52 protein-coding genes, 1 other RNA gene and 3 pseudogenes are annotated in these 57,671 nt (G+C 41.6%); 38 read left to right on the forward strand and 18 right to left on the reverse strand.

Going from position 1 to position 57,671, the window contains the following annotated elements; translation table 11 throughout:
• Positions 1–422 precede the first annotated feature (422 nt).
• From ACSLGF_RS09660 to ACSLGF_RS09670, 3 genes are all read right to left on the reverse strand, one after another.
• The gene (locus ACSLGF_RS09660) at positions 423–1,916 is read right to left on the reverse strand and encodes a sodium:solute symporter family protein (protein ID WP_456004774.1); all 1,494 of its coding nucleotides are present in this window, start codon (positions 1,914–1,916) and stop codon (positions 423–425) included.
• Complete coding sequence (locus ACSLGF_RS09665) at positions 1,916–2,119, reverse strand: DUF3311 domain-containing protein (RefSeq protein WP_099727906.1); 204 nt, start codon at positions 2,117–2,119, stop codon at positions 1,916–1,918. Before ACSLGF_RS09665 ends, ACSLGF_RS09660 begins: the two co-directional genes overlap by 1 nt.
• A gap of 228 nt (positions 2,120–2,347) precedes the next feature.
• Complete coding sequence (locus ACSLGF_RS09670) at positions 2,348–2,965, reverse strand: nitroreductase family protein (RefSeq protein ID WP_456004777.1); 618 nt, start codon at positions 2,963–2,965, stop codon at positions 2,348–2,350.
• A 139-nt stretch (positions 2,966–3,104) separates the two neighbouring features.
• On the opposite strand from ACSLGF_RS09670, the gene ACSLGF_RS09675 reads away from it, so the two are divergent.
• Both ACSLGF_RS09675 and ACSLGF_RS09680 read left to right on the forward strand, forming a co-directional pair.
• Positions 3,105–3,437 carry a winged helix-turn-helix transcriptional regulator gene (locus ACSLGF_RS09675; protein WP_456004780.1) on the forward strand — a complete coding sequence of 111 codons (333 nt, stop codon included), beginning with the start codon at positions 3,105–3,107 and terminating at the stop codon, positions 3,435–3,437.
• Between the two features lie 75 nt (positions 3,438–3,512).
• On the forward strand, positions 3,513–3,731 hold the full coding sequence (locus tag ACSLGF_RS09680) for a hypothetical protein (RefSeq protein WP_003215921.1): 219 nt from the start codon (positions 3,513–3,515) through the stop codon (positions 3,729–3,731).
• Positions 3,732–3,771: 40 nt separating this feature from the next.
• On the opposite strand, the gene ACSLGF_RS09685 is transcribed toward ACSLGF_RS09680, so the two are convergent.
• Positions 3,772–4,245 (reverse strand): Hsp20/alpha crystallin family protein, encoded by a 474-nt coding sequence (locus ACSLGF_RS09685; protein ID WP_099727903.1) that lies wholly within the window; start codon positions 4,243–4,245, stop codon positions 3,772–3,774.
• Positions 4,246–4,340: 95 nt separating this feature from the next.
• Between ACSLGF_RS09685 and rarD the strand changes: the two genes are divergently transcribed.
• From rarD to bshB2, 4 genes are all read left to right on the forward strand, one after another.
• Entirely contained in the window at positions 4,341–5,246 is a 906-nt protein-coding gene (gene rarD / locus ACSLGF_RS09690; RefSeq protein ID WP_456005010.1) for an EamA family transporter RarD, read from the forward strand.
• A gap of 78 nt (positions 5,247–5,324) precedes the next feature.
• Positions 5,325–5,606 carry a hypothetical protein gene (locus ACSLGF_RS09695; RefSeq protein WP_456004782.1) on the forward strand — a complete coding sequence of 94 codons (282 nt, stop codon included), beginning with the start codon at positions 5,325–5,327 and terminating at the stop codon, positions 5,604–5,606.
• On the forward strand, positions 5,603–5,953 hold the full coding sequence (locus ACSLGF_RS09700) for a YojF family protein (protein WP_008346474.1): 351 nt from the start codon (positions 5,603–5,605) through the stop codon (positions 5,951–5,953). Before ACSLGF_RS09695 ends, ACSLGF_RS09700 begins: the two co-directional genes overlap by 4 nt.
• 18 nt (positions 5,954–5,971) lie before the next feature.
• Complete coding sequence (gene bshB2 / locus ACSLGF_RS09705; protein WP_456004785.1) at positions 5,972–6,637, forward strand: bacillithiol biosynthesis deacetylase BshB2; 666 nt, start codon at positions 5,972–5,974, stop codon at positions 6,635–6,637.
• A 46-nt stretch (positions 6,638–6,683) separates the two neighbouring features.
• Here the strand turns inward: bshB2 and ACSLGF_RS09710 are convergent, their stop codons facing one another.
• On the reverse strand, positions 6,684–8,051 hold the full coding sequence (locus ACSLGF_RS09710) for an MATE family efflux transporter (RefSeq protein WP_456004787.1): 1,368 nt from the start codon (positions 8,049–8,051) through the stop codon (positions 6,684–6,686).
• A 59-nt stretch (positions 8,052–8,110) separates the two neighbouring features.
• A complete protein-coding gene (locus ACSLGF_RS09715; RefSeq protein WP_003215647.1) occupies positions 8,111–8,236 on the reverse strand; it encodes a hypothetical protein in 126 nt (41 codons plus the stop codon).
• 69 nt (positions 8,237–8,305) lie between these two features.
• On the opposite strand from ACSLGF_RS09715, the gene cdaS reads away from it, so the two are divergent.
• The 7 genes from cdaS (at position 8,306) to odhB (ending at position 18,474) form a co-directional block, all read left to right on the forward strand.
• Positions 8,306–8,905, forward strand: coding sequence for a sporulation-specific diadenylate cyclase CdaS (gene cdaS, locus ACSLGF_RS09720; RefSeq protein WP_456005012.1), 600 nt, complete (start codon positions 8,306–8,308; stop codon positions 8,903–8,905).
• A 402-nt stretch (positions 8,906–9,307) separates the two neighbouring features.
• Complete coding sequence (locus tag ACSLGF_RS09725) at positions 9,308–10,594, forward strand: LysM peptidoglycan-binding domain-containing protein (protein ID WP_456004790.1); 1,287 nt, start codon at positions 9,308–9,310, stop codon at positions 10,592–10,594.
• A gap of 75 nt (positions 10,595–10,669) precedes the next feature.
• A complete protein-coding gene (locus ACSLGF_RS09730; RefSeq protein ID WP_456004793.1) occupies positions 10,670–11,248 on the forward strand; it encodes a superoxide dismutase family protein in 579 nt (192 codons plus the stop codon).
• An 89-nt stretch (positions 11,249–11,337) separates the two neighbouring features.
• The gene (locus tag ACSLGF_RS09735) at positions 11,338–12,216 is read left to right on the forward strand and encodes an AAA family ATPase (RefSeq protein WP_456004796.1); all 879 of its coding nucleotides are present in this window, start codon (positions 11,338–11,340) and stop codon (positions 12,214–12,216) included.
• Positions 12,217–12,227: 11 nt separating this feature from the next.
• Positions 12,228–14,144, forward strand: a complete 1,917-nt coding sequence (locus ACSLGF_RS09740; protein ID WP_456004798.1) for a vWA domain-containing protein — start codon at positions 12,228–12,230, stop codon at positions 14,142–14,144.
• 224 nt (positions 14,145–14,368) lie between these two features.
• Entirely contained in the window at positions 14,369–17,203 is a 2,835-nt protein-coding gene (sucA, locus tag ACSLGF_RS09745; RefSeq protein ID WP_456004801.1) for a 2-oxoglutarate dehydrogenase E1 component, read from the forward strand.
• 14 nt (positions 17,204–17,217) lie between these two features.
• The gene (odhB, locus tag ACSLGF_RS09750) at positions 17,218–18,474 is read left to right on the forward strand and encodes a 2-oxoglutarate dehydrogenase complex dihydrolipoyllysine-residue succinyltransferase (protein ID WP_456004803.1); all 1,257 of its coding nucleotides are present in this window, start codon (positions 17,218–17,220) and stop codon (positions 18,472–18,474) included.
• A gap of 34 nt (positions 18,475–18,508) precedes the next feature.
• Here odhB and ACSLGF_RS09755 read toward each other — a convergent pair whose 3' ends face one another.
• The 4 genes from ACSLGF_RS09755 to ACSLGF_RS09770 all read right to left on the reverse strand — a co-directional run bounded on the left by ACSLGF_RS09755 (position 18,509) and on the right by ACSLGF_RS09770 (position 23,884).
• Positions 18,509–19,459, reverse strand: coding sequence for a bile acid:sodium symporter family protein (locus ACSLGF_RS09755; RefSeq protein ID WP_230030281.1), 951 nt, complete (start codon positions 19,457–19,459; stop codon positions 18,509–18,511).
• Between the two features lie 149 nt (positions 19,460–19,608).
• Positions 19,609–20,430 (reverse strand): superoxide dismutase, encoded by an 822-nt coding sequence (locus ACSLGF_RS09760; protein ID WP_456004806.1) that lies wholly within the window; start codon positions 20,428–20,430, stop codon positions 19,609–19,611.
• Positions 20,423–22,297, reverse strand: a complete 1,875-nt coding sequence (locus ACSLGF_RS09765; RefSeq protein WP_456004808.1) for a terpene cyclase/mutase family protein — start codon at positions 22,295–22,297, stop codon at positions 20,423–20,425. The genes ACSLGF_RS09760 and ACSLGF_RS09765 overlap by 8 nt, the downstream gene beginning before the upstream one ends.
• Positions 22,298–22,399: 102 nt before the next feature.
• Positions 22,400–23,884: an aldehyde dehydrogenase family protein gene (locus ACSLGF_RS09770; protein ID WP_456004811.1), complete on the reverse strand. Its 1,485-nt coding sequence runs from the start codon at positions 23,882–23,884 to the stop codon at positions 22,400–22,402.
• Positions 23,885–24,098: 214 nt separating this feature from the next.
• Here ACSLGF_RS09770 and ACSLGF_RS09775 point away from each other — a divergent pair, with 214 nt between their 5' ends.
• From ACSLGF_RS09775 to ACSLGF_RS09810, 8 genes are all read left to right on the forward strand, one after another.
• Positions 24,099–24,311: a DUF6501 family protein gene (locus ACSLGF_RS09775; protein ID WP_024422683.1), complete on the forward strand. Its 213-nt coding sequence runs from the start codon at positions 24,099–24,101 to the stop codon at positions 24,309–24,311.
• A 49-nt stretch (positions 24,312–24,360) separates the two neighbouring features.
• Positions 24,361–24,498, forward strand: coding sequence for a DUF4025 domain-containing protein (locus tag ACSLGF_RS09780; protein WP_223251603.1), 138 nt, complete (start codon positions 24,361–24,363; stop codon positions 24,496–24,498).
• 470 nt (positions 24,499–24,968) lie between these two features.
• On the forward strand, positions 24,969–25,310 hold the full coding sequence (locus ACSLGF_RS09785; protein WP_008346505.1) for a PH domain-containing protein: 342 nt from the start codon (positions 24,969–24,971) through the stop codon (positions 25,308–25,310).
• Positions 25,311–25,484: 174 nt separating this feature from the next.
• A complete protein-coding gene (locus ACSLGF_RS09790) occupies positions 25,485–26,132 on the forward strand; it encodes an SDR family oxidoreductase (protein ID WP_456004815.1) in 648 nt (215 codons plus the stop codon).
• A 91-nt stretch (positions 26,133–26,223) separates the two neighbouring features.
• The gene (locus ACSLGF_RS09795; protein ID WP_456004817.1) at positions 26,224–26,724 is read left to right on the forward strand and encodes a TraR/DksA family transcriptional regulator; all 501 of its coding nucleotides are present in this window, start codon (positions 26,224–26,226) and stop codon (positions 26,722–26,724) included.
• 132 nt (positions 26,725–26,856) lie between these two features.
• Positions 26,857–27,042, forward strand: a non-coding RNA gene (gene ssrS, locus ACSLGF_RS09800) — 6S RNA.
• A gap of 133 nt (positions 27,043–27,175) precedes the next feature.
• A complete protein-coding gene (gene recQ, locus ACSLGF_RS09805; RefSeq protein ID WP_456004819.1) occupies positions 27,176–28,957 on the forward strand; it encodes a DNA helicase RecQ in 1,782 nt (593 codons plus the stop codon).
• Between the two features lie 256 nt (positions 28,958–29,213).
• Positions 29,214–29,996: a LysM peptidoglycan-binding domain-containing protein gene (locus tag ACSLGF_RS09810; protein WP_456004822.1), complete on the forward strand. Its 783-nt coding sequence runs from the start codon at positions 29,214–29,216 to the stop codon at positions 29,994–29,996.
• 151 nt (positions 29,997–30,147) lie between these two features.
• Here ACSLGF_RS09810 and ACSLGF_RS09815 read toward each other — a convergent pair whose 3' ends face one another.
• The gene (locus tag ACSLGF_RS09815; RefSeq protein WP_456004824.1) at positions 30,148–30,654 is read right to left on the reverse strand and encodes a GNAT family N-acetyltransferase; all 507 of its coding nucleotides are present in this window, start codon (positions 30,652–30,654) and stop codon (positions 30,148–30,150) included.
• A 203-nt stretch (positions 30,655–30,857) separates the two neighbouring features.
• On the opposite strand from ACSLGF_RS09815, the gene ACSLGF_RS09820 reads away from it, so the two are divergent.
• The 4 genes from ACSLGF_RS09820 to prpB all read left to right on the forward strand — a co-directional run bounded on the left by ACSLGF_RS09820 (position 30,858) and on the right by prpB (position 35,281).
• Positions 30,858–31,397: a DUF420 domain-containing protein gene (locus ACSLGF_RS09820; protein WP_456004825.1), complete on the forward strand. Its 540-nt coding sequence runs from the start codon at positions 30,858–30,860 to the stop codon at positions 31,395–31,397.
• Positions 31,398–31,767: 370 nt separating this feature from the next.
• Positions 31,768–32,910 (forward strand): citrate synthase, encoded by a 1,143-nt coding sequence (mmgD, locus tag ACSLGF_RS09825; RefSeq protein ID WP_456004827.1) that lies wholly within the window; start codon positions 31,768–31,770, stop codon positions 32,908–32,910.
• Between the two features lie 2 nt (positions 32,911–32,912).
• A complete protein-coding gene (locus tag ACSLGF_RS09830) occupies positions 32,913–34,349 on the forward strand; it encodes a bifunctional 2-methylcitrate dehydratase/aconitate hydratase (RefSeq protein WP_456004830.1) in 1,437 nt (478 codons plus the stop codon).
• A gap of 14 nt (positions 34,350–34,363) precedes the next feature.
• Positions 34,364–35,281: a methylisocitrate lyase gene (gene prpB / locus ACSLGF_RS09835; RefSeq protein WP_456004832.1), complete on the forward strand. Its 918-nt coding sequence runs from the start codon at positions 34,364–34,366 to the stop codon at positions 35,279–35,281.
• A 34-nt stretch (positions 35,282–35,315) separates the two neighbouring features.
• Here the strand turns inward: prpB and ACSLGF_RS09840 are convergent, their stop codons facing one another.
• Together ACSLGF_RS09840 and ACSLGF_RS09845 are read right to left on the reverse strand one after the other, a co-directional pair.
• Positions 35,316–35,978, reverse strand: coding sequence for a lysozyme family protein (locus ACSLGF_RS09840; protein ID WP_456004834.1), 663 nt, complete (start codon positions 35,976–35,978; stop codon positions 35,316–35,318).
• Between the two features lie 97 nt (positions 35,979–36,075).
• Complete coding sequence (locus ACSLGF_RS09845; protein ID WP_456004837.1) at positions 36,076–37,401, reverse strand: APC family permease; 1,326 nt, start codon at positions 37,399–37,401, stop codon at positions 36,076–36,078.
• 187 nt (positions 37,402–37,588) lie between these two features.
• On the opposite strand from ACSLGF_RS09845, the gene czrA reads away from it, so the two are divergent.
• Positions 37,589–37,918 (forward strand): Zn(II)-responsive metalloregulatory transcriptional repressor CzrA, encoded by a 330-nt coding sequence (gene czrA, locus ACSLGF_RS09850; RefSeq protein ID WP_007500691.1) that lies wholly within the window; start codon positions 37,589–37,591, stop codon positions 37,916–37,918.
• A gap of 213 nt (positions 37,919–38,131) precedes the next feature.
• Here czrA and ACSLGF_RS09855 read toward each other — a convergent pair whose 3' ends face one another.
• On the reverse strand, positions 38,132–38,656 hold the full coding sequence (locus tag ACSLGF_RS09855) for a mother cell-specific membrane sporulation protein (protein ID WP_456004839.1): 525 nt from the start codon (positions 38,654–38,656) through the stop codon (positions 38,132–38,134).
• A gap of 118 nt (positions 38,657–38,774) precedes the next feature.
• Here ACSLGF_RS09855 and ACSLGF_RS09860 point away from each other — a divergent pair, with 118 nt between their 5' ends.
• From ACSLGF_RS09860 to ACSLGF_RS09885, 6 genes and pseudogenes are all read left to right on the forward strand, one after another.
• Positions 38,775–39,707, forward strand: coding sequence for a helix-turn-helix transcriptional regulator (locus ACSLGF_RS09860; RefSeq protein ID WP_456004842.1), 933 nt, complete (start codon positions 38,775–38,777; stop codon positions 39,705–39,707).
• Between the two features lie 54 nt (positions 39,708–39,761).
• Complete coding sequence (locus ACSLGF_RS09865) at positions 39,762–40,292, forward strand: GyrI-like domain-containing protein (protein WP_456004845.1); 531 nt, start codon at positions 39,762–39,764, stop codon at positions 40,290–40,292.
• A pseudogene (locus ACSLGF_RS09870) lies at positions 40,273–40,724 on the forward strand (MBL fold metallo-hydrolase); the annotation flags it as partial. The gene ACSLGF_RS09865 and the pseudogene ACSLGF_RS09870, both read left to right, overlap by 20 nt.
• A 320-nt stretch (positions 40,725–41,044) precedes the next feature.
• Positions 41,045–41,926 carry a hypothetical protein gene (locus ACSLGF_RS09875; protein ID WP_456004848.1) on the forward strand — a complete coding sequence of 294 codons (882 nt, stop codon included), beginning with the start codon at positions 41,045–41,047 and terminating at the stop codon, positions 41,924–41,926.
• Positions 41,889–42,494, forward strand: coding sequence for a DUF4166 domain-containing protein (locus ACSLGF_RS09880; RefSeq protein WP_456004851.1), 606 nt, complete (start codon positions 41,889–41,891; stop codon positions 42,492–42,494). The genes ACSLGF_RS09875 and ACSLGF_RS09880 overlap by 38 nt, the downstream gene beginning before the upstream one ends.
• Positions 42,487–44,096: pseudogene (locus tag ACSLGF_RS09885) on the forward strand (YndJ family protein). Before ACSLGF_RS09880 ends, ACSLGF_RS09885 begins: the two are co-directional and overlap by 8 nt.
• Here ACSLGF_RS09885 and ACSLGF_RS09890 read toward each other — a convergent pair.
• Positions 44,093–44,562, reverse strand: a pseudogene (locus ACSLGF_RS09890) (hypothetical protein). The pseudogenes ACSLGF_RS09885 and ACSLGF_RS09890 sit on opposite strands and share 4 nt — an antisense overlap.
• A 259-nt stretch (positions 44,563–44,821) precedes the next feature.
• Here ACSLGF_RS09890 and csaA point away from each other — a divergent pair.
• The 3 genes from csaA to ACSLGF_RS09905 all read left to right on the forward strand — a co-directional run bounded on the left by csaA (position 44,822) and on the right by ACSLGF_RS09905 (position 48,713).
• Positions 44,822–45,154 (forward strand): chaperone CsaA, encoded by a 333-nt coding sequence (csaA, locus tag ACSLGF_RS09895; protein WP_456004854.1) that lies wholly within the window; start codon positions 44,822–44,824, stop codon positions 45,152–45,154.
• 535 nt (positions 45,155–45,689) lie between these two features.
• Complete coding sequence (locus ACSLGF_RS09900) at positions 45,690–47,081, forward strand: MFS transporter (protein WP_456004856.1); 1,392 nt, start codon at positions 45,690–45,692, stop codon at positions 47,079–47,081.
• 24 nt (positions 47,082–47,105) lie between these two features.
• Positions 47,106–48,713, forward strand: a complete 1,608-nt coding sequence (locus ACSLGF_RS09905) for a glycoside hydrolase family 43 protein (protein ID WP_456004858.1) — start codon at positions 47,106–47,108, stop codon at positions 48,711–48,713.
• A 46-nt stretch (positions 48,714–48,759) separates the two neighbouring features.
• Here the strand turns inward: ACSLGF_RS09905 and xylR are convergent, their stop codons facing one another.
• On the reverse strand, positions 48,760–49,920 hold the full coding sequence (gene xylR / locus ACSLGF_RS09910; RefSeq protein WP_456004861.1) for a transcriptional repressor XylR: 1,161 nt from the start codon (positions 49,918–49,920) through the stop codon (positions 48,760–48,762).
• 212 nt (positions 49,921–50,132) lie between these two features.
• On the opposite strand from xylR, the gene xylA reads away from it, so the two are divergent.
• The 3 genes from xylA (at position 50,133) to ACSLGF_RS09925 (ending at position 53,783) form a co-directional block, all read left to right on the forward strand.
• The gene (xylA, locus tag ACSLGF_RS09915) at positions 50,133–51,470 is read left to right on the forward strand and encodes a xylose isomerase (RefSeq protein ID WP_456004863.1); all 1,338 of its coding nucleotides are present in this window, start codon (positions 50,133–50,135) and stop codon (positions 51,468–51,470) included.
• 37 nt (positions 51,471–51,507) lie between these two features.
• Positions 51,508–53,007 carry a xylulokinase gene (xylB, locus tag ACSLGF_RS09920; RefSeq protein ID WP_456004865.1) on the forward strand — a complete coding sequence of 500 codons (1,500 nt, stop codon included), beginning with the start codon at positions 51,508–51,510 and terminating at the stop codon, positions 53,005–53,007.
• An 89-nt stretch (positions 53,008–53,096) separates the two neighbouring features.
• Positions 53,097–53,783: a glycoside hydrolase family 11 protein gene (locus ACSLGF_RS09925; RefSeq protein ID WP_456004867.1), complete on the forward strand. Its 687-nt coding sequence runs from the start codon at positions 53,097–53,099 to the stop codon at positions 53,781–53,783.
• Between the two features lie 50 nt (positions 53,784–53,833).
• Here the strand turns inward: ACSLGF_RS09925 and ACSLGF_RS09930 are convergent, their stop codons facing one another.
• Positions 53,834–55,876, reverse strand: coding sequence for a molybdopterin oxidoreductase family protein (locus tag ACSLGF_RS09930; protein WP_456004869.1), 2,043 nt, complete (start codon positions 55,874–55,876; stop codon positions 53,834–53,836).
• 128 nt (positions 55,877–56,004) lie between these two features.
• Entirely contained in the window at positions 56,005–57,201 is a 1,197-nt protein-coding gene (locus ACSLGF_RS09935) for a cytochrome P450 (protein WP_456004871.1), read from the reverse strand.
• Between the last annotated feature and the right edge of the window lie 470 nt (positions 57,202–57,671).

Consider the following 57,671-nt stretch of genomic DNA (forward strand, 5'->3'; position numbering starts at 1 on the left):
AATTCCCGCATGATCTCTTTCATAGGTACGCCTGCCAATCTCATTTCTACAGCCTTCCGTTTGACTTCAACCGGATAACTCACTCTTGTCCCCATAGAAAAAACACCTCCACGTCTTATTTCGGATAACAACGATCCGTTTTCAAACTTGAAGGTGTTTTTTATTTGTCTCATCTTATGGGGTCAGTCCCTCAGGGGACTGCTTTTAGATTGTTGACAAAGGGCTAAAATGATGTTTATTTTAGCCCTTTGTCTTCTTTTCAGCTCAGCGTGATAGAAAACCTTTGAAGTCTAGGAAGGACGAGCACTGGAGCGGAGCGAATTTGACATTCGTGAGCACCGGAGCGCAGACCTGACAAAGAATGCGAGGGTTTGTCTACACGCTGAAAGCAGTCCTCATTAGGGCACTGCTTTTTCTTATGCTTACGCTTCATTTGCCATCGTTGCTGCTTTTTCGTTGTCCTTTTCAAACAGATCATTTGTAACTGAATTGGATGTGACATTCTTTTGGAAGAATGGATTCAATATCAAGATGACCACAACGTTTGCTAGTAAACCGAGAAAGCCCTCATAAAGGCCGAACGTTACTTGTGTAATATTGGCTGTAAAGGTGACGATAATCCCTACGACCAGCCCTGCAATGGTTGCTTCTCTAGACTGTTTTTTCCAGAACAAGCTGATCGCAATCGCTGGGAAAATTTGAACCATTCCTGAAACACCGATCAGCTGGAGCGTGACGAGTGCAGTTGGGAAGAGCATCCCGAATAAAAGGGCCAGCCCGATGACAATAAACACCATCGAACGTGTAATGATGGTTAATCTTTTCGGTGTCACATTTGGATGGATTAAGTCACGGTATAAATTATTCGCAAATAAATTCGACGCGCCAATGGCCATGATGGAACATGGAATGAGAGAAGCCAGCGCAATCGTTGAATAAGCCAGCCCCTGCATCACGCCGCCATATGACGTTTGAATTAAATGAAGAAGAGCAAATCTTGGATTAGTATCTTCTGGTAAGACTAAAAATGCAATAAACCCAAGGAAGATGACCAAAATCAACACAATGTTATAAAGAGGCAAAAATATGCTGTTTTTACGGATGGCATCTGCGCTTTTGGCTGTAAAAACACCAGTTGCCGCGTGTGCCCACATAAAAAGAGCAAGGGCAGAAACGCCTGAAGCAGTAATGAACCACAAAATGCCTTTAGGACCGCCTTCAGGTATCGTCAGAAGCTGTGGTGCTTCCTTGACTAACGTATTCATCATAGGTGTCCATCCGTTAAAATGAATGATTGGCAGAGAAACCACCATAAAGAGCATGATCACCCAAACAAGAATATCCTTAATAATGGCTGTATATGTAGGTCCTTTAATACCGCTGAAAAATGTATAAAGTGCAACTAAAATAAATGAAATAATAACAACTGCATTCACATTAATATAACTAGTTCCAGCGACAGTTAACGTATCTTGAATCCCGCTCAGCTGAAGACAAATATAAGGAATAAGCATAAGTACACCAATAATGGCAATCAAACTAGATAACAGCTTGCTGTCAAACCGCTCACGTGCATAATCAGCAAGGGTTGTAAGCTTGTGATTTTTCGCAACTGTCCAAAGTTTCGGTAAGAAAAAATAAGCAATAAAATAAGCAAGAACCGAATAAGGGATAGCGAAAAAAGCGACACTTCCAGCTGTATAAGCTGTACTTGTGAGCCCTAAAAAGGTATAAGCTGTATATAAGTCTGCGCCAACGAGGAACCAGACGAGTAGCCCGCCGAATTTTCTCCCGCCGACAGACCATTCTTCTACCGACTGTCTTGACGATTTGTCACGACCAGCGGCAAATCCGATGACCACGACGATGAAAATAATACTTGCAGTAATCAATAAAGCTGTTAAATTTCCTTGCATTAGTCAGTTCCTCCATTTGAATGTTGCATCCGGTAAATGATAAATGTACAAACTGGTGTGAGAACAATCCATAGTAAGAGCCAGAAGTGGAAAAAGGGCAGCCCAATCACAAATGGATGAATACGATTCACAAAGGGAAGCAGTGCGAGCTGTCCGATGAAAGGAATCGATATAAGTAGTGCCAGCATCAATTTTTTATTCATGTTTTCCTCCTGAATATTTTGTAATTTCATAATAATAGCAGTTGTCAGATTAGATCACAAGACCATTTTCAGAAAAAACAATCATTTTTGATGATACCATACTAATATAACGCTTTCATTCGCAAAAAGACAGAAGAGTGAAGAGGGGGATTTGAAAAAAAGTATGGAGGAATAATATTTAAAACAAATAAAAAAGCCCCAGCATGAAAGCTGAGGCTCTGCCATTTTTTATAGGAAATCAGATACTTCTTCGATGTCAAAACGATTGCTTTTATGAGCTTCTTTTGCTGCTTTACCAACTGAGATCAGCATGACTGGTTCGTAGCGGCCGCTCACATTGAATTCTTTGATGTACGCTTCTTTACTAAAACCACCCATTGCGCATGTATCATATCCCATTGCTTTAGCAGCAATCATTAATTGCATAGCAGCTAATGATGCATTTGAATACGCTGCTTCACGTGCATACTGCTCACTTTGGTAAGCGCCATTAATTTGAGTCATGAGTGTTTCTTTAATATCTTCTGTAATGAAGCCTTGTTCTGCTAGCTCACTGTAGATTTGTTCGCCATTTTTATTGGCTTCAAGGTCACCTAACACTGCAATAACAGCTGATGCTTGTGAGACTTGCTTTTGGTTGTAAGCGATTGGAAGTAACTTTGCTTTTGATTCAGCACTATGGAATACAGTGAAATGCCAATGCTGAAGGTTCCACGCAGATGGTGCTTTTGTTGTAACATTAAGAAGTTCTGTTAGCTCTTCTTTTGTCATTTCATGAGTTGTATCATACTCTTTTACTGAAGCTCTTTCTTTTAAAATTTCAATCGTTTTTTGATCGCTCGCCATATGGATATTTCCTCCCGTTTTTGCAAATAGTATGGTACAATAAATAAAAAAGTGAGAAACTTACTTATTGTAACTAAAGATATTTTAAATTGTATACCGTTAGTTTGTCAAACAATCAGGAAAAGAAAGGCTGAAATATATGGAATTCCAATTATGTCCACACATTCAGCAAGCTTTTTTACTTCTTGGCAAAAGGTGGAATGGTCTCATTATTCATGTATTGCTTGATGGTCCAAAGCGGTTTAAAGACCTGACGGACATTATTCCATCCATCAGTCAAAAAATGCTCGCAGAACGCTTAAAAGAGCTTGAGAAAGAAGGAATTATAGAGCGAATTGTACTGCCTGAAACGCCTGTCAAAGTCATCTATTGTCTAACCGAAAAGGGGAATGCATTAAACGGTGTGTTTGGAGAAGTATCGCGCTGGGCAGGGGAATATGCTGGATCTCATGAAAAAAAGGAGCAAGCCTAGTTTCAGGTTTGCCCAAACGTTTTGACTCCTGATGAATATGCTGATGTTAGGCACATGACAAAGGAGGAGAAATGCATGTACCCTCATACTCCGTATTTTCGAGGCGGCGCCCCTGGCATTCCGCCATATGAATCCAGAGTCCCTTTGTTTTTTGGTTTTGGCGCTCCTTTAGTCGGCGGACTGCTTGGCGGATTTCTAGGAAGTGCGATTTTTAATTATCCTCGTCCATATTACCCGCCACCACCACCGCCTGTTCCACCACCTTATGGCGGCGGATATCCACCATATTATTAAGAAAATAGAGTAAGCCTGCTTCCATATCAAAGCAGGCTTTTTATAATGGAATATCAATTTCAGAAATTCCCGGATCATCATGCTTTAAGAACATAATTTCCAAAATACCCTCTTGATACGAAGCCTTCGTTCCTTTTCTTTTCACAGCAGCAGGCAGGACGATCTTCTTTTGTTCATTCTCTTCAGGAAAATGATCAATAAACAGCAGATTGGCTGTATGTTTGATTTTCACTTTTTCTGTGTTCGGACGAGCAAGCTCTATTTTGACAAACACGTGATCAGTTGTTTCAAACACTTCAACATTCGGCTCTTTCTCTTTTTTGACGTCTGGCTCTCTTGTTTTTTGATGCTGAGACAGCGGATCCTGGAAGGGAAACTGAGCAGAATAATTGGAGCCGAATACACTTTCCATCACTTGATTGACATATTGCTCAACGTCTTTAGGATCTGAATTTTTTAAGGCTTCTTTTGAAAATTGCTTTTGAAAAGGAAATAATCGGTTCCAGTCAAACATGCAAATCATCCTTTCTAAATGCCCTGAATTAGTATATGCCCATTCACCTGAGTGCGTGCTATAATATACGATAGGTTTAGAAAGGAATGGTTAGATTGAACGAACAGCAGCAATCAAAAGGTGTCCTGTATACTGCAGCATCTTTTACATTATGGGGGCTATTCCCATTATATTGGAAACTGATGGAGCATATTTCGTCAGGCGAAATTTTAGCGCACAGAATAGTATGGTCATTTGTTTTTATGTGCGGTATTCTCCTTTATTTAAAGCAAGTCCGCCCAGCAATGCAGACTGTGAAGGGGCTGATGATGGATGGAAAAGCACTTTTCTCATTACTTTTATCTGCTATTTTAATTTCGGTCAACTGGTATGTGTACATTTGGGCAGTCAACCATCATCTCATGCTAGAAGCAAGTTTAGGGTACTATATTAATCCGCTTGTATCTGTTTTATTAGGCATCCTTTTCTTGAAAGAACGACTTAATAAAATGCAAACGATCGCGATTCTCATTGCCGCCGCTGGCGTGATCATTTCAACGGTTCAGTACGGTTCATTTCCTGTCGTTGCTTTCTTATTAGCCTTTAGCTTTGGTTTCTATGGACTGATTAAAAAAAGGATGAGGTTTACAAGCGCGATTGGGTTAACGATTGAAACGCTGCTTCTCGCACCGGCTGCACTTGTTTATTTATTATTCTTCTTAAAAGAACCTGTGGTGACCATGAATCCAAACAGTTTCGGATCGCTGGGCCTCTTATTTTTTGCAGGGGTCTTTACAGCTGTGCCGCTACTTTTATTTTCTGAAGGCGCAAAAAGAATTCCTCTTTATCAAGTCGGCATTTTGCAATACATTGCACCGACGATTACGCTGTTTTTAGGGCTATTTGTGTATCACGAACACTTATCTGCAGCAAAAATCGTGACGTTTCTCTGTATTTGGGTGGCCATTTTACTGTTTACCACTTCACAATTACGCATGAAAAAAACAGCGAATTCTCATTAAAGAGAACAAGCAGTTTGCTTTTTTTTAAAGGCGGATCATGTCATAATAAGTTGTTACCAAAACTGTAGAGGTGATCACATGTCATCAGCCAATGAGCTTGCAACCGCTTATCGATCTTTATGGAAAAATCGTCAGCTTGATGCTGGTGATATGTCTTCTTTACACGAGGCCATACGTGATGATTTACTGGATGCTCGCACCCATCCGCGGGCGAGAAAATCGTTACATCAAAAGTATGTGCTCGCTGTGGAGAGAATATTAGAAAGTGAGCTTGAGCATGATCATCAATTGCAGCTGATCAGCTTACATACGAAAAAGCTGCGAGAATTAATTCAAAATGAAGGAAGGAACCACTCATGAAACCAATTCAAACGGAAGATGTCACTGCACATCTTGAATCGTTTTTAAATCGTCCAGTCTTCGTTCATCTTGAAACGACAACTGGTTCTTATTCAGCTCATGTAAATGAACAAAATATGACGGTCGTGGCGTATATCCGCAATGCGAAAGTTGTCTATTCACAGGCGAAAATAAAAGGACAAGGTCCGTACCGTGTTGGAATGAAAACAGAAGATGGCTGGATTTACGCAGAAGGCTTGACCGACTATGTGTTTGATGAACAAGGCCGCCTGCTATTAGCAGGGCACTTGCCAGACGGGAAACTAGCGATCTCATTACAAATTAGTGAAACACCATTTCAGGTGTAGGAGAAAGGGTGACGAGTGATGAACGAACATGTATTAGTGATGCTGCCTCACCCCGATGATGAATCCTATGGGGTCGCAGGTCTCATCGCACAAAGCAGAAAACGCGGAATTCCAGTCACGTATGCATGCGGGACACTTGGGGAAATGGGCAGAATTATGGGCAGCCCACCATATGCCAACCGTGAGACACTTCCTGAATTAAGAAAACAGGAATTAATCAATGCATGCAAAGAAATGGATATCACGGATTTACGTATGCTTGGACTACGTGATAAGACGCTCGAATTTGAAGATGATGAGTATTTGGCGGATGTGATGGAAAACATCATCGATGAAGTCAAACCAACACTCATTGTCACGTTTTATCCAGGACACGGTGTACACCCTGATCATGATGCGACAGGGGAAGCCGTCATCCGTGCTCTTTACCGCAAGAAAAAAGAAGACCGTCCTGTCACATACTGCATGGCCATTACGAGAAATAGAGAAGAAGTGCTAGGAAATGCAGATATTGCGATCGATATTACAGATGTAGCAGATATCAAATTAAATGCACTGAGAGCGCACAGAACGCAAACAGAAGGCATACTGAGAGAAATTGAGCAGAAACTGAAAAACAAAGAACCAGTCGTCCAAAAATGGTTGGATGAAGAAATTTTCTGGACGTACCAATGGAATGACTAATGAAAAAGGCAGCTGACATAGATCAGCTGCTTTTTTGTGTCGTATATTAATGATTGGATATATGTTTAAGTTGAGTCAGACGTTTTTCAATCAACCTGAGACGGATAAAGAGGACGATTGCACCAGCAGCAAGTCCGGCAATGAGACCGATCCAATAGCCGAACGCCCCAAATGAGGTATATGTGCCAATCAGGTAGCCGGCAGGAAGACCAATGACCCAGTAAGAGAAAAAAGCTGCAATGAGTGTATAGTTCACATCTTTATAGCCGCGAAGAGCCCCTTGAATCGGTGCAGCGATCGCATCTGACAACTGGAAAAAGATTGCGTAAATCAAAAAGTGCTGTGTCAGCTGTAAAACAGCCGAGTCAGTTGTATATAAACCTGCGATCTCTGGTCTAAATAACAAAATGAGTGTTGCCGTACATAATGAGAATAAAACAGCAGTTCCAATTCCAATATAGCTGTAGCTTTGCGCGTCTTTATACCGTATGGCACCGGCTTCAAAGCCAACGACGATCGTTAAAGCCATTGAGATACTGAGCGGTAAAATATATAAAATAGAAGCAAAGTTCATTGCTGCTTGGTGACTGGCGATCGTCACGGTATCAAAGTGACCCATTAAAAGCGTGACAGCTGCGAAAATGCTCGTTTCAAAAAAGATCGCAAACCCAATAGGGATACCGATTTTCAGTATTTGCCCCATACGGGAGATGTTGAACCGAGGCAGTTTTTGAAACAAACGAAATGAGGCAAATGGTTCTGCCTTGATGACAATACAAATGCTCATGATGAAAATGGCCCAATACGTCATCGCAGATGCAAGGCCAGCCCCTGCACCGCCTAGCTTTGGCAAGCCAAAATTCCCAAATATCAATAAATAATTTAAAACAAAGTTAATAGGAAGTGCTGTTAACGTAATAAACATCGTCACACGTGTTTTCCCTAATGCATCAATAAATGACCTCAACACTGAATAACCAAACAGCGGGATGATCCCAAAAGCAAGAAAGCTGAGAAAATGCCGGGCAATATCCTCTACGGATGGGGCAAGACCAAGTCCTCCTAATATGAAAGGGACGCTAATCGTTCCCATTACGATCACAACGACACTTAAAAGAAAGGATAAATAGATGGCCTGAAAGACAGCCTGAGGAACGTCTTGTTTTTGGCCTGCACCCATCAGCTGAGACACAATCGGAGTAACGGCCATTAATATACCGGCAAGCCCTGTATAAACAGGTGTCCAAATGCTAGAACCGATCGCGACACCCGCAAGGTCTTCTGCGCTCACCTTTCCAGACATCACCGTGTCTAAAAACGTAATAAGCGAAAGACCCGTTTGGGTGATTAAAATCGGGATCAAAATGGTTAGAAATTGTGCCAACTTTGTTCGAATGCTATTCGTTTCTCTCATCATAAGTTCCTCTCTGAACAGAAATAACGAGAGGAATTATATCATGCTATGTAAAAAAATCAATTCTCCGTCGGATTATTTTTCTTTGATGGCTTCGTTTTTTTAAACATTTGGGCATAAATAAAAGAAAGACTGACAACACCTAAAATGCTGCAAGCATATTGAATGACTTTCTGAATGGTCATATTGAGTTCACCTCCATACAAATAGAATGTGCACAATTTGTTATTTTATGACACAAGCAAGGAGGGACGATATTTAAATTAGAGATGAAATCACATTTGATGCAAATCATGATGGATGCAAGGAAAATCGCCGATTCTCTTGATGAGACGGAACAATGTCTTCTTTGTGACCTCGAATCATTGCATGATCAGTTTAATGAAATGCATGCAGGGGCTTCCTCGTTTTATTTGCAATTGTATATGGAGGAATTCACGCCTGGATTTGCTCAATTTTCGTTAGCGATTGAGCATTTATCTAAACAAAAGCACGGGGCGCTTATTGTGATTCAAAGGAGGGATGAAGTCGAGGATTTTATCCAAAAATGGACAAACCTTCATGCGAAAATTAGTGTATCATTAATAGAAAGCATTTTCTATCCTGGAAATCCACTTCATGATGGTGCTCTTTTAGTGAAAGAAAATATGCTCGTTTCCGCTGCAAATATGCTGCCGCTCACCTCAAAAAAAGTCAGTCCTTCTTTTGGCACAAGGCACAGGGCAGCCATCGGTCTTTCCGGGATGACCGACGCACTGGTTCTCGTTGTATCAGAAGAAACGGGAAAGATGTCGTTTGCTAAAGAAGGAGTGCTTTATCCGCTCACCGTGAAAGATCCGGAAATAAGAAAATAAAAACGAATCGCTTCATTCTTCATTGGGAAGGATGCTTTTTTCATTTGAGGAGAAAAAACAGCCAATTAAGTAAAAAGTCATTTGATACAGAAAAATTTGTCATGTAGAATAGAACTATGAAACTAGCAAAGTGCTTGTTTTGACAAATTTCTAAACGTCAACTTAAAATTCCTTAAAAAATGTTTATAAATACAGCAAACAGCCGATAGAAACGATATGGCGTTGTTTCAGCATTTTGAGTTTGCTGCTCTAACCTATTTGTTATTGCCCAACGTCTTCATGTCGAGTAATATAATAGAAATAAAGATAAATAGTGCAAGAGAAGCAGAACCGTTAAATGCTAAACTCAAAACTAGTACAAAAGTTTTGTTGAACGAAATCATGAAAGGCGGAGATTCATCTATGAAGAAAAAAGTAGTAACCGGCCTCACTGTTTCAGCGATCGCAGGCTCAGCTGTTATTGCTGCACCGGCAGAAGCACAGACGATCAAGGTGAAAAGCGGTGACTCACTTTGGAAGATTGCCGAACAGTACAATACAAGTATTTCGGAGCTTCAATCTCTTAATCAATTAAAAACGACGATGATTTTTGCAGGACAAAGCTTAAAAATTCCTGGCGCAAAAAGTAAAAAATCCAGCTCATCAACAGGCTCAAAAGCGACGAAATCAGGTGCTTCAACGACATCTAGCTATACTGTGAAGCTTGGAGATTCACTATGGCTGATTGCGAAAAATCATAAAATGTCAGTCGCAAGCTTGAAAAGCCTAAACAGCTTAAACAGTGACCTGATTCGACCTGGTCAAAAGCTGAAAGTCTCTGGGAGCACGAAGACGAGCGGCAGTCAGTCATCAAATTCAAACTCAAGCAATAAGACGACGAACTCAAATAGTTCATCGTCATCTAGTACATACAATGTCAAATTAGGCGATTCTCTTTGGAAAATTGCGAATTCGTTAAATATGTCGATTGGTGAAATCAAAACATTAAACGGGTTAAAATCTGATATGATTTATCCGAATCAAGTATTGAAAGTAAAAGGGACGGCTGCATCAAAACCAAGTCAGCCGAAAGCCCCTGCTAAGCCTAGCAACCCGCCTTCAAGCGGGAAAACAACATCTTATACCGTAAAATCAGGTGATTCATTATGGAAAATTGCGAATCAGTTTAAAGTGCAGGTTCAATCCATTCGCACGGCAAACAGCCTGAAAAGTGATGTGCTTAGAATTGGACAAGTGTTAAAAATTAATGGGACGGCTTCCGGCTCTAATGGTTCTACGTCTAACGGTTCAACAACTCCAGTCAACAATAACAAAACCGATGTTCCAATGAATGCAAAAATCACGACGATGATCCAAGAAGGTAAAAAGCTGACAGGAATTCCTTACAGATGGGGCGGTAATACACCAGCTGGGTTTGATTGCAGCGGCTTTATATACTATCTCATTAACAAGGTTTCATCTGTATCTAGATTAAGCACAGCGGGCTACTGGAATATGATGACGCCTGTCAGCACACCGCAAGTTGGAGATTTTGTTTATTTTACAACATACAAAGCAGGTCCTTCTCACATGGGACTATACCTGGGTGGAGGAGATTTCCTTCATGCAAGTGACAGCGGAGTAGGTATTTCGAACTTAAGTAACTCATATTGGAAAAAAGCCTATTTAGGTGCAAAACGTTTCTTCTAAAAAAGCCGGTTTTCGGCTTTTTTTGTTTGCCCTCTCATGAGATTGTCCATACTGATAACAAAAGGGGGCAGTCATATGAAAAAGTCAGTGTGGACGATCATGATGTGTTTGGTCTTTCTCGTATCAGCATGTCATGCACCGCCGAAAAAAGAAATGGCAGAAGAAAGTCATGAAGTTGCAGCACCTAAACAAGCGCCGGTGACCACTTCATTGATCAATGAAAATGGGCAGAAAATAGGAAGCATCGAAGTGAGAGAATCTTCAGCAAATGGTCTGGATCTACACGTGAAAGCAAAAGGGTTACCACCAGGTCCTCATGGCTTCCATATTCACGAGACAGGTGTATGTGAAGCGCCAGATTTTGAAACGGCAGGTCCTCATTTTAATCCAACGCATAGGGAGCATGGCTTTGACAACCCAAAGGGGCATCATGCTGGAGATATGCCTAATTTAGAGGTAGGAGCAGATGGCCAAATTGATGTCGTCGTCAATGTACCAGATGTGACGTTAAAGGGAGGTCCGAATCAATTAATTGGTCAAAATGGGCGAAGCTTTATCATTCATGCAGAAGCAGATGATTATTTAAGCAACCCTTCTGGAAACTCTGGAAAGCGAATTGCTTGCGGAGCGATCACAAAAGAAATGGTAAAATAACAGAAGACGAACCTTTATGTATTGAGTGCATAAAGGTTTTTTTAGTATACTTGGTGAGGAAAATGATCGAAGAGAGGAATTAATCATATATGTTCAACCAACAATCACTCCCAGAAGAAATTCAAGCAATGATCAAAGCGAAAGCAAAAGTGCTAGAAGAAGAATTCCGTCCGCTCATTGGAACAGGCGGCTATGAATCACAGGATACTTCTATCATTCAAGATGCCATGATTGCACTAGCACTAGGAAAAAACGTTCTATTAAAAGGGCCAACTGGCTCAGGTAAAACAAAACTAGCAGAAACTTTATCCGCTTTCTTTCAGCAGCCGATGCACAGTGTGAACTGCTCGGTTGATCTAGATGCAGAAAGCTTAATTGGCTATAAAACCATCCACAATGATGGTCAGATCGCTTCTATTGAATTCATTGAAGGACCCGTTACAAAAGCAATGAAAAAAGGCCACCTTTTATATATTGATGAAATCAACATGGCGAAACCGGAAACACTGCCTATTTTAAACGGTGTACTCGACTACCGAAAAATGATGACAAACCCATTTACAGGTGAGGTTGTCAGAGCTGAAGAGGGCTTTGGCGTCATTGCGGCAATCAACGAAGGGTATGTTGGCACAGTGCCTCTAAATGAAGCGATGAAAAACCGTTTTGTTGTCATTGATGTTCCTTACATCGGCGGCGGCATCCTGAAAGATGTCCTGCAATCTCAATCTGTTTTAAAGGATGAGCGGTTAATCGACCAATTCGTTCAGCTCTCATCAGACTTGATTACACAAGCGCACAATGGACAGGTCAGTGAAGAAGCAGCATCCATTCGTGCCCTCTTAGATACATGTGATCTTGCACAATATATCCCGCCGCTTCGTGCAGTGGAACGAGGGATTGTTGAAAAGCTAGAAGATGACCGGGAAAAAGCAGCGGTAAGAAATATCGCCCAAACATTATTCGAGTGAGGTTCTGACTTTTGAAATTCATCAAATTTAATGACAGCAGAATCGATTCATTTCTATTTATGGAATTAACAGATTTAGCCAAAACGTTAGCGAAAAGTGATGATGTCGAGCTTGAATACGGCGTGCAGTCCTACTATGAACCTTTTGAAAAGAAAATTTTCATCAGCCATTTTTGGGATGATCGTAAACAAGCAGACATGACAGCAGGGCTAAAAAGTGATGTTTTCCTGCGTGCAGTAGGGACAGTCTATAGTGATCTCACTGTATTTGAGGACATGATCCGCTACGCCCACACTTTATCCATTCCTGATGTATGTAAACAATTGTTTATGCTGTTTGAAGATATCCGCATTGAAGAGCAAATTAAACGCGACCGCCCAGGAACAAAAAAGGTGTTTAAACGGAGAAGAGAGCTTTACAGGCGCCACTTTAAGACGCAATTAACGATTAACCAAGAACGAACCATTTTAACGGATGCACTCTTCTGCGCGATTTATGTGAAGCTGACAGCTGATTCACCGCTGGAAGAGATTCCGCCCCTTCACGAGCAGATTCATCCAATGATTCCGTTTATTGAGTCAAGTCTTGAACGTGTATATGAAGCAGGTTCAACATCTGACATCGCAGCCATTGTAAAAGAATTGACAGAAGGCTTTGATGAGCTTCTTGAAAAAGATATGCTGAATACGTACTTTTTCTTTCCAGAATTGGACTATGAAAAAGCGGCAAAAGAACCGCTGTTCCATGACTTAAAAAGAAAACCTAAATTAAGTGAGGACATCAAAGTCGACCGGGAAAAAGAGGGGGATGAAGACATCCACCAAGAATATATGGAAGTATGGCATAGGGAAACTGAAGCGCCATCAAAAAGCTTCCTTCAATTTGATTTAGAACACGGCGGTAAGAGTGATCTCGGCAGGGATGCAGCAAGAGAAGGTGACGATGGAGACCAGGCGCTTGGAACTGTTCAAGGCTCTGCAAAACAAACACATCGAAAAGATTATTCAAAGCTCGAAGCATTAGAAGAGGCTGAAGGCGAAGAAAGCGGAGCAGATGCTCATGAGAATGGAAAAGAGAACAAATATGCGTTTCCAATCATGATATCGCCTGAGCCGCCTGAGCCAGAGCAAATAGATGTGTACAAGCAGCATGCAAAGGCGATCGAGCCTTACCAGAAACGCTTAAAGCAGATGATTCAAAAAACACTTGAACATAAAAAATCATGGCCAAAAACTGATCTTCATGCAGGTCGTCTGAGTAAAAAGCTCATTCGCTATTTTACAGAGTCTAACCCGCGTCTTTTCTATAAAAAGCAGGCACCGTCTTCTCAAATTGATGCTGTTTTCACCTTATTAGTTGACTGTTCTGCGAGCATGTTTGACAAGATGGATGAGACGAAAAAGGGGATTGTGCTATTTCATGAAGCATTAAAATCCGTTCAAGTACCACATCAAATTGTTGGGTTTTGGGAAGATACAAACGATGCAACAGAAACAAGTCAGCCGAACTATTTCAACACAGTCGTGTCGTTCAAAGATTCTTTATTTGATGCAGGACCTTCCATTATGTCACTTGAGCCAGAAGAGGATAACCGGGACGGCTATGCGATTCGTCAAATGACGAAAATGATTTTAAAACGAAGAGAAGAGCAAAAGTTTCTCATTGTATTCTCAGACGGAGAGCCAGCTGCGTTCAGCTACGAACAAAATGGGATCGTGGATACACATGAAGCAGTTCTTGAAGCGAGGAAAAAGGGAATTGAAGTGATCAACGTGTTTTTATCCAATTCGCCGATTGAAGAAGCACAGATGAAAACCATCCAAGATATGTATGGCAAGTTCAGCATTTTTGTACCAGATGTCGATACATTGCCAGATGTCTTATATCCATTATTGAAGAAACTGCTGCATAAAAGCATTGGGGCATAAGGTTTTGCCCCTTTCTTCAAAATATTTTTCGGAATGATTTAAATTTTTTGTTTTTCTGTGAATTTTTTATCTTTAATTGAACAAAGAATGTAGAAAGTAATCCGAAACAGTGGTAGAATATTATTGGAAGCGTTTTATTACATAAATTTGGTCATTGTGTTCTGGAAGTTATATCGAGATAGTGTTCAATCACTTGATGATCAAAGTTGGGGGTAGTGTTCAAAATGTTTCAAAATGATGTGAAACAACCGTTGAGTTGGGAAGAATTTCATGGTCCGAACCTCGGCTATGTGCTCGAGCTCTACGATCAGTATGTCCAAGATCCTAATAGTGTTGACGAAGATCTAAGAGGCATATTTGATGAACTTGGTGCACCACCGAGTGAAATGAAGGAGGAAATTGGGAAAAAAGAAAATAATGTAGTTACTTCTGAACAAATCCAAAAGATAGCATCAGTCGTTAAACTGGCAGAAGACATCAGAACGTATGGCCATTTAAATGCTTCCGTCAATCCTCTTCGCAAAGAAAAGGAATTACAAGAGCTGTTTCCTTTAAAGGAGTACGGTTTAACAGAAGAAGATGTTAAGAATATTCCGATATCGATTATTTGTGCAAACGCACCAAAACACATTTCAAACGGCATAGAAGCCATTAACCATTTGAGAAATACGTATAAGCGCACCATTTCATTTGAGTTTGATCACGTGCATGACTTCGAAGAACGAAACTGGCTCTCAAGCTCTATCGAGTCTGGTGAACTATTTAAGAAAAAACCAGCGGATAAACTAGTTTCTGTATTCAAAAGATTAACAGAAGTCGAGTACTTTGAGCAGTTCCTGCATAAAACATTTGTTGGGCAAAAGCGCTTTTCTATCGAAGGATTAGATGCACTTGTCCCAGTACTTGATGAAATTATATCAGAGTCTGTTACAGAAGGGACTTCAAATATTAACATTGGAATGGCACACAGAGGCCGTTTAAATGTATTAGCACATGTTTTAGGAAAACCATATGAGATCATTTTCTCAGAATTCCAGCATGCGCCAAATAAAGAGCTTGTTCCATCAGAAGGCTCTATTGGCATTAGCTACGGATGGACAGGGGATGTCAAGTACCATCTTGGAGCTGACCGTCAAATTAAAGAAGAAGATACAAAGAGTGCGAGAGTCACGCTTGCTAATAACCCAAGTCACTTGGAGTTTATTGACCCAATTATTGAAGGAAGCACACGTGCCGCTCAGGAATTACGTACTCAAAAAGGCTATCCAGTACAAGACGTTGAAAAAGCGTTAGCCATCTTAATTCATGGTGATGCGGCATTTCCTGGAGAAGGAATTGTGGCAGAAACATTAAATTTAAGTCAACTTGTAGGCTATCAAGTTGGTGGAACAATCCATATTATTGCAAACAACATGATCGGGTTCACAACGGAAAGCAATGAATCTCGTTCGACGAAATATGCAAGTGACCTTGCAAAAGGTTTTGAGATTCCAATTGTTCACGTCAATGCAGATGATCCGGAAGCATGTTTAGCGGCTGTTCAGCTAGCTGTAGAATACCGCAAACGCTTCAAGAAGGATTTCTTAATTGACTTGATCGGTTACCGCAGATATGGTCATAACGAAATGGATGAGCCTTCTACAACTCAGCCAATGCTATATGATGCAGTCAGAAAGCATAAAACGGTCAAGAATATCTTTGCAGATAAACTTGTCACAGAAGGTCTTCTGACAAAAGAACAACGAGAAGAAATTGAGCAGGCTGTGACGACGAAGATAGAAGAAGCCTATAAAAAAGTGCCTTCAAAGAAAGAACATACGATTCAAGAAATCGAACTGCCAGAGCCTGTATCAAATGGCTTCCCAGCGGTGGATACATCAGTAGAATTTGATATATTAAGAAAGCTGAATGAAGAATTAATTAGCTGGCCGAAAGATTTCCAAGTATTCGGTAAGCTAAAACGGATCCTTGAAAAACGTGCAAAGGTGTTTACAGATGACCGTAAAGTGGAATGGTCACTTGGTGAAGCACTGGCATTTGCATCTATATTAAAAGACGGTACGCCAATTCGAATGACCGGACAGGATTCAGAGCGAGGCACATTTGCTCAAAGAAACCTTGTTCTTCACGACAGTCAAACGGGAGATGAATTTATTGCTCTTCATGAACTGAGTGATGCGAATGCATCATTTACAGTCCATAACAGTCCACTGTCGGAAGGCTCTGTCATTGGATTTGAATATGGTTATAATGTCTATTCTCCTGAAACATTAGTGATTTGGGAAGCTCAATTTGGAGACTTCGCAAATGCGGCTCAAGTGTATTTCGATCAATTTATTTCAGCAGGCCGCGCAAAATGGGGACAAAAATCAGGTTTAGTCATGCTCTTGCCGCACGGATATGAAGGACAAGGTCCTGAACATTCAAGTGGAAGAACAGAGCGCTTCCTGCAATCAGCTGCTGAGAATAACTGGACAGTTGCGAACCTGACAAGTGCAGCGCAATACTTCCACATTCTTAGAAGACAGGCAAAAATGCTGCTTCGTGAAGAGATTCGTCCGCTTGTCATCATGACACCGAAGAGTCTGCTTCGTAACCCGAACACATTGTCTGAAGTCCAAGAATTAACGGATGGACAGTTCCGTCCAGTTCTTGAACAGCCAGGTCTTGTGCATGATCATGAAAAAGTTTCACGACTCGTTCTATCTAGCGGGAAGGTATCGATCGATATTAGTGATCGTTTTACTCAAATGGAAGAGCCAAAAGATTGGCTTCATATTGCAAGAGTGGAACAACTATATCCATTCCCAGCCAAGGATATTAAAGCAATTTTAACGAAACTGACAAACTTAGAAGAAATCGTATGGGTGCAAGAAGAACCACAAAATATGGGGGCTTGGGGATACATTGAGCCATATTTACGTGAAATTGCGTCTGGAAAAGTAAAAGTACGTTACATCGGCCGAAGAAGACGTTCAAGTACGGCTGAGGGTGATCCAACTGTGCATAAAAAAGAACAAGAACGAATTGTATCTGATAGCTTGACTCGCAAAAACTAAGGGGGAAATGAAAAATGGCGGAAATTAAAGTACCTGAATTAGCGGAATCGATCTCGGAAGGAACGATTGCTCAATGGCTAAAGCAGCCGGGCGACTATGTTGAGCAGGGAGAATACCTGTTAGAACTTGAAACAGATAAAGTCAATGTCGAACTGACAGCCGAAGAATCTGGCGTACTCAAAGAAGTACTGAAAGATTCTGGTGACACTGTACAAGTTGGAGAAGTCATCGGAACCATTGCAGCAGGTGAAGCTGGCGGAAGCGAGTCCGCAGCTCCAGCACCTGAGCAAGATTCTGCACCAGCTTCGAAAGAAGAACCGGCAGCTGAACAAAAAGAAGCAGCAGCAAAAGAAGAGCCGAAATCTGGTAATGGCAGAACCATCGCTTCTCCTGCAGCTAGAAAATTAGCAAGAGAGAAGGGGCTAGACTTATCTGAGATTCCAACCGTAGATCCGCTGGGCAGGGTACGAAAGCAGGATGTAGCTTCTTATCAAAAGAATGAAGCACCTGCAAGTGCACCAAAAGCCGCGCCACAAGCAAATGCTGCGGTGCAAAATGATCAAGCAGGAAAACCAGTTGAGCGTGAAAGAATGTCACGCCGCAGACAAACGATTGCAAAACGCTTAGTTGAAGTTCAACAAACGGCTGCAATGCTGACAACATTTAATGAAGTTGATATGACAGCTGTGATGGATTTAAGAAAGCGTCGTAAAGATGCCTTCCTCGAACAAAATGATGTGAAACTTGGCTTCATGTCCTTCTTCACAAAAGCAGTTGTAGCAGCACTGAAGAAATATCCGCTTCTTAATGCAGAAATTCAAGGTGATGAACTTGTCTTGAAGAAATTCTACGACATCGGCATCGCTGTCGCTGCAAATGAAGGACTTGTCGTACCGGTTGTCCGTGATGCAGACAGATTGTCATTTGCCGGGATTGAAAAAGAAATTGGTCATCTTGCGAAAAAAGCAAGAGACAACAAATTGTCTCTTAGTGAGTTACAAGGTGGATCATTCACGATCACAAACGGCGGAACATTTGGTTCTCTGCTTTCGACACCAATTTTAAACAGCCCTCAAGTTGGGATTTTAGGAATGCACAAAATTCAGCTTCGTCCTGTTGCGATTGATGAAGAACGTTTTGAAAACCGTCCAATGATGTATTTAGCTCTTTCTTACGATCACCGTATTGTCGATGGAAAAGAAGCAGTTGGATTCCTCGTCACGATTAAAAACTTGCTTGAAGATCCTGAGCAGCTATTGCTTGAAGGATAATGATCGACATGAAAAGCTGGCACCCGTTAAGGTGCTAGCTTTTTTTCTTTTCGATTTCCTGATTTCCTCGTTTTGACCAATATGTCGCAAGCCAGGATCCAGCTAAATTATGCCACACACTAAAAATCGCACTTGGTACGGCTGCGAGTGGCGAGAAGTGTGCTGTTGCAAGAGCTGCGCCCAGGCCAGAGTTTTGCATGCCTACTTCTATCGAGATGGCTCTTCGAGAAGGAATATCCATTTTGCACCATCTTGCAATGAGGTAACCAAATAAAAGACCGAGACCATTGTGTAAAACGACAACTGCAAAAATAAGCAAGCCAGATTGAAGAATCTGCTCTTTATTTGCACTGACAACCGCTGCAATGATCACCACAATTCCGGCAACAGATACAAGCGGGAGTGCTTGAACGGCATATGTCACTTGTTTTTTAAAAAACAACTGAACGATGACGCCCAAAATAATTGGAATCAGCACAACTTGTACAATCGACAAAAATAGAGCCCCCGGCGATACTGGTAACCAAGATCTTGCAAAGATTAAAATAAAGACAGGGGTCAAAAAGGGGGCAAGGAGCGTCGATATGGTTGTGACGGCTACAGATAATGCCGTATTTCCTTTCGCCAAAAAGGTCATGACATTGGATGCTGTACCACCTGGGCAGCAGCCTACGAGAATAACGCCTACAGCGATTTCAGAAGGCAGCCGTAATCCATAAGCTAACAGAAAGGCAATAAGCGGCATAAGTGTGTACTGCGTCAGAACCCCGATCAGCACATAGAGAGGTTTTCGAAACAGCTCTTTAAAATCTTCAGCAGACAGGGTAAGCCCCATCCCAAACATAATGATACCGAGTAAAAAAGGAATATAAGGTCCAATCTTAGAAAATTCGGCAGGAAAGGCAAACCCAAGACACGCAAATACAATGACCCAAATCGCAAAGGTTCTTCCTGCAAAGTGACTAATGGTTAATAAAATCTTCATTCATTGCGTCAGCTCTCTTTCCTCACATATCTTTCTTATTTTAAATGAATTTTCTGAAAAAACAACCCATTCTTTAGATGAGTTTCAATCATAAAATTATGTAAACTGAAAATACTCCACATAGGCATGTGCCTACATGGAGTAAAGTCTCAAAAAGGTGTCCATTTGACTTGTTGCGCTTGTTTAAATCTTGCTTCTGGCTCACGCCAGTCAACTACATTCCACCACCTATCTACGTATTGCGCCTTTTCATTCCGATATTGAAGGTAGTAGGCATGCTCCCATACATCAAGGGCCAGAAGAGGGATGACATCCCATTGTGATAAAAGCTGATGACGTTCTGCCTGTAAAATCTCTAAACGCTGTGATCGGGGCACCCATACGAGAATAGCCCAGCCAACACCTTCTACTTGTTTGGCAGCTGCTGAAAATTGGGATTTGAATGCGTCATAGCTGTCAAACGAATGCTCAATGAGGCGGAGCATTTGACCAGTGGGCTTTCTTTTTCCTGAAGGACTCATGGAAAACCAAAAGATACAATGTAAATAATGTCCCGCTCCATGAAAGGCAAGCTCACGTTCCCAGTGCTTGATCATCGTAAAATCATTTGTTCTTCTCGCTTTTTTTAACGCAAGCTCAGCTTTGTTCAGACCATCGACATATGATTGATGATGCTTCTGGTGGTGCAAATACATAATCTCTTTTGAAATATAGGGTTCTAGTGCTTCATACCGATAAGGGAGAGGTGGTAATTGGTGACCTCCAGCTGCTACATCTCGCAGTGCTTCAGGCTGGTTCATGTCAACTGCAATACTTTCAGCAAGTTCATACCACTCTTGTTCACTTGAGCGCTCATCATTCATTTTTAACAATAAAATTTCTGCTTTCTGACGGATTTTTTCATCTTGAACCACGTTTTGAAAAGAGCTAAGCCACTCTTTGAGCTGCATTCGATATTCTTCCTTATTCATTGATATGCCCCATTTCTTTTAAAAATGTGGAACAAGCCATCATTGGAAATACAAATGGATAGCTATGATAGGTGATATAAAACTGCTTTGGAAGGCCAATGCCCACTGGATAGTACAAGGCTTCATTCGAATGCTGATGATTCACCAAAAATGAAATGGCTTTTAAAATCGATTTGTCATCTGGCTTCTCATATTGCAAAAGAGCCTCTGCGACCCAAGCAGTTTGAACCACTGTGCCAAATGGGAGCGGGACAAACGTTTTTACCTCTGCACTTTTGCACGATTCTCCGAAGCTGCCATCTTCTAGTTGAATCTGTTTTAAGAAACGGCACGCTTTTTGAACGGCAGGGTGTGAGTAGGGGATGCCCGCAGCTTTAAGTCCTGTTAACGCTGCCCAGGTTCCATAAATATAGCAAACGCCCCATCTGCCAAACCATGATCCGTTTTTCTCTTGATGATCAAAGAGCCATTTTACACATTGATCTTTCTGCCTGAGAATTGATGGAGAAATGTTTTTCTCCTCGAGACCAATAAGATGAAGCACGCGGCCTGTAATATCGGGAGTAGATGGATCAATGGCCGCATCCTCCGCAGATTCGAGCGGGAGATGACGAAGCAAGAAGTGATCTTGATTTTTTTCGAAAGCAGAAAAGCCGCCATCACGGTTTTGCATGGAAAGGAGCCAATCAAAACCTCGTCTCCATTGAACAGGTGCGCATGCTTTAGGAATGGCTTTTAACACAATTTGGGTGTCATCACAATCAGGGTTATTCGTATTGATATCTGAGAAACCAAAGCCCCCCGGAGCGGCATGGCGGTTATGAAACGCCCAATCTGCTTTCTTCATTTGCTGCCGATTTAGCAAGTATGTAAAAGACTTTGTGATAAGGGGCTCTTCTCGTTTTCTGCCTGCTTTTTGAGAAGCATAACTGACAAGCGCAGTATCCCAAACTGTGGATGTAGAATTCTCAGCATACAGCTCGCCTTGACAGGAGCTGACAAGCTTTTTCATGCCTTTCACCGCTTTTTGGATAAGATGATATCCCGGAGAGTACCCAAGGCTCATGAGCGCATAGACCATAAAGATGGTCGCACTTAAGTAGCTGTACAGCGTGCCATCCTTTTCAAGACGGTCAAACATATATCGTTTAGCCGCTTCATACCCGAAAAAGTCCAGCCGGCTGTCTAAGGCTACATATGATCGCATATACGTCAAAAAGTGGTGAGTTGAACGTTCTTCTCTTGCCATGAACCAGTCAAATGGATTTTTAGACATGCTCTCATCAAGGTGTGCTAAGGATGGAAACTTTGCATGAGAGGTATACCGTTTATTCAGTGCAATCATCATCGGCACAAAATGAATTCTTGCATATGCACTAAGATGGTAGAAGTGCAGCGGAAAGTATGTAGGGATGAGTAAAAAAGAAAGTGGTGCATAGAAGTAGGGCCAAGGGTGCATGCCGTTTACGGCGAGCATCCACTTTGTCATAAAATGAACGTTCTTTAAACCACCTTTTGATCGAATATATTGTGCGGCTTTTTCCATATGAGGCTCATCTTGTTGAAACCTGCCTGAAACGAGCATTCCGCAATAACCTTGCACTGTGGCTGTTAAATGCCCCGTTTGATCATGATACAAAGAAAAGGAACCATCCTCATTTTGCTTCGTGCGTATCGCTTCTGCCAATTGACGGATCAATACCTGATCAGGATCGCCGACAGCCTTTAACAGCATAATCAAAAAAGCATTTGTCATCATGGGGCCTTCAAAGCAGAAAACAAAAGCGCCATCTTCTCGTTGTCTGCGTTCTACTTGTTTGTGCAGTTCTTCAATATACTCGTTTACTCTCGTTTTGAAACCTTGCATTTTCGGCCATGCTCCTTTCCTTTACTACTATATTCAGGAGCCTGCTTGTCACATGCAATCACAAAAAAGCCGATGACATGGTCACCGACTTTTTTTACGTCATTAGTCTTGGAGATTAATCCACACACTTTTGACTTCTGTATAGTTGTTAAGGGCGTATGATCCCATTTCTCTACCAAGGCCTGACTGCTTATATCCTCCAAACGGGGAGGCGGCATCAAAGACATTATAGCAGTTGACCCAAATCGTTCCTGCTTCAAGACGTGCAGCAATATCATGGGCATGCTTTAAGTTTTCTGTCCAAAGTCCTGCGGCTAATCCATAGTCAGATTGATTGGCCCGTTCGACCACTTCATCAATGGAATCATAAGGAATTGCGGATAAGACAGGTCCGAAAATTTCTTCCTTAGCGATGGTCATGTCATCTTCTACATCCTTAAAAACAGTAGGAGAGACGAAGTAGCCTGCTTCATAAGGGCAATCACCACCGACAACGGCTGTTGCACCTTCTGATTTCCCTTTTTCGATATAGCCTAATACGCGTTCGTGCTGCTCTTTACTCACAAGAGGTCCGATTTGCGTATCTTGATGGAGACCGGCGCCTTGCTTAAGTGATGTCGCATATTTGGCCATTTGATCGACCACTTCATCGTATTGGCTCCGGTGAACAAAGACCCGTGAACCTGCACAGCATACCTGGCCTTGGTTAAACATGACGCCGTTTAAAGCACCTGGAATGGCTTTCTTTAAATCTGCATCTGGTAAAATAATGTTTGGTGATTTTCCGCCAAGTTCTAATGTGACGCGTTTAATGGATTTAGCGGCTTTCTCCATGATTAATTTCCCAACACTTGTTGATCCTGTGAAGGCTAGCTTGTTGACATCAGGGTGATCGGTAAGTGCATTCCCGGCTGTTTCACCGAATCCAGGAACGATGTTAATCACGCCTTCTGGGAAGCCGGCTTTATCCACTAATTCAGCTAAATAAAGAGCAGAGAGTGGTGTTTGTTCTGCTGGTTTTAAAACGATAGTGCAGCCTGTTGCGAGGGCAGCACCCATTTTCCACATGGCCATCAGCAGCGGGAAGTTCCAAGGAATGATTTGTCCCACAACGCCAACAGGCTCATGGCGGGTATAATTAAAATATCCCTGACTGACAGGAATGGTTTGTCCAGTCATTTTTGTGGTCCAGCCTGCGTAATAGCGCATGTGCTCAATGGCGAGAGGGACATCCGCATTTGTTGTTTCATTAATTGGTTTTCCGTTATCAAGTGTTTCAAGCTGAGCAAGTTCTTCTTGGTTTTCTTCCATTAAATCTGCAAGCTTAAACATAAGCCGAGCGCGTTCAGCGGCAGACATTGAGCGCCAAGGACCATGAAAGGCTTTTTTAGCAGCTTTCACTGCCTCATCAATATCTTTCGCACCTGCTTCATATACATCAATAAGGGTTTCGCCTGTGGCTGGGTTAGGGGTAGAAAAGGTTTTATTATCGTGACTTGTGACAAACTGGCCGTTGATGTAGAGTTTTTTTGTCCCTTGGAGAAAAGATTCGAGTTTTGAACTAATTTGAAGTGTTGTAGAGCTCATAAATAAACAAACCTCCTTAAAGATATGGGTTGTTCTGCGAGTTCTAGGTGAAAAAAGTGGACATGAAGCAATTAAATCTTTATACGCACACGTATGTAAACGTATACACTCATCATATTACACGACATGTTTGAAAGCAATCTATAACACTCATTGCATTTCATGAAAAATTGGCTACAATAAATGTATAGATGAAAAAAGGAGTTTTTATATCATGATCCATCAAAACTGGCAAACGGCTCAAACGTTAAAACAAGTAAAATGTGTACATACGAATGCGAAAAAATATATGGTCGACCGGGCATTAACGGTTGGAAGCACATATGAAGTGAAAAATGAAACAGAAGAATTTCTCTTCGTTGTTGATAATACGGGTAAAGTAGGCGGGTATTACAAGGAGTATTTCGAAGATATTTCTGCTGAATGATTTTGAGAATCATCGCTCATACTAAGAAAAATAGTAAAGGGTGATGATGATGAAAAAGCAGCAAACAGACGAGCAGAAAAACCAACATGCTTGGCACGATAACGAGGATGCTGATATGGCGATTACGCTTGAACAGATTTCTGATGTGTATGCCGAGGGAACCATTGATACACCAAAAGATGAATAGCCATCTAAAACAGTGATTTTAGACAATCACTGTCAGGCTGTCGAGAAAATCTCGACAGTTTTTTTGAAGGTCTAGATACACCGTATATTGAATGTAACGAAAGCAAAAAACACCATATATCGTTTCGTGAACAGTTGAAAAGACAAAAATGAGGGCTTTGTTGACACCTTGTCTTGAAAACCCCCACTTTCTCTTTAATCTGGCAGTGATTTTAGACAATCACTGTTTTTTTATGGCATGATTAAGCATTTTTTCTAGCAAAAACCTGAAACTTTTTTCCTGCTTTAACAGTCTAAATAAGTAGAGGAAAGAGTATCGGATCAAAAAGAAAAAGTTAAATGAAATTTAATCTATTCGTAATGGAATAACAACCATTTATAGCGTATTCTATAAGTGAGAATAAAACGTACCCACAGAGCCGTGTGGCCGTTTTGTCATAAAGGAATTTGATGCAGGAAGAGGGGGTTTACGTGGGTATTTTTTCTGTCAGTAAACAAAATGATCATAAAAAATTCGAATCCTTATTGATTGAAGGGGAAAGAATTGAGGCTGTTTACAGACTGCGTCACGACCAAATTTGTTTCACCAATAAACGACTGATCTTTGGCGATAACCGCGTATTTTCTAAGAAGAAAGTCAGGGTCTCCTTGCCGTATCGATCAATTGAAAGTTTTGCCATTCAAGAAGCTGGCGTGTTTGATCAGGACACAGGTATGCTGCTCGTCACAAGCTCAAAAGTATTTGAACTCGATTTTTCTAAAGATACAGATTTGAGTGATGTGCAAGCCATTTTAACAAAACATCTTTGCTGATCAACGTTGCGATTACATAGATCACATGCACTTTTCTCATTCTACTTATTTTAATAGATCGTACATTGCCTGAGCCCTTTCCGATATTTGATGGGAAGGGCTTTTTTTGTTTAGGTGTTTGAATGATAGCAAAAAAGGATAAAGATGAAACAGACACAGAAAGGAGAATGAACAATGAAAGTATTAGTTGCTGGAGCAAATGGACATACAGGCAGGCTCGTCATTCGTTATTTAAAAGAAAAAGGACATGAGCCGCTTGCTCTCATTCGAGATGAAAAACAAGCGGATGCGCTAAAAGAACTTGGTGCAACGCCTGTCATCGGTGATCTTGAAAAGGATGTGACATCTGCTGTGAAACAAGCGGAAGCTGTCATCTTTGCAGCAGGTTCAGGCTCAAAAACAGGTGCAGATAAGACCATTGCGGTGGATCAAGAAGGTGCCAAACGCCTCGTTGATACAGCCAAAAAAGAAAACATTCAGCATTTTGTTATGCTGAGTTCCTATAATGCTGATGACCCTAACCAAGGAAAAGGGCAAGGAAGTATGGAAATTTATTATGAAGCGAAAAGAAAAGCAGATGAACATTTAAAACAGTCTGGCCTTTCCTATACCATTGTCCGTCCAGGTGCCTTGCTGCATGAGGAAAAGACAGGAAAAATCGAAGCTGCCGCGCATATCCCAGATGATCAAAACATTGAGATCTCAAGAGAAGATGTAGCCATTGTTCTTGTGGAAAGCTTAACAGAATCCAATGTGAAAAATAAGTCCTTTGACTTAATTAAAGGGGACAAACCAGTAGAAGAAGCACTTCGCACGCTTTAAAAGGAAAAAGCTGCTGCCAAAGAGGCGGTAGCTTTTTTGATGTTTTTATTTACCTTGCAGCGGGAAGGTAATGAGAAAGGAGTGATTGACCGTGGGCTTAACGAAAGAACAAAAAGCTGATTTATACGGAAGACTGATTCAATTAAAAGAGGATGTGAAAGGATCAAAAAAGAAAGAAGAATCCCTGCTGGTGGAATCAAATGAGATTTCAAATGGTGTTGGGAATCACATCGCTGATCATGGGAGCATCTATTTAGACCGCATGACAGAACAAACGCTGGATCAAGTCGATGGTCAGCTTGAAGGTGAAATTGATGCAGCACTGAAACGAATGGAAGACGGGACATATGGTATATGTGAGAAAACAGGAAAAGACATTCTATACGAACGGTTAAAAGCAGTCCCATATACACGTTATTCAATCGATGCAAAGAAGAACGAAGAACCCAATCAAGATCCGAATGAGTTTGATCGGTCGTTTTCCGATCAAATGCGTGATTTAACAAATAGAGAAACAATGGATCAGATGCATTCAGAAACGTATGAAAGATTAGAGGAAGGACAAGATGTTGATTTAGATGAGGAAAAATAGGAAGATAAGAAGAAGTTAAATTTTTTCAGAATAATTTTTTCTTGTATACGCAAGCACAAATGTCTTGTATACATGAGTATTTAATAGAAAAAAGATCTCTTGAAATTTAATAAACTTTCGTGTAGTATAGTTTAAAGGCTGCGATGTGCGTAATGTTAATTAAGTTTTAACCTTTAAGCTGTAATAGGGAGTTTTATATTGAAGCCGGAATGTCATGCCTCCTTAGAGAGGAAGACAGGAACGTTTCTGCAAACACCCACTTTGAGGAGTGGTGGTTTAAAACTTTCTTACTTAGATTACGGCATCCGCAGCTTTTCCTAGGATGATTCAAGCCATTTTCCATTTTGGAAAATGGCTTTTTATTTTGTGAAAAGACGAAATTCAACAGACGGCATGTAGATGCATGAATGTATGTTAAAATAGACAAAACAAATGACGGAGAGGGAATTGGATGTTAGAACAAGCAGAAGCACTTCTTAAACAATACTATGGCTTCGACGCCTTTAGGCAGGGACAGAAACAGGCCATTGAATCGATTGTGAACAAACAGAAGGATACCGTCTGCATCATGCCGACAGGCGGGGGGAAATCGGTTTGCTACCAGATTCCTGCCCTTATGATGGAAGGAACGACGATCGTTGTTTCTCCGCTCATTTCTTTAATGAAAGATCAGGTCGATGCGTTAAACGAGATGGGGATACGATCGTCCTTTTTAAACAGCACACTGTCAGCAGGCGAAATGAATGAAAGGCTGAAAAAATGCGAAAATGGGGAATATGAGCTGCTTTATATCACGCCTGAACGCTTACAAAATGAGCGCTTCTTTCAGCTGCTTAATCGGTTGACGATCCCCTTCATCGCTATTGATGAAGCGCACTGTATATCTGAGTGGGGACATGACTTTAGGCCAAGCTATCGCTATATTCAAGAATGCTTAAACAAACTGTCAAAAAGGCCAGTGATTATCGCATTAACAGCTACGGCCACGAAGAAGGTCCACCAAGATATATGTGAACAGCTTGGCATGAACGAGCAAGAAACCATCTTTACTGGGTTTGCTAGAGAAAATTTGTCTTTTCAAGTGATCAAAGGAGAAAATAGTGACCGTTTTATCACACAATATATGAAGAAAAACAGCCGTGAGTCTGGCATTATTTATACAGCTACAAGAAAAGAAGCAGATAACATTTACAATCGCCTAAAAAAACAAAAGATCAAAGCTGGTGTTTATCACGGTGGATTAGATGACGATGTGAGGGAAGAGCAGCAAAACCTTTTTTTAAATGATCACATCCAGGTGATGGTCGCCACGTCTGCATTTGGCATGGGGATCAATAAGTCGAATGTACGTTTTGTGATTCATCATCAAATTCCAAGAGATATTGAAAGTTATTATCAAGAAGCTGGGCGCGCCGGCAGAGATGGTCTTGAAAGTGAATGTATTTTACTGTTTTCACCCCAAGGCGTACGAGTGCAGCGTTTTCTCATTGAACAGTCGACAGAAGATGAAGTGCGCTATCAGCATGAACTGCTTAAACTAAGACAAATGGTGGATTACTGTCATACCGAGCAGTGTCTACAGCAATTTGTCATGGACTACTTTGATCAATCAACAAGCGCCCCTTGCCAAAAATGCGGCAATTGCCTAGACGAGAGAGAGCGTGAAGAGGTTACAAGAGAAGCGCAAATGGTTTTATCGTGTACGGTTAGAATGAACGAACGATTCGGAAAAATGATGATTGCCCAAGTACTAGCGGGCTCTAAAAACAAAAAAGTACTTGACCTTGGTTTCGACCGGCTTCCTACATATGCTTTAATGAAACAACATTCAGCCCAGCAAATCAGTGACTTCATCGAATTTTTAATTACAGAAGAGTATTTGCACATGTCTGAAGGGGCTTATCCAACGCTAAAGGTGACACATAAAGGAAAGAAAGTGTTAGTAGGACAAGAAGCTGTATATAAAAAGCAGGCGATCAAAGCAGAGGCCATTCAAGAAAACGACGCATTATTTGAGCAATTGAGAGCGGTGAGAATGAAGTTAGCGAGAGAGCAGGGCGTTCCGCCATTTGTTGTATTTTCTGATCAAACTTTGAAGGAAATGTCAGCAGTGGAGCCTAAAACGGAAGAAGAACTTCTCAATATTAAGGGTATCGGAGCTCAAAAAAGAGAGAAATACGGGGATGTTTTTTTAGAAGAAATTCGTTTATTTATCGAAAAAGAGAAAAAATAAAGAGTTTGAAGAAGAAAAATAAATTTTTTTCGCTGCGATTGGACACGTTTTCATCAGAGCGTTTTCTATCCTTTCAAAACCTTGATATGGTGCGGAATCGAGCCATTTTGTGGTCTGATTTACCAATGGAGAGAGATGTTTCATGTAAAGGAACTGTAATCTAAAACATATCGTTTTGTTATTGAAATGACATTTACATATGTTACGATAGCACTCGTTAGCCGCCATAAAAAGCTAACAAGGGAGGATTTACTTTATGAAGAAGACTATTATGTCCTTGGTTGCTGTTGCAGCAATCTCAACAACAGCATTTGGAGCGCAGCAAGCTTCTGCAAAGGAAATCACTGTACAGAAAGGTGATACACTTTGGGGAATCTCTCAAAAAAATGATGTGTCTCTAAAGGATCTAAAGGGTTGGAACAATTTATCCACAGACATGATCTATGTAGGTGATAAATTGACAATCTCTTCAAAAGAGAAAACTCAGGAGCAGTACAAAGTCCAGAAGGGGGACAGCCTCTGGAAAATCGCTCGAAAATTCAATGTGTCAATTAGCGATCTTAAGTCTTTGAATAACTTAAACTCAGATATAATTATGATTGGTTCAACACTAAGTGTTGCTGGTCAAAGCTCAGCTCAGGTAAGCTCAGAGCCTGTTCGAAAACAGGCACCTGTCCAAAAAGAGCAAACAACGAAAAAAGCTGCTCCTAAAAAGGAAACAGCTAAAGCAGCATCATCTTCTGCTAGTCAAAAAGAAATGACTGTAACAGCTACGGCTTATACAGCAAATGATGGTGGCATCTCAGGTATCACTGCAACAGGGGTAAACTTAAACAAAAACCCGAATGCAAAAGTCATTGCAGTAGACCCTAATGTCATTCCATTAGGAAGTAAGGTTTATGTTGAAGGCTACGGTGAAGCCATCGCAGCAGATACTGGCGGCGCAATTAAAGGTAACAAAATCGATGTACATGTACCAAGCAAATCCCAAGCAAAAAATTGGGGCGTAAAATCAGTCAAAGTGAAAGTACTTAACTAGTAGTCTATTGTTTTTTGGAAGAAAGCATCAGGTGGCGGCCTGATGCTTTTATTATACCCTTTTTTTGGTCAAAATACACATATTTTTCTGAAAAATTTGCATTTTCGACAAAAACCAGCGTTTATGATGAGAGATACGCTGGTTTTTGTCGTTAGCTGTCCACCCAATAAATTCCTCCGCTTTGTTCTTTCCAATTGATTTGGACTTCAAAATGGTGTTTTTCATAAAAATGAATCAAGCGGTCCACATGATTCCAGTCTCTTTTAACGAGATCACCAGTAATCACTGGAATGTTCTGTTCTCTTGCGATTTCTTTTAAATGCTTCATACATATTGAGCCGTAACCATTGTCTGGCGGGCCTTTAATATCGGCAATATGAATCTTTCCTTCTTCAGGATATTCCGCAATTAAGGAAAAATCAGATTGTCCGCGAAAAGCTTTTTCACAATCGCTTAACATGATTTTACAAGTATCAGCACTTTCAATGGCAGAGACGATCATCCACTCATCTTCTTTGGCTTGATCAATTCCAATGATCTTTGCTTTTTTCGAAATATCTTTCATATTTTCTTGCATTCGATACATTTGGAACTGCAATTGCTGTAATTCTTTCTCTAACGTCTTCACATTTTTGGTTGTTTCCTGTAAGATTGACAAGTCCATTGCTCCTTTCCTATAAGAGATCATAAAAACCACACAAATTCCCATTCTAAAGGAATTGGATGGATCTTTCAAGCTGCTAGAATGCGGGCAATCGGCAAGTTTGTCTAAAATTCGACGAAGATAGCGAATTCATTGACTTTATAGAGAAAGTTAAATAACATACTCTTAGTCGGAACTAAAAAGAGAGGTTTTCAAACATGAAAGAACAGAATCAAAAACCGAAAAATTTTACCGGCATTGTTATTTTCTTAACAATTGCCATAAACGGATTAATTGCTTTATTATTTTTCATGCCAAAAACAGATAAATTTAGTCATCTGGATATTACATTTCTGCCGCTACTCAATGCCGTGATGAATAGCTTTACGTTTATCTTTTTACTTTCAGCGCTCATCATGATTAAACAAAAGAACATTAAAGCGCATAGACGATTTATCTTTGCCGCTTTTTCAACAACACTTGTCTTCTTAATTTCGTATGTGACGTATCATTCAATGACAGCTGATACACACTTTGGGGGAGAAGGGATTATTCGCCCGATCTACTTCTTTATTTTAATCACACATATCGTGTTATCTGCCGTCATTGTACCGCTTGCACTGATTACACTATTTAGAGGCGCACAGATGCAAGTCGAGCGTCACCGTAAAATTGCCCGATGGACAATGCCGCTTTGGCTCTATGTCAGTCTAACTGGCGTCATTGTGTATATCATGATTTCACCTTACTACAGCTAACGTATGTCCAACTGGACATACGTTAGACTGTTGACAAAGGGCTAAAATGATCTTTATTTTAGCCCTTTGTCTTCTTTTTTTCAGCGTGATAGAAAACCTTTGAAGTCTAGGAAGGACGAGTACCGGAGCGGAGCGAATGTGACATTCGTGAGCACCGGCACGCAGGACTGACACAGAATGCGAGGGTTTGTCTACACGCTGACGTATGTCCAACTGGACATACGTTCTTTTATTTACAAGATGAAGCGCTTTGGATAAAATGGGAATTGGGTATCCGGCTTGCACGGTATCTTCCCATCGATAGAATCACATCATTTCTGGCCGTTTGCTCGTTTGGAGAACAACAATTGAACGAAACGGGGGTTATATGATGACTGAACAATTGCAGTATAAACCGGGGCTTGAAGACATTGTGGCAAGCGAAACGTCCATTTCATACTTAGATGTGAAGCAAGAAGAAATTGTCATTCGCGGTTATGACCTCATCGAGTTGGCACAAAACAAGACATACTTAGAAACAGCCTATCTGCTCATTTATGGAAGATTACCAGATGCTATGGAACATCACCAATTTCAGCAACACATTTCCTCACAAACAAACTTACATCCAACCATTCAAACCATTTTGACAAAGCTGCCAAAAACCACTCACCCCATGGATGCCATGAGAACTTGCTTATCTGCTCTTGCAGGGTACGATGAAGCATTACATGATCGATCAGAAGCGTGCCAACAAGCGCGTGCAGTTCGATTACTAGGCCAGCTGCCAGCCATTGTTGCTGGAAGCTATCACATTCTCGCAAAAGATGCCACTATTTCTCCAGATCAGACCAAATCCTATACTGAAACCTTTTTAGCCATGTTAACTGGCCGGACTCCAACAGAAGACGAAATTACCGCTTTTGACCAAACGCTCACGCTTTATAGCGAACATGAGCTGCCAAATTCAACATTTGCTGCCAGAGTCATTGCATCTACTCATTCTGACATGTATGGCGCTTTTACTGGAGCGATCTCCTCATTAAAAGGTGACCTACACGGAGGAGCGAATGAAGCAGTCATGCACATGTTACTCGAAGGGAAAACAACAGAAGGTTTCCTTGCGCTCATTGAACGAAAATTAGCCGCAAAAGAAAAAATGATGGGCTTTGGCCACAGGGTATACATGAGAAAAATGGACCCGAGAGCCGCTCTTTTAAAACGATCGTTGAAAACGCTTACGGAGTCAAAGGGAGATACGACGCTGTATGACATGTGTGTAGCAGGTGAGGCATACATGAAAGAGAAGAAAAACCTCTATCCGAACCTTGATTATTACGCAGCGCCTATTTATTACGTGCTTGGGATTCCTATCTCCCTTTACACACCGATTTTCTTTGCGGCAAGAGCAAGCGGATTAGCTGCCCATGTCATTGAACAGCATTTGCATAATCGTATTTTTAGACCGAGAGTCCGATATTTAGGGCCAAGAGGATTAAAAGTCTCAAATGATGATGGAAAAACGGAGGAATGAACATGAATAAAACAGCAGTAGCCAATCAAACAGATCAGCTATTAGAAGAAATCGCAGCCTATGCAGTGGACGGAGAAATTACGAGCAAAGAGGCAATTGAAACAGCACGGTATGTGCTCATGGACACTCTCGGCTGCGGAATGCTGGCGCTCCATTTTCCGGAATGCACGAAGCACCTCGGGCCGATTGTACCTGGAACAGTTGTGCCTAACGGAGCAAGGGTGCCTGGCACTTCGTTTGTGTTAGATCCAGTCCAAGCGGCTTTTGATATAGGATGTATGATTCGCTGGTTAGATTATAATGACACGTGGCTTGCACAGGAGTGGGGCCATCCGTCTGATAACCTAGGCGGGATATTAGCTGTAAGTGATTATATCAGCAGAACGCGGCTTGCAAACGGAGAAGAACCGCTCACGATGAATGACGTACTGCATGCGATTGTAAAGGCACATGAAATACAAGGTGTGCTTGCTTTAGAAAATTGTCTGAATCGAAATGGCTTGGATCATGTTTTATTTGTCAAGGTGGCAACAAGTGCCGTCGTTTGTGCGATGCTTGGCGGAACGAAGGAGGAAGTGCAGCATGTTTTATCGCAAGCCTTTGTTGACAACTCTCCGCTTAGAACGTACCGCCACGCCCCGAACACAGGATCAAGGAAATCGTGGGCAGCAGGAGATGCAACAAGCCGCGGGGTGAGACTGGCGATGATGACGCTGAAAGGGGAAATGGGCTATCAAACGCCGCTCAGTGCAGAGAAGTGGGGATTTGAAGATGTTCTCATGAAAGGAAAACCACTCACACTCGCTCAGCCGCTTGGATCATACGTCATAGAAAATGTGCTTTTCAAAATTGCTTATCCTGCTGAATTTCATGCGCAGACTGCTGCAGAGGCTGCTGTGATGCTGCACGACGCTGTGAAAGATCGATTAGATGAGATTGACCGGGTGGAAATTATGACACATGAGTCAGCGATTCGAATTATTGACAAGAAAGGGCCGCTATACAATCCAGCAGACCGCGATCACTGCTTGCAATATATTACCGCCATTGGGCTGATCTATGGTGAGCTGACAGCTGATCATTATGAAGAAGAAACTGCGCAAAATCCGGTCATTGATCGTTTACGGGATCAAATGGTTGTGAAGGAAGATAAACGTTATACAGCTGACTATTTAGATCCGAAAAAGAGATCGATTGCAAACTGTGTTCAAATTTTCTTTAAAGACGGAACGATGACAGACCGAATCGAAATTGAATATCCGCTAGGTCATCGCAGAAGAAGACAGGAAGGCATTCCGCTGCTTGAAAAGAAATGGGTCTATCATTTGAAGACAAGATTTCCACAAAAACAAGTCGATCAAATTGTGTCACTTTGTCAAAATCCAAATCAATTAAAAACAACGACAGTACCAGCATTTATGGACCTATTCGTCATATAAAAGGGGGAACTAGCGTGTGGATCGTGAATGATGAAACGAGTCAAGCTGATTTAGCCGCAGCCTTTAAAGAGAAAATGAACAAATCAGCTTTATTTCAAATCCCAGGCGTTCACGATGGAATGTCTGCGCTCTATGCGAAAAAAACGGGCTTTCAAGGGCTCTATTTATCAGGTGCAGCTTTTTGCGCGAGCAAAGGACTGCCTGACCTCGGCATGATCCATTCAACAGAAATGGCGGAAAAAGCGAAGGAAATCATTCGAGCTTCTCAATTGCCTCTTTTGGTGGATATGGACACAGGCTATGGCGGTGTATTAAATGCAGCAAGGGCAGCAAAAGAAATGGTTGAGAGCAAGGTGGCGGCTGTTCAAATCGAAGATCAGCAAATGCCGAAAAAATGCGGGCATTTAAACGGGAAGTCACTTGTTCCAGTAGAAGAGATGATCGCAAAAATCAAAGCCATCAAACAAGCGGCACCATCGCTTTTGGTCATTGCTAGAACCGATGCAAAGTCCGTTAACGGGATGGAGGATGTCATCCGCCGGGCCAATCTCTATGTAGAAGCAGGAGCTGATGCCATTTTTCCTGAGGCGCTCATCACTGCAGAAGACTTCACGCATGCTTCAAACCATATCAAAGGACCGCTCCTTGCAAACATGACGGAGTTTGGCCAGACGCCTTATTATCATGCAGACGAATTTTCCATGTTTGGCTTTCAAATGGTCATTTATCCTGTGTCATCACTCAGAGTCGCTGCAAAGGCGTATGAGCGCTTATTTACAGAGATCATGGAAAAGGGAACGCAGCAAGGAATACTGAAGGACATGCAAACGAGAAAAGAGCTGTATGAAACAATTCATTATGATGAATATGAGGAAATGGATCAGCATTTAGCGAAAACGATTCTGCCGGAAATCGGAAAAGAACATCAATAAATTGAAAAGCACTTCCTACACGGAAGTGCTTTTTTTACGATGATGGTGTGGATGATGAAGCCAATTTCATCTTTTCTTCAACTGTTTTCGTTTTTTCTTTTACTTTTTCAGCATAAGTGAAATCACCATAGCAATAAGGATAGCGGAAGTTATCTTTGTTGCTCCCGCACGTATAAACTTCGGGGTTTCGTTTCACTTGCTTTTTGGAGTATTGCTTTGCCAATTTCTCGGAATGTTTTCCCCCGTTTTTTGCAACAAAATCAATATAGCCGATTCCCATGTTATAGCTTTGAATAATGGTTTCCAAATCAACGCCTTTTTTCTTCCCATGCTTGTACATGGTCGAAAAATGATGGACTCCTTGTCTAATGCTTTTCTGAGGGTCATTGATTTCATTTCGTTTCAAACCAAGAGATTCAGAGGATTGCATTGGATCTCCGCCTCTGCCTTTTGATTCTTGATACATCATACCGAGGATTAACGCGGTATATTGATCTAAATCTTGATCTCTTAACTCTGTTTCTACAAGCGGTTTGTAATCATCCAATCTCGACAAAACAATTGATTCCGTATCAATCGGCAGCTTTTTTAACTCCTTTTGATTAAAGGAAATGACAATGGCTGCTAATACGAAAACAAACAGAAAAATCGTGAAACAGCCTGAAATGGCAAAACATCCTGTTTTTTTCTTTTTCAAGGCCAGTTCACCCCTGTTTTGCCCCGCTTTTAAAAGGGAAGTACAGCCTTTTTATTATGCCACATCCTGCACCAGATACCAAGTGAAAACCTTATGATCAATCATACCCAAACGTAAATTCAGGTCTTGTTTTCAGCCTGTAGCAGAAATAAAGGAAACCGATAATGAGCCAGGCCATTCCAATGATTAATGCATTTGTACTGATGCTTGTTAACAGCCAAATACAAAAGGCCGTTCCGCAAAGAGGGATCATTGCATATCTCAATGTGTTCAGTACACCTCTTTGTTTATGTCTGACGAAATAGTACGCAAACACAGACAAGTTCACAAAAGTGAAGCCAATCAATGCGCCGAAGCTGATAAATGAATAAATGACTTCAAGCTCGCCAATAACTGCGGTTAAAGAGAAAACACCGATTAATAAAATATTAAAAACAGGGGTTTTCAATGTTGGATGAATATAACCGAAGAAACGCTTCGGTAACGATTGATCTCTTCCCATTGCATATAACAGCCTTGCTGCACTCGCGTGTGACGATAATGAGGAAGAGATGACAGCGACCATCGTGCCAGCTAAAAAGAACGAGTGGAGAAATGCGCCACCCACAAATTCCGCAATTTCAAGTGAGGCCGCATCTGGATGCTTGAACTGCTGGAAATTTGGAAACACCTGCTGCAAAAAATATGAGGTAAGGGTAAACAGCACGCCTCCAATGGCGACCGTTAAGAAAATCGCAAGAGGAATCGTCTTTTTTGGCTTAATGGTTTCCTCAGACATGGTCGAAATCGCATCAAATCCTAGAAAAGAAAAACATAAAATGGTCGCCCCTGAAAAAATAAGAGCCGGGTCTAAGCTAGCTGAATAAAAAGGCCGGGCTGACAATAATTCCCCACTGCCTGCGTTTTGCGTGAGTCCATAAATAATAAACCCAACAAAGGTGACGGCGACAATGACCTGAAAGGTAACAAATAGCGCCGTAATGTTGGCTGTAAGCCGAATACCGATTACATTGACAGTCGTTATGGCGATAGCAAGTATGATGATCCAAATGTAATGAGGTACATCGGGAAAGGCTGCGGTTAAATAAGCACTTCCGATAGCGAAATTCACCATAGGCAAAAATAAATAATCAAGCAAAAGCGTCCAGCCTACAAGGAAGCCGACGTGAGGATGAATACTTTTTTGCGCATATGTATATGCAGATCCTGCTTTTGGAAAAGCTTTCACCATATTCCCATAGCTAAGCGCTGTCAATAGTAATGCTAGTAAAGTAAATATATAAGCTGCAGCTACGTGTCCTTTCGTCAGCTGAGCAACAATGCCGTATGAATCAAATACGACAAGTGGATCCATATAAGCAAGCCCGATCACAACAAGTGGAAAGACAGTCAGGCTGCGTTTTAGTCTTGGCTCTTCAATCAATTTGCCTATCAGCTCCTCTAAAAAAATGAATAAATAATGCTCATTTTAAAAAGAATGCTACCAAGTGTCAATGCTATTTGAATAAATCTTTTTTCTAAAGGTGTGTAAGCTTTGCACGCCGCACGTTTTGGTATATGATAATACATAGAATAAGTCGTGATTTGACTGACAAGAAAGGTGAAGCGAAATGAAGGAAGAACTGAATACAAATCAAGAGCAGGAGCGGATGGAGCTGGACGAAGAAAGTCTATTTCTTGTCTCACAAACATTTAAAGCCTTATCTGATCCGACACGTATTCGTATCCTGCACCTGCTGTCTCAAGGTGAACACTCGGTAAATGATATAGCGGAAACACTGAATCTTATGCAATCAACCGTTTCTCATCAGCTGCGCTTTTTAAAAAACCTTCGTCTTGTGAAATCTAGACGAGCAGGGACCTCGATTTTCTACAGTCCTGAAGATCAGCATGTGATGGAAGTGCTTGAACAAATGATTCACCATGCACAGCATGATTGATAAAAAACCCAGATTATTGACAAAGGGCTAAAATGAACTTTATTTTAGCCCTTTGTCTTCTTTTCAGCGTGATAGAAAACCTTTGCAGTCTAGGAAGGACGAGTACTGGAGCGGAGCGAATTTGACATTCGTGAGCACCGGCACGCAGGACTGACACCGAATGCGAGGGTTTGTCTACACGCTGAACCTTCCTACTTTCTTATAGGAAGGTTTTTATGCATGATGCACATGACTCGATCTTTTATTTGCTTTCATCATGTGATAAGAAAAAACAATATAGTAAGCAGCTAGTAGAAAAAAGCTGAGCATGGTCAGGGCATCATCGCTTACAATATGCTGATACAATTCAATGACATCAATCTTCGTCATTGAATGTTTTGTCAGATCGACTAATTTCAAGGCAAATCTCGATAAAAACAAGCATAAAATGAAGCTTTCAATCCATTTACTTGTTTTGACATAAAGCCTGCCATTTTCTTCTTTCATGCGAATCGTCTGATAGGCGTGAACGGCCAGACTGCTACCGAAGATCATGCCAATGGCGGCATAGATGAAGATACTGTGATTTTGCCATCCTTCTGTCATAAGAATAAGGGCAGTGAAACCAAATACATACATTCTTATCAAAAGACTTACCGGGCGTACGAGCTGATAGCGTCTTATTCGATTCATTCGAATGATCATGCAGATCAATATGACGACCCCGACAATGAACAACTGCCACACGTTATGTGTCATGATGCAACCTCCTCCTGCACATGCAGGGATGTAAACGAATGCTGGCTGTTACTTATCTTTACCATTCTTTCTTTTTTTATCAAATCAAAACCTACATTTATGAAAAAGAGGAAAAGTCATGAAAATTGATCGCATTTTGTCTATTGTGATGCTGCTCATTAGCAAAAAGCAAGTACAAGCGAAAGAGCTCGCTGAACTTCATGAAGTGAGCGTGAGGACCATTTATCGTGATATTGATACTATCAATCAAGCCGGGATTCCTGTTGTGACAACGCAAGGAGCAGGCGGAGGCATTTCACTTGTTGACGACTATCGTTTAGAGAAAAAATTATTCACCGATGATGACATCGAGCTCATTTTAACAGCCCTTGAAAGCATGACGAGTGCATACACCTTTAAAAAAAGTGAGCATGTACTGAAAAAAATCAAATCCCTGATTCCGTCTCAAACAGATGAAAGCGAAAAACAGCACCATATCTTCATTGATTTAAGCTCCTGGGGAAAAGACAGCCACTTAGAGAAGAAGCTCCAGCTCATTCATACAGCTGCCTCAGAGCACCAATATATTCAGTTCACCTATCGCAATGCGAAAGGAGAAACACTTCCTCGGAAAGTGGAGCCTTACACGCTCGTCTTAAAAGGAAGGCATTGGTATTTGTATGCGTTTTGTTGTGTGAAAAAAGCCTTTCGTCTGTTCAAGCTCACAAGAATGACAGACCTCATCACGATTTCAGGGTTTTTCCAACCGAAAAGGATCAAAAACGAAGAGAAGCCTTGGAATGACTCTTGGCACGAAGCACATTCAGTAAGCACACTTATGCTAAGAGTAACAGAAGCATCAGTTGGCAGAGTGAAGGAGTGGGTGGATGAGAACGAATTAATCGTATGTTCAGACGGAACCTATCTTGCAGCAATCAGCCTGCCTCAAGATGATTGGTTATATAGCTTCCTATTCCATTTAGGACCAGATGTCGACATTATCTCACCGCAGCATGTCCAGGAAGCATTTGATCTCCAGTTGAAACAATTTCTTTTACCTAAAGGAACTTGACACAGTGTTGTCAGGTTTCTTTTTATAAGATGGTAAAAAAGGAGATGAGAATGTATGTACGATATCGTGACATTAGAGAAATATTTGATCAAAGGGTTGTCTATTCGAACAACGAATGAAATGGAACGGACGGAAGAACGGAAAATTGTACCTCTTTGGCAGCAATTTTTCGCGCAGCAGCTTCATGGCGGGAAAGCGCCTGTCATCGGGCTATATTCAGATTATGAAACAGATGAAAATGGCTCATATTTATTTACAGCGGGACAATTTGTGGATCATCATGTGGAACATGCAAAAGAGATTCCCGCGTCCACCTATGCAAGATTTCAAACGAGAAAGGGACCGATTGAAGAGGTTGTGCTTGAAACATGGCAGCAGATTTGGAATTGGGATCAGCGTTATTTTCGCACATATACAGGCGATTTTGAATGGTATGACGAAAGATCAATTGATCCAAAAGAAGCGCAAATTGATATTTATATTGCGGTTGATGGAAAAATAGTTGCTGAAACTAATGATATTAGTTCATATAAAACGAACGACATTAGTTTTAGGGGGACACATGATAAGAGTGACAACTTTTGACCGCCTGCACCAGCTCACATTGATGCCGCGTCTATTTCCGGTAAATTGTTATGTATTTGAGGAAGAGAATGGACTGATATTAATTGATGCTGCTTTAAAAATGGCAGCAAGCTCGATCATTGAATTTGCGCACAAAAAAGACAAACCGATATTCTTACCCATAGTCATATGGATGATATCGGCGCACTAGATGAAGTGAAAAAGGCTTTTCCAGAGGCAATCGTTTATTTATCGAAACGAGATGCCCGCCTTTTTGCTGGTGACTTTTCCCTCCTTCCCGGTGAACCTCAGCAAAAAATCAAAGGTAGTTTTTCGAAAGACATTCACACAAAACCCGATGTGCTTGTCGAAGAAGGGGACGAGATTGGGTCACTTAAAGTCATCGCAACACCAGGACATACATCTGGGAGCATTTCTTTATACGATGAGAGGAAATGACGCATGTAGTAAGAGGACTCAGAAGCTTACTGCATGGCTTTGGAGATATTTCAAATAAAAAGGGACTTCAATGAAAAGAACAGCTTGAAGATAGTGTGAGTTATGCGGTCCGGCTTTATATCGCAGGCATGCAGCAGCAAGACGATCTGTCTCATTGGCAGGTCTTTTTTATGTATCGAACCGATATCATGAAAAGGGATATAGTGCTTCGTGAATATAAATTTTTTTGACAGAAAACCAATAAAGATTTGACAGTTTTATGAAACATGGTATGCTTATTATGTGAAATAATTCACATAGAGGAGTAGAGGCAGATGAAAAGAAAGCCTGTTTATGTGGAAACAACCATTCATGCACCTATAGAGGAAGTATGGGAATATACGCAAAATCCAAAGCTTCATGAACAGTGGGATTTGCGATTTTCAACCATTTCTTTAAATGGACCTAGAGATGAACAGCCTCAATCCTTCTTGTATGAAAAACATCTTGGATTCGGTATAAGCGTGACAGGGACAGGAGCGTATCGAACAAGAATGATGGATGAGCGCAATGAAAGAGCGTCCTCGCTCAAATTCAAATCGTCACATCCTTTATCTTTCATTAAAGAAGGTGGCGGCTATTGGAAGTACAGGAAAACGAACGATCACATTGTGTTTCAAACTCAATTTGATTATGAAACGAAAGAAGGAAAAGGGTGGAAATGGGCAGACCGATTCTTTTTTCGGCCGATGATGGGCTTTATGACCGCCTTTAGTTTTGGCGCATTAAAGACGTGGCTTGAAAAGGGAACACATCCCCGTTTGCTGTTAGAGAGAACACTTGCCCATTACGGGATTTGTTTGCTATTTGCCATCGTCTGGCTATGCCAAGCGATCATTCCTTTTTCACATTCTGCTTTTGATCATAGCACCGGGTTTCGATTGTTTTATGGTCTTTTAGGCGTTTCATGGCTGGTTCCTAAGCTATCAAAGAAATATGTCTTCATTCTACAAAGCATTTTTCTGCTTATGATGCTTTGTATAGGAATCCTATCCCCTGAAACGACCCTTCATGAGCCGCTTGTGGTGAGTGCATTTTTCATCTTGTCGATTGCCGGAATGATTAATTTAAAAGATTGTGTAGATGTGTTTTCGATCAAACGAAAAAGGGGAGGTAGACATGGTCGTTCATCATCACCAAGTAAAGGATTACGATAAGCTGCATCCGAAATTAAAAGAGCGGTACAACCGCGCGTTTACTGCCGAAGGGATCATGGAGGAAATAGGCGGCGGGACGAGGCTCATCCGATTTTTCTTCAGAATAGGTCCATTGTTTCGCTGTTTTTTCCCTGAGAGAGGGAAAAACATTCCCTTTCGAATTGTGAACGAACCCTTTATGACAAACAAGGGAGAGGAAGGAATGCACTGGTTTCGTACGTTCTATTTCCCTGAGAGGGAAAGACATTTTGATGCAGATATGATCATTGATCAGGAGAGTCATAAAGTACTAGACTACTTTGGAAAACCTAGACTTCTTATGTCAGAGCTTCATTTTACAGTAACGGAAAATGGGTGCCTGCACATTCAATCCGGTAAGCAAAAATGTCTGATGTTAGGGCGGGAATTGCCGCTGCCTTCATGGCTATATGGTGTGTCAGATGTCATGGAAGGCTACGACGAGCATGCAGGTAAGTATACAATTGATGTGCATGTGAAGAATCGCCTTTTTGGAACTCTTTTTACCTATAAAGGCCGGTTTACTGAAAGGGTGCCTCATGATGAATAAATGGCATTTGACCTTTAGCATTATCTTCATGTCTTGTTTTCTCGCTACCCGTTTGTTGACAGGCCCGATAGCAGAATTCTTTGTCCTTCTTGCGATTTTGTTTTTTCTTCCCGCTGTATTACACTTTTTCGATCAGGAAGGGAAAAAGCGGCAGAAGGGGTTGCTTATCGGCATTTTAATGAAAGCCTTTCCATTTTCTGCTCTCTGTGCAACTGGTGCATTTATCTATCATTCTGCTTGGTTTGCATCGGGATGGCTTGTCTATACAGTGGTTCTAGCTTTATTTGGTTTAACTCGTTTGCTGAAAAGAGGAACCTTTCCACTGCATGAGCTCATGATAGATGGTGCGTTTATGTATATCGCTTTAGGTGGGCTTTGGTTTTGGCTGTACACGGCAGATATACAAGTGATGACATTTTCGCCGCTTATTGTTCTTTTGACTGCTATTCATTTTCATTACTCCGCTTTTTTTATCCCGCTTTTTTATGGGTTATTAGGGAGGCAGCGGATAACAGAGACGCTTTTATACAAAGCAAGTGGCTGGGTCATTTTGCTGGCACCCGTGATGATTGCTGTTGGGATTAGCTTCTCCCGTCTATTTGATACGTTCAGCGTCATTCTTTATGTGATCGCACTCTACGTGTATGGAATCCTTTGTATGAAAACAGGGTTTCGTTCAACTGCGGCAAAAGGGCTGGTTGTGTTTTCTAGCTGTATGTTAATGGGGACCATTGTTTTATCTCTTCTTTATTCTGCTGGCATGCTCATGCGCGTGACCTACATAAGCATTGATCAAATGATTTGGTTCCATGGCAGTATCAACGCATGTTTTGTTATTTTACCAGGTCTGATTGGATGGCTGATCGATTGAACAAGAAGGATTTTCCGATTTCGAGGGTTCACGGTCGTTTTCAGTTGATGTCTTTTCAAAATGAAAGCATGCATGATAGCGAGAAGATGGGTTTAGTAGATTCGCTTGAAGAATTAAATGGAAAGACGTTTTCAGCTGAAAGGGTGTCACCTGTTATTCGCAGGTTTTATGAGGACCCCATGCAATTTACGTTAAAAGCAGCAGTCAATTTTCATTGGTGGGTGAGGCCTTTTGTCTTTTTACTTCAACCAGCTTTTAAAAAAATAGGTCAGCTATATTTGGGGTCGTCTCGTATTCCGTATGAAATGCCGGGAAGTCTTTGCAGATTTCAACACCCTAAGGAAGAAAGAGAGAATGTGCGTGCGTGGATTCGTCACAACGAGAAAGGTGAGCAAGTCTTTTTTGCGCTTTATGCTCATCATCACAATGCAGATGCGGGTTATATGAATATTGCTCTGCCGCTTCCGTATTCACAGCTTACCGCCATTTTAAAACCTTTTAATGAGCAGGAAGACTTTCTATTAAAAAGCAAATGTCGAAAAGGCAGTACTGGTGACGAAGGATTGTATTTGCATACGCCTTTTATCACCATGAAACTGCCTATGGAAGAGAGCTTTCATATGAAACCGGAGACAGAAGAAAGTCTCACAGCGGTTCATCAAATGAAGCTGTTCGGTATTCCTTTTTTAACGATTCAGTATCATATTGACAGCGAAAGTCATCTATTTTAGTCAATGATGTCACATGGTTCACCGTGCCGAATGATGTTCACAATCGCTTGCCCGTCACTCGGATGATGATCTGCATACTGTACTGGCAGCAGCGCAAAAAATACATAGTAAACTGAGAAGTAAGCAAATTGATAGAAAAATTGATGTTCTGGCAGGAAATCATTGGCGATCATTGTATTCAATATGAGAACACTGAGCAGGTTGCATAATGATCCGCCTAAGTAGACAAGAATGTGCGACAAATGGGGTTATTTTTCCTCAATTCTTCATAATGGCAAAATGCAGCTAGAAAATAGATTCGTCTAATTTCAACTACACCTATTTTCAGCCCTTTTTTGCCTCTGCCAAGCGCAAAAGAAACCTTTGCCCCAAACATCCATGCGACCACAATATGGCCTAGCTGATGCAGGATGGCACCGATAGGAAGAATGACGAAAAACGACCACATATCTGATAAGGTAAACAAGTGTTAACCCTCCCTGAAATATTCGAGAGGAAGCAGTAGGATTATTTGCCATTTCACAGAATTCATTTTCAAGATTTTAATAGACTGCAATAAATTCATTATGTAAACTAGTGAGTGATGTTGGCGCTGAATCGGCTTTTTGAACCCGTTTTTTAAAAAATTGGGTGTGCTACAATGAAGACATCAACGAGAGACTAGCGGTCATCTAGCAGATGAGGAATTGAGTGCTTATACCTTTAAAGGAAGAGGAGAGATTCATATGGCAGATATTGAACAGTTTTTGGCCTTAGATATGCGTGTTGGGACAATAATAGAAGCAGAATTTTTTGCAGAAGCCAGAGTACCTGCACTGAAACTAAAGATTGATTTTGGTGACGAAATTGGTCTAAAGCAATCTAGTGCACAGCTGACAAAACGTTATACCGCTGAGAATCTGATCGGCAAACAAATCGTGGCAGTCGTCAATTTCCCGCCAAGAAGAATTGCAGGATTCAAATCAGAAGTGCTTGTCTTAGGAGGCATGCCGTCAAAAGAAGACGTTGTTTTGCTTGCCACAGATGAGCCGGTTGAAAATGGGACGAAAATAGGATAAGAAAAAAGACATCTTCAACAGAAGATGTCTTTTGCGTATTGAGGCGGAATAACCACACGCCACATTCGTGTGTGTCTCAAAGAGACATGTTACCCGACTTACACAATTCAGCTCATCGCTTGATTAATATAGCATGGGATGAGCTTGAATGCAACCATTAAATGATTTCTCTCTTCATTTGTCGTCATTTTAGAGGATATTGAACCTCATATGAAAGAAAAAATGACAAGATATCAATTATTTGGATTATTTTTTCAAAAAAGATTGAAAAGTCAGATCAGATTTTATAAAATGAATTCATCTTAGTTTGTTTAGTCAATAAACTAAGATGAGGATCACCAGTTTATCCGTTCACTATAGGGGATGATTCCATCATTCAAATGATTGACTGCGTATGTGGGCTAAGCTGAATGGTTGAGAGATTCAGCTTCATTTTTGCAACGAATTGAAAGCGCTTTATATTTTATGTATTGATTGCTGCTGCCCTGCACCATCTGTTCGTTAGAAGAGGCTAAGTAAAGAAGGGAGAAAGTTCATGGTTAGTGAGAATTTAAAGAAGATTCGTATGTCTGAAAAAGTGGGATATGCTTCAGGAGATTTCGCATGTAATTTAATTTATGCAACTGTCTCTACGTATCTATTATTTTTTTATACAGATGTATATGGTTTATCAGCGGCAGCAGCAGGGACGATGTTTTTGGTTGTTCGCGCCATCGATGCGCTTGCAGATCCTTTTATTGGGGCAATGGTTGATCGAACGAACAGCCGTTTTGGCCGCTTCAGACCTTACTTGTTATTCGGTGCGTTTCCCTTTGTGGTACTCGCAATCCTTTGCTTTACGACACCTGACTTTTCCGCTATGGGCAAACTTATTTATGCCTACATCACGTATGTCGGTTTATCGCTTACATACACGTTCATCAACGTTCCTTATGGGGCTTTAACATCCGCAATGACAAGAAATAACCAAGAGGTTGTCAGCATTACGTCTGTTCGTATGGTTTTTGCAAATCTCGGCGGTTTGGTTGTTGCTTTTTTTGTTCCTTTTCTTGCGACTTTATTAGGCGATACAACAGGAAATACAGCACTTGGCTGGCAGATGACGATGGCATTTCTCGGCGTTCTTGGCGGCGCATTACTTATTTTCTGTTTTAAAAGCACGAATGAACGCGTCATGCTTCAAAAGCCTGAGGAAAAGATTAAATTCAGCGATATCTTTGTCCAGTTACGAGTGAATCGTCCGCTTGTTGTGTTAAGTATTTTCTTTATCATTATTTTTGGCGTGAACTCGATCAGCAACTCAGTAGGAATTTATTATGTGACATATAACCTTGGCAGAGAAGATTTAGTGAAGTGGTACGGACTCATTGGCAGCCTGCCAGCTTTAATGGTGCTGCCGTTTATTCCGCGGCTACACAAGCTGTTAGGAAAGAAAAAACTGCTGAATTATTCATTATTGCTGAATATCGTAGGTCTTCTTGCTCTACTTGTGATACCGCCGAGTCAAATTGTTCTGATTCTTCTTTTCAGACTCGTCGCTGCTGCTGGGAGTATTACAGCAGGTGCTTACATGTGGGCGCTCATTCCTGAAACTGTTGAATATGGCGAATATAAAACAGGGAAAAGGATGGGCGGGCTCATCTACGCAGTGATTGGATTCTTCTTTAAATTTGGCATGGCATTAGGCGGGATCGTTCCAGGTCTTGTACTCGACCGGTTTGGCTATGTAGCGAACCAAATGCAAACACCAGAAGCATTACTTGGCATTTTAATCACTACAACGGTTATTCCTGTATGCTTGCTTATTTTAGCGATGATTGATATTAATTTTTATAACCTGGATGAAGAAAAACATCAAAAAGTCGTGAGGGAGCTAGAGAATAGGGATCAGGTGTATGTCGATCATATTGACGATTTTAAAATGTAGATCATTGAAAGAGGAGGGAGATCAATGAAGATTACCAACCCAGTGCTAAAAGGGTTTCATCCGGACCCGAGTATTTGCCGCGTAGGAGACGATTATTACATTGCGGTCTCTACATTTGAATGGTTTCCAGGGGTTCAAATTTATCATTCGAAGGATCTTGTCCATTGGCGGCTCGCCGCGCGCCCTTTGCAAAAAACATCTCAACTAGACATGAAAGGAAATCCCGATTCAGGAGGGGTATGGGCACCGTGCTTAAGCTATGCCGATGGCCAGTTTTGGCTCATCTATTCAGATATTAAAGTAGTGGATGGTCCGTTTAAGGATGGTCATAATTATTTGGTCACGGCAAGCGAAGTCGATGGCGAGTGGAGCGAACCGATTCGGCTCAATAGCTCTGGATTTGATCCGTCTTTATTCCATGATCAAAGCGGGAAGAAATACGTATTAAATATGCTGTGGGATCATAGAGAAAAGCACCATTCCTTTGCAGGTATTGCCTTGCAGGAATACAGTGTGCCTGAAAAGAAACTGATCGGTCAGCGGAAGATCATTTTTAAAGGCACGTCTATTAAACTGACGGAAGCCCCGCATCTTTATCACATTGGTGATTACTATTATTTATTAACGGCAGAAGGGGGCACCCGGTACGAGCATGCGGCCACGATTGCCCGGTCCTCGCATATTGAAGGGCCTTATGAGGTTCATCCTGATAACCCGATCTTAAGTGCTTTCCATGCGCCTAGCCATCCGCTTCAAAAATGCGGGCATGCCTCAATTGTTCATACGCATACAAATGAATGGTACTTGGCTCATCTCACGGGCCGTCCGATTCAATCAAATAAGGAATCTATTTTTCAACAAAGAGGTTGGTGTCCTTTAGGAAGAGAGACAGCGATTCAAAAGCTCGAATGGAAAGATGGCTGGCCTTATGTGGTGGGCGGAAAAGAAGGAGCACTGGAGGTTGAAGCGCCAGCAATAAGTGAAAAAGTCTTCTCTCCAACGCACCATACAGTCGATGAATTTAAAGAATCAGCGTTAAATAGACATTTCCAAACATTAAGAATCCCTTTTACTGATCAGATTGGTTCATTGACGGAGAACCCTCATCATTTAAGGCTATACGGTCAGGAGTCTCTTACGTCTAAATTTACCCAAGCGTTTGTTGCAAGGCGCTGGCAAAGTTTTTATTTTGAAGCTGAGACAGCTGTTTCATTCTTTCCAAAAAATTTTCAGCAAGCCGCTGGTCTTGTGAATTATTATAATACGGAAAACTGGACAGCGCTTCAGGTAACATATGACGAGGAGCTTGGCCGTATCCTTGAATTATCCGTCTGCGAAAATCTGACCTTTTCTCAGCCGTTGACAAATAAAATCGTCATTCCAGACGAGGTCACGTATGTGTATTTAAAAGTGACCGTTCAGAAAGAGACGTACAAATATTCTTATTCTTTTGACCAACAAGAGTGGGAGGAGATTGATGTGCCGTTTGAATCAAGCCATTTATCCGATGATTTCATTCGCGGAGGGGGATTTTTTACAGGGGCATTTGTCGGCATGCAGTGCCAAGATACAAGCGGCGAGCGTCTGTCAGCTGATTTCAACTATTTTCGCTATGAGGAAACAGGTGAATAAAAAAAGACAACGCTCTAAAAGTTGTCTCTTTTTATCAGTTAGCGGTTCATTGTGAAAGGGTAGCAACATGCAGGAAAGCTTCAGTGACAAGAGATGTCATCCCTAACGCCGGTGCGTTGTGCCCTAATGATGAAGGGAGCAGCTCAACACGTGAACTGAATTGTGCATCCATTCTAGAGGATACCTCATCTTGAATGACACTCAGAACCGCTGGCTGTGATTCAATGACCTTGTTTCGTAAAATAACGGCTTGCGGGTTAAAGGTGTGCAGGACGTTTGTGAGACCCACGCCAAGATAAAAGCCAAAGTTGCGCAAGGCATTGAGTGTTTTCATATCATTTAACTTTGCCAGCTGTTCAATGTCTTGATAGGATACGTGCTGGTCATTTGTTTGAAGTGACTGAAACAATGCTTTCTCAGATGCATACAGCTCCCAGCATCCACGGTTTCCACAGCTGCATGTTGGTCCATTAAAGTCGATCGTCATATGTCCCATTTCACCAGAAAAACCGTATGCGCCTCTATATAAATGATGATTGAGAATGATACCGATTCCAATTCCAGTGCCGATGCTTGCATAAATCAGGTGGTCATAGTGTTTTGCGGCACCAAATATTTTTTCGCCATATGCACCGGCATTTGCTTCATTTTCAATGAAGACCGGTACTTGGAAGGTATCTTGGAGCGTTGTTTTCAGGTCAACATTTTTCCATTTTGAATGAGGTGTAAACACGATTTGTTCATCTGCATCCACTAACCCAGGTATACAAAGGCCAATGCCAATAAGCCCGTATGGGGAAGAGGGGATTTGTGCGATCAACTGTTGAATCAATTCAATTAATATGCGTATGGTTACATCAGGAGAGCTTGATGGGAGCTTGAGCTGCTCTTCATGGATAATAGATCCTTCAAGGTCTGTTAAAATGCCGTTTACATAATCCACACCAACATCAATGCCGATTGAGTATCCTGCACGTTTATTAAACATGAGTAAAACAGGTCTTCTCCCGCCGCTAGATTCACCTTGACCGATTTCATAGACGAGATGTTCTTTCATTAACGTACTCACTTGAGAAGAAACAGTTGATTTATTTAAACCAGTGCGTTCAGATAATTTCGCTCTAGAGATTGGCGCATGATGGAGGATTTCTTTTAGCAATAGCTTTTGATTTATTTTTTTCACAAAGTTCTGATCAGCGATATCCACGTTATCCACTCCATTTGTTTTGTCTTTAGATTAAGTTGAAAAAAGGTACTTTTTTACGAATGTATTTCATGAGAAGTATGATTTTAACTTTATTATAACGAAAATATTTCTAAAAAACTAAAAAATATGGAAAATCCAAAGAGATTTGATGACAAATTCATAGTTAGTTTGTTGGATGGACTTACAAAGTGAATTCATAGGAGGAATCAAGAATGGTCAAATCAAATATGAAATCCTTACGCAGTTTAGAGGCGATTGGCAAAATTCAATATGAAGGAAAACAATCAAAAAACCCACTTGCTTTTAAATATTATGATCCGAACGAAATGATTGGCGGAAAAACAATGAAAGACCACCTGCGTTTCTCAGTCGCTTATTGGCACACATTAACTGCTGATGGAACAGACATGTTTGGAACGGGCACCATGCAGAGAGCCTGGGACTCCTATAGCGGAATGGATTTGGCGAAAGCTAGATTAGAAGTGGCTTTTCAGCTTTTTGACCTATTGGAGGTTCCATATTTTTCATTCCATGACCGTGATATTGCACCAGAGGGAGACACGCTTCAAGAGACGAACCAACAGTTAGACATCATTTTAGAAAGGATGAAAGATTACATGCAGCAAAGCGGGGTGAAACTGCTGTGGAACACTGCCAACATGTTCAAGCATCCCCGGTTTGTACACGGCGCAGCGACATCTTGTCATGCAGATGTATTTGCCTATGCGGCCGCGCAAGTCAAGAAAGGAATTGAAACCGCAAAAGAACTCGGTGCAGAAAATTACGTTTTCTGGGGAGGACGAGAAGGTTACGACACACTGCTGAATACAGATATGAAAAGAGAGCTTGACCACATGGCGACATTTTTGCACATGGCTGTTGATTATGCAAAAGAAATTGGGTACACCGGTCAATTTTTAATTGAGCCAAAGCCAAAGGAGCCGACAACCCATCAATATGACTCAGATGCAGCGACATCTATCGCCTTTTTAAAGCAATACGGATTAGATTCACATTTTAAATTAAATATCGAGGCCAATCATGCAACGCTAGCTGGTCATACATTTGAGCATGAATTACGTGTAGCAAGAATTCATGGACTGCTCGGGTCTGTTGATGCGAACCAAGGCAATTCGCTTCTAGGCTGGGACACTGATGAATTCCCAACCGATTTATATGCCGCAACACTGGCCATGTATGAAATTCTGCAAAATGGCGGACTTGGAACTGGGGGTCTCAATTTTGATGCAAAGGTCAGAAGAGCCTCCTTTGAACTTGAAGATATTTTGTATGCCCATATTGCGGGAATGGATGCGTTCGCAAAAGGGCTGCGGGTGGCTCATAGACTCATCGAAGATCGTGTGTTTGAAGATGTGATCAAGCACCGGTACCGCAGCTTTTCTGAAGGAATTGGACGCAACATTTCAGAAGGGAAAGCAAACTTTCATACATTAGAAGAGTATGCTTTGACGCATCCTTTCATCAGAAACGAATCGGGAAGAGAGGAACAGCTGAAAGCACGATTGAATCAATACTTGTTAGAAGATTAATTGAATAGGCGGACCTGTTTTGAAGGAGTGAAAAGACATGAAGTATGTGATGGGAATTGATCTTGGAACGAGCGGAGTCAAAGCGATATTAGTAGATGAGAGCGGAAAGGTGTGCTGCGAAGCCTCTAAGCCTTACCGCCTCATTCAAGACAAACCTGGATATTGTGAGCAGCATCCTGAGGATTGGATAGAGCAGACGATTGCTGCAATGAGAGAACTCATGGCGAGGCAGCCTGTTCATTCAAGGCGAGTAGAAAGCATCAGCTTTTCTGGACAGATGCATGGTTTAGTTTTATTAGATGAATCACACCAAGTGCTCCGCCCCGCAATCTTGTGGAATGATACAAGAACGACAGCGCAATGTACACACATCACAAAAAAGCTAGGGGACCGGCTGCAAAAGATCACTAAAAACCAGGCGTTAGAAGGATTCACACTGCCAAAATTATTGTGGGTAAAGAAACATGAACCAGATATTGATCAACAAATAGACATGTTTTTACTCCCGAAGGATTATGTCAGATTTCGATTAACCGGCGCTATTCATATTGATTATTCCGATGCGGCTGGCACTTTACTGTTAGATATCGGAGAACAGACGTGGAGTAAGGAGATTTGTCAGGCATTTGATATTCCTCCTCATATTTGCCCGCCGCTTGTCTCATCAGATGCGGAGGTCGGTACACTTTTGCCTCAAGTTGCACGGGAGACTGGGATCAAAGAAGGTGCGAAAGTCTTTGCAGGGGGAGCAGATAATGCGTGCGGGGCAATCGGTGCTGGCATTTTGTCATCCGGTCACACGTTATGCAGCATTGGCACATCCGGTGTCATTCTCTCCTACGAAGAGGACCATGAAAGAGAGCTGCAAGGAAACTTGCATTTGTTTCATCATGCAAAAAAAGACGCTTTTTATACAATGGGTGTCACTCTTTCAGCAGGATATAGCCTTGAGTGGACAAAATCCTTACTGGCTCCAGAAGAATCGTTCCAAGCGCTTTTAGAGGGTGTGGCTGATGTAGCGCCAGGAGCGAATGGTTTGCTCTTTACCCCTTATTTAGTTGGAGAAAGAACGCCATATGCGGATTCAATCATTCGCGGAAGCTTGATTGGATTAGACAGCAGGCATGAAAGGGCGCATATGGTCAGAGCTGTGCTAGAGGGAATCACCTTCTCGTTAAATGAATCAATTGCTTTATTCCGGCAGGCAGGAAAAAGAATAGATTCTATTGTGTCCATTGGCGGCGGTGCGAGAAGTCAAACATGGCTTCAAATGCAGGCAGATATTTTTCAGGCGGCGGTCATCCAGTTAGAAAATGAACAAGGGCCTGCTTTAGGTGCAGCGATGCTTGCAGCGGTTGGCTGCGGATGGTATCCATCACTTGAAGCATGCGCTGATCAGTTTATCCATCAAGCGGCCGTATATGAGCCAAGTCAGCAGCGTGTTGATGTCTATGCTCATCTATTTCGTTTGTATCAAAGCATTTATACAAAAACAAGAGACATACATGTCGGTTTAAAGCAGTATCGTTCCATCTAGCAAAGAGTCGTTACATGAAAGGAGGTGATGGGCTCGTTTCATCTTAGGGATGACAGAACAATAAGGATGAAAAAAGGGAGGAATAAAGAATGAATTTCAAAAGGTTGAGGCTATTGTTTGTGATGTGCATTGGACTGACGCTTATACTGACTGCTGTACCAGCTCATGCAATGACGATTACCAATAATCAAATGGGTAACCATAGTGGCTACGATTATGAATTATGGAAGGATCATGGAAATACATCGATGACACTCAATAATGGCGGGGCATTTAGCGCGCAATGGAACAATATCGGAAATGCTTTGTTCCGAAAAGGAAAGAAGTTTGATTCCACTAAAACTCATCATCAGCTTGGCAACATTTCCATCAATTACAACGCAAACTTTAACCCAGGCGGAAATTCGTATTTATGTGTCTATGGCTGGACACAATCTCCACTAGCTGAATACTACATTGTTGATTCATGGGGCACGTATCGTCCAACAGGAACACATAAAGGAACATTTACTGTAGATGGAGGCACATATGACATTTATGAAACAACCCGCGTCAATCAGCCTTCCATTATTGGGATTGCGACCTTTAAGCAATATTGGAGTGTACGTCAAACAAAACGTACAAGCGGGACTGTATCCGTCAGTCAGCATTTTAAAAAATGGGAAAGCTTAGGGATGCCAATGGGAAAAATGTATGAAACAGCATTAACTGTAGAAGGCTACCGAAGCAATGGAAGTGCGAATGTGATGACCAATCAACTGTTTATTGGACGATAAAAAAGATCATAAAGAAAAGCCAGCAGTCTCGTTGCTGGCTTTTCCCCTTTCTATGATAATTTTTCAACCTCGACTCTGCCAGAAAAGAACGTGGCACCGCCGCCCATATCTGCCAAACGATCAGGTGTTAATCCATTGACCAAATGCTTTTTGCCTTTTTGATCCGCCCATAATCCTTGACTGACCACAACGCCAGATAACACATTGTGACCGACTGAAACGACAAGCTCACATTCTCCCCGATCATTCAGCACACGCACCATATCACCATCTTCAATCTTTCTCTCTTTTGCATCTTGTTCATTCATATGAAGCTTCGGAAATTTCTCAAGCTTTTGATGCTTTTCATGAAGTGAGAAGGTGGAATTAAGAAAATTATGGTTCGGCCCCGGTATAAAGGTAAGCGGATAATCACTTTCCTGATAAAGGGGTACATAGGTTGGAAGTGCTGGATATCCGTCTTGCTTCATTTGTTCAGAGTAAAGCTCAATTTTCCCGCTTGGGGTAGGAAGCTTTAAGTCTTGGAAAGCCCCTCGTTTTGCTTTAATCCACTTTTTTTCTTTTAATGCTTCATATGAAATGTTTTCATAATGCGGGTTTTCCGGGTGATGAAGGGCTTGTTCCATGAGTTCCGCATCTGTCTCGCGGAAGGCGTCATCTTCAAAGCCCATGGCACGAGCCAAAAGGCGAAATACTTCAGTGTTTGATTTGCTTTCTCCATAGCGTTCAATGACTGGCTCTTGAATTTGAATATAATGATGCCAGTACGATGTATAGAAATCCTCGTTTTCAAAGGCAGATGTCGCCGGCAGAACAATGTCTGCATATGCGGCTGTCTCTGTAAGGAACAAGTCATGAACAACTGTAAATAAGTCCTCTCTCAGCAAACCTTCTCTTACTTTATTTGCTTCAGGTGTTACGACGGCTGGGTTGCAAGAGTAGACGAAAAGTGAATCTACGGAAGGCTTTGCATTCGTCAGCACACTGCCTAGCTGATTCATATTAAATGTTCTAGGCGAGCGTTCCTTTAATAGATCCGGCCGCTGAAGAGCTGTTTCATTATAGCTGAGAAAAGAAGAGTTCGATTTCATCGCACCGCCGCCTTTGTGCAGCCATTGACCAGTCAGGGCAGGGAGGCAGGCGATGGTTCGAATACTCATCCCGCCATTATCATGATGCTGCAAACCATTGCCAATGCGAATTAGAGATGGTGATGTCTCTGCATACATTCTTGCAAGTGCGATGATATCGTTTTTAGGGACACCCGTGATGTGCTCAACAGTTTCTGGATCATACTGCTTCACATGCTCGCGAAGCTCCTTGTGGCCGACCGTGTATGTCTCTAAAAATGAAGCATCTGTACGCTCCTCTTCAAAAAGGACATGCATGATGCCAAGTGCAAGCGCACTGTCAGTACCAGGTCGAAGCGGGATGAACCAATCTGCCATCCGGCCGGTTTGATTTTTGTGAACATCAATGACAACAATCTTTGCCCCTTGCTTTCGAGCTTTTTGAGCCAAGGTAATTTGGTGCATATTGGTCGACACAGCATTGATGCCCCAAAAGATAAATAGTTTTGTATGAATGGTGTCTTCTGGATCTGTCCCAATGCTTGCGCCCATTGTATATTTATAGCCAGTCGTTCCAGCTGACTGACAGATGGTTCGATCCAACTGACTTGAACCAAGACGATAGAAAAAGCGGCGGTCCATTCCCTCTGCATTAAGATTGCCCATGTTTCCATAGAAGCTGTAAGGTAAAATACTTTCTGCACCTTTTTCTTCGATCAGCTTTGTCCATTTTTGCCGAATGGTTTCAATGGCTTCTTCCCACGTAATCGGCGCAAACTGGCCGTCTCCTTTTCGGCCAACACGTTTTAAAGGAGTCGTCAGTCGTTTTTCATCATATAAGCGGGCTGTGACATTTCGCACTTTGTTGCATATGTTTCCTTGTGTCACAGGATGGTCTGGATCTCCCTGAACTTTCACGATCTTTCCGTTTTCTTTATGTATTAAAAGACCGCACTGATCCGGGCAATCTAACGAACAAACTGATTTGAATATTCCGTCTTTCATTGCTGTATAATCGGTCATGAGTTTTTGGCTTCCTTTCTGCATTCCGTTATCGCTTTGTATGGACTATATTTTAGCATGTTCGGAGATGGAAGGTAAGAAAGAGATGATGAATTGAAGAAAATGAAAAAAGGCCCCTAAAGGGACTTTTAACATCGGGTAACCTGTACTGGGAATTCTTTTACCCCAAAAACAAACGTGCTTTGAATTGGGTTTAGCCTATCTGCTGCACAGGTGATCTCCTGAAACGTATGGAGTAAAATATCAAGCGCAATATTACACTCAAGCCGGGCAAGAGGTGCACCAAGACAAAAGTGAATACCAAAACCAAAGCTCATATGAGGATTTGATTTCCGGTCAAGGCGGAACGTATCAGGATCTTCGAATTTCCGTTCATCACGATTCGCAGAAGCAACCCAGCTGATGAGGTAGTCTCCTTTTTCAATACGTGAGCCTGCGATCTCAACATCCTCTGCTGCAACTCGCCCAATTGCTTGAACAGGCGGATAATAGCGTAATGTTTCCTCTGTTAATTGAGGAATAAGAGAAGGATCTTGCCGCACTGATTCGGCGATATGAGGCTGCTCTGTAAGCAGTCGTACTGCATTTGTGATGAAATTGGTCGTTGTCTCATTACCAGCAACGAGTAATAGAATACAAAAGCCAAGTAGTTCATTTTCCGTTAAACGCTCACCATCAATTTCCGCTTGAATGAGAAGAGAGATCAAATCATCAGCAGGTGTTTCTTTTCGTTTTTGGATCAAATGAGCAAAATAAACGGACAGCTCTTCTTCTGCGCGTTTCTGCATGTCTACAACCGCCTGAATGGCTTCTTCTGATTCATCCTTAGCCCCTGCCACAAGAGCATCAGAATGTTTCTTAATCAGCTCTCTGTCCTTTACCTCTGCACCGAGTAGCTCAGCGATGATCATCACAGGCAGGGGAGCTGCTAGATCTTGAACCATATCAAATGTACGTTGATCCTTGACTTGTTTTAATAGATCATGTGTCAGGTCTTTGATCTTTTCCTCTAATTGCTTGATCGCTTTTGGCGTGAATGCTTTATTCACGAGGGCTCTCATCTTTGTATGTTTTGGAGGGTCCATTGTTAAAATACTCGTTTTAGACGTGCTTCTTCCTCGCTGTGATGAGAACACTTTTGGCTGCCTCAGAACGGACTGGATATCAGCATATCGAAAGAGATCCCAGCACTTTCTAGTCTCATCGTATCTAATATCACCCTGCGCACGTAAATCATTGTAAATAGGGAACGGGAAAAGAAGGTCATCAGTGGATCGGATTTCTTTCATTGGAATGACATTGACGTAGTTTTCTTTCACTTTCATTATGAACGCTCCTTTTTCACTTGATTTCCCCTTCACGGTATCACCAGTAAAATGGCATTTCAACGGACATGCTTTCTAAAATATGTCAATAGTCTAATCGAAATATTCAAGAACATTCATCGTATAGGAAAATAGAAAGTCATCAAAAATGATAGCGCTTTCTAAAAAAGAATTGAAGTCACCGAAACCAAAAATAAAATGGTGAATTCAGTCGAACGAAAGGGTACTATGAATCAAATATTCATAGTTCTTTTGAACTAAATTTCTGATTTGGAAAAACACGGCTAACATACATACAGCAAGCTGTTCACCGTGCATTCGGGACTTTTGAAAAGCGCCGGCTCTTTCTTGACACGATTTCTCATCATGTTACGATAACTAACGTACGTGGGAAAAACACGAACAAAAAGCGAACGAGGGAGAGGATCAATATCATTGATCAAAAGAAAGTTGCTTTCATTGGAGCAGGT

The sequence above is a fragment of the Bacillus sp. A015 genome, from assembly GCF_053851875.1.

Bases quoted from the DNA above. Each gene is read 5' to 3' on its own strand.
- ACSLGF_RS09670 (WP_456004777.1), bottom strand. From the start codon at position 2,965: ATGGCGAGCGATCAAAAAACGATTGAAATTTTAAAAGAAAGAGCTTCA.
- ACSLGF_RS09735 (WP_456004796.1), top strand. From the start codon at position 11,338: ATGTTCAACCAACAATCACTCCCAGAAGAAATTCAAGCAATGATCAAA.
- ACSLGF_RS09775 (WP_024422683.1), top strand. From the start codon at position 24,099: ATGATCCATCAAAACTGGCAAACGGCTCAAACGTTAAAACAAGTAAAA.
- ACSLGF_RS09865 (WP_456004845.1), top strand. From the start codon at position 39,762: ATGTACGATATCGTGACATTAGAGAAATATTTGATCAAAGGGTTGTCT.
- ACSLGF_RS09930 (WP_456004869.1), bottom strand. From the start codon at position 55,876: ATGACCGATTATACAGCAATGAAAGACGGAATATTCAAATCAGTTTGT.
- ACSLGF_RS09860 (WP_456004842.1), top strand. From the start codon at position 38,775: ATGAAAATTGATCGCATTTTGTCTATTGTGATGCTGCTCATTAGCAAA.
- ACSLGF_RS09755 (WP_230030281.1), bottom strand. From the start codon at position 19,459: ATGAAGATTTTATTAACCATTAGTCACTTTGCAGGAAGAACCTTTGCG.
- ACSLGF_RS09675 (WP_456004780.1), top strand. From the start codon at position 3,105: ATGGAATTCCAATTATGTCCACACATTCAGCAAGCTTTTTTACTTCTT.
- ACSLGF_RS09700 (WP_008346474.1), top strand. From the start codon at position 5,603: ATGAAACCAATTCAAACGGAAGATGTCACTGCACATCTTGAATCGTTT.
- csaA (WP_456004854.1), top strand. From the start codon at position 44,822: ATGGCAGATATTGAACAGTTTTTGGCCTTAGATATGCGTGTTGGGACA.
- ACSLGF_RS09935 (WP_456004871.1), bottom strand. From the start codon at position 57,201: ATGAAAGTGAAAGAAAACTACGTCAATGTCATTCCAATGAAAGAAATC.
- ACSLGF_RS09875 (WP_456004848.1), top strand. From the start codon at position 41,045: ATGAAAAGAAAGCCTGTTTATGTGGAAACAACCATTCATGCACCTATA.
- mmgD (WP_456004827.1), top strand. From the start codon at position 31,768: ATGACTGAACAATTGCAGTATAAACCGGGGCTTGAAGACATTGTGGCA.
- ACSLGF_RS09715 (WP_003215647.1), bottom strand. From the start codon at position 8,236: ATGACCATTCAGAAAGTCATTCAATATGCTTGCAGCATTTTAGGTGTT.
- ACSLGF_RS09820 (WP_456004825.1), top strand. From the start codon at position 30,858: ATGAAAGAACAGAATCAAAAACCGAAAAATTTTACCGGCATTGTTATT.
- ACSLGF_RS09830 (WP_456004830.1), top strand. From the start codon at position 32,913: ATGAATAAAACAGCAGTAGCCAATCAAACAGATCAGCTATTAGAAGAA.
- ACSLGF_RS09790 (WP_456004815.1), top strand. From the start codon at position 25,485: ATGAAAGTATTAGTTGCTGGAGCAAATGGACATACAGGCAGGCTCGTC.
- ACSLGF_RS09780 (WP_223251603.1), top strand. From the start codon at position 24,361: ATGAAAAAGCAGCAAACAGACGAGCAGAAAAACCAACATGCTTGGCAC.
- ACSLGF_RS09880 (WP_456004851.1), top strand. From the start codon at position 41,889: ATGGTCGTTCATCATCACCAAGTAAAGGATTACGATAAGCTGCATCCG.
- ACSLGF_RS09905 (WP_456004858.1), top strand. From the start codon at position 47,106: ATGAAGATTACCAACCCAGTGCTAAAAGGGTTTCATCCGGACCCGAGT.
- ACSLGF_RS09685 (WP_099727903.1), bottom strand. From the start codon at position 4,245: ATGTTTGACTGGAACCGATTATTTCCTTTTCAAAAGCAATTTTCAAAA.
- ACSLGF_RS09770 (WP_456004811.1), bottom strand. From the start codon at position 23,884: ATGAGCTCTACAACACTTCAAATTAGTTCAAAACTCGAATCTTTTCTC.
- xylA (WP_456004863.1), top strand. From the start codon at position 50,133: ATGGTCAAATCAAATATGAAATCCTTACGCAGTTTAGAGGCGATTGGC.
- odhB (WP_456004803.1), top strand. From the start codon at position 17,218: ATGGCGGAAATTAAAGTACCTGAATTAGCGGAATCGATCTCGGAAGGA.
- ACSLGF_RS09925 (WP_456004867.1), top strand. From the start codon at position 53,097: ATGAATTTCAAAAGGTTGAGGCTATTGTTTGTGATGTGCATTGGACTG.
- czrA (WP_007500691.1), top strand. From the start codon at position 37,589: ATGAAGGAAGAACTGAATACAAATCAAGAGCAGGAGCGGATGGAGCTG.
- ACSLGF_RS09710 (WP_456004787.1), bottom strand. From the start codon at position 8,051: ATGAGAGAAACGAATAGCATTCGAACAAAGTTGGCACAATTTCTAACC.
- ACSLGF_RS09730 (WP_456004793.1), top strand. From the start codon at position 10,670: ATGAAAAAGTCAGTGTGGACGATCATGATGTGTTTGGTCTTTCTCGTA.
- ACSLGF_RS09900 (WP_456004856.1), top strand. From the start codon at position 45,690: ATGGTTAGTGAGAATTTAAAGAAGATTCGTATGTCTGAAAAAGTGGGA.
- ACSLGF_RS09680 (WP_003215921.1), top strand. From the start codon at position 3,513: ATGTACCCTCATACTCCGTATTTTCGAGGCGGCGCCCCTGGCATTCCG.
- ACSLGF_RS09695 (WP_456004782.1), top strand. From the start codon at position 5,325: ATGTCATCAGCCAATGAGCTTGCAACCGCTTATCGATCTTTATGGAAA.
- ACSLGF_RS09810 (WP_456004822.1), top strand. From the start codon at position 29,214: ATGAAGAAGACTATTATGTCCTTGGTTGCTGTTGCAGCAATCTCAACA.
- ACSLGF_RS09660 (WP_456004774.1), bottom strand. From the start codon at position 1,916: ATGCAAGGAAATTTAACAGCTTTATTGATTACTGCAAGTATTATTTTC.
- bshB2 (WP_456004785.1), top strand. From the start codon at position 5,972: ATGAACGAACATGTATTAGTGATGCTGCCTCACCCCGATGATGAATCC.
- ACSLGF_RS09765 (WP_456004808.1), bottom strand. From the start codon at position 22,297: ATGCAAGGTTTCAAAACGAGAGTAAACGAGTATATTGAAGAACTGCAC.
- ACSLGF_RS09665 (WP_099727906.1), bottom strand. From the start codon at position 2,119: ATGAATAAAAAATTGATGCTGGCACTACTTATATCGATTCCTTTCATC.
- recQ (WP_456004819.1), top strand. From the start codon at position 27,176: ATGTTAGAACAAGCAGAAGCACTTCTTAAACAATACTATGGCTTCGAC.
- xylB (WP_456004865.1), top strand. From the start codon at position 51,508: ATGAAGTATGTGATGGGAATTGATCTTGGAACGAGCGGAGTCAAAGCG.
- ACSLGF_RS09855 (WP_456004839.1), bottom strand. From the start codon at position 38,656: ATGACACATAACGTGTGGCAGTTGTTCATTGTCGGGGTCGTCATATTG.
- ACSLGF_RS09760 (WP_456004806.1), bottom strand. From the start codon at position 20,430: ATGAATAAGGAAGAATATCGAATGCAGCTCAAAGAGTGGCTTAGCTCT.
- sucA (WP_456004801.1), top strand. From the start codon at position 14,369: ATGTTTCAAAATGATGTGAAACAACCGTTGAGTTGGGAAGAATTTCAT.
- ACSLGF_RS09725 (WP_456004790.1), top strand. From the start codon at position 9,308: ATGAAGAAAAAAGTAGTAACCGGCCTCACTGTTTCAGCGATCGCAGGC.